The following is a 55,142-nucleotide window of genomic DNA, read 5'->3' on the forward strand; positions in this document are numbered from 1 at the left end:
GCGCTCATGAGCGTCCTCGTCGTCGGCACGAGCCACCGCACGGCGCCGGTGGCGCTCCTGGAGCGGGTGTCCGTCTCCGGTGACGCGCTGACCAAGCTCCTGCACGACGTGGAGCGGAGCGAGTGCGTCGCGGAGGCGATGATCGTCTCGACCTGCAACCGGGTCGAGGTCTACGCGGTCGTGGACCGGTTCCACGCCGTGGTGAGCGAGGTGTCCGCGCTGCTCAGCGTGCACTCGGGCGTCCCCATGGAGCAGCTCGCGCCGCACCTGTACGTGCACTACGAGGACCGGGCCGTCGAGCACCTGTTCTCGGTCGCCGCGGGCCTCGACTCGATGGTCATCGGCGAGGGGCAGATCCTCGGCCAGGTCCGCCAGGCGCTCAAGCTCGCCCAGGAGCAGGGCACGATCGGCGCGACGCTCAACGAGCTCGTCCAGCAGGCGCTCCGCGTCGGCAAGCGCTCCCACGCCGAGACGGGCATCGACCGGGCGGGAGCCTCCCTCGTCGGCGTGGGCCTGCGGCTCGCCGAGCGCGCCCTCGGCCCGATCCAGGGCAAGCGGGCGCTGGTGGTCGGTGCCGGCTCGATGAGCGCGCTGTCCGCGGCGACCCTCCGGCGGGAGGGCGTCACCGACATCGTGGTGGTCAACCGCACCCACGAGCGCGCGCTGCGGCTGGCGCAGACGGTCGGCGGGCGGGCGGCGGAGTTCGGCGACCTGACCGCGGAGCTCGCCGAGGCCGACCTGGTGATCTCCTGCACCGGTGCCACCGACGTGGTCGTCACCGCAGACATGGTGACGCCCCGCACGGTGTTCATCCTCGACCTGGCCCTCCCGCACGACGTGGACCCCGCCGTGCGGCGGCTGCCCGGCGTCACGCTCGTCGACCTGGAGTCCATGCAGAACGGCGAGATCGCGGGCGTCGACGACGGCGGCCGGGCGGCCGCGGTCGCCGCGGTGCGCGGGCTGGTCTCCGAAGAGGTGGCGGCCTATCTGACGGCCGAGCGCGCCGCCCGTGTGACGCCGACCGTGGTCGCGTTGCGGAGCAAGGCGGCCGGCGTGGTCGAGGCGGAGCTGGGCCGGCTCGTCTCCCGGGTCCCGGAGATCGAGGGCCGCCTCCGCGACGAGGTCGCGCAGACGGTCAGGCGCGTGGTCGACAAGCTGCTCCACGAGCCCACCGTGCGTGTCAAACAGCTCGCGGCGTCCCCGGCGGGCGATCATTATGCGGAAGCGCTGCGCGAGCTGTTCAATCTGGATCCGAAGGTGCCCGACGCGGTCAGGCGCGTCGAGACGATCGACATGGAGGTGGACCGATGACGGGACCCCTGAGGATGGGGACGCGTCGGAGCCTCATGGCGACGACGCAGTCCGGGCTGGTGGCGGCCCGCTTCACCGAGCTGACCGGCCGGGCCGTGGAGATGGTCGGCGTCACCACCTACGGTGACGTGACCAAGGGCGACCTGGCGCAGATGGGCGGGACCGGCGTCTTCGTCAGCGCGCTGCGCGACAAGCTGATCGAGGGCGAGGTCGACTTCGCGGTCCACTCGCTCAAGGACCTGCCCACGACCCCCGACCCGCGCATCGCCCTGGCCGCGATCCCGCCGCGCGACGACCACCGGGACGCCCTGGTCGCCGGGGCGAAGCTGGCCGACCTGCCGCCCGGCTCGAAGATCGGCACGGGCTCGCCGCGCCGGATCGCGCAGCTGCGCATGCTCCGCCCGGACATCGAGTGCGTGCCGATCCGGGGCAACGGCGAGACCCGCATCGGCAAGGTCACCTCCGGTGAGCTGCAGGGCGTCGTCCTGGCCGCGGCCGGGCTCCGGCGGCTGGGCCGGGAGGCCGAGATCGCCCAGCTCTTCGAGGTCGACGAGATGCTCCCCGCTCCCGGGCAGGGCGCGCTGGCCGTGGAGGTCCGGGCCGACCGGACCGACCTGATCGAGTTGCTGGGCGTGCTCGACGACGCCGCGACGCGCGCCGCCGTGACCGCCGAGCGCGCGGTGCTGAACGCCCTGGAGGCCGGCTGCGCCGCCCCGGTGGGTGCGTACTCGGCCGTCAGCGGGCACGATCTGAACCTGACCGCGGCCGTCGTCGCCATCGACGGCGGGCACGCGGTGCGCAAGTCCACCGCCGGACCCTCTTCGACGGCCATGGATCTCGGACGCGACCTCGCGGCCGAGATGATCGCCGAAGGGGCCGGCACGTTGATGGGGGAGCAGCCGCATTGAGCTCCGGAAGCACCACCTTCGGGCACCCGGCCGGTTTCGTCGCCTTCGTGGGCGCCGGACCCGGTGACGAGGGTCTGCTCACGCTGCGCGGGGCGGACCTGCTCTCCCGGGCCGACGCCGTCGTGCTCGACCAGGAGGCGTACGGCTCGCTGCTGCGCCACTGCCGCGAGGGCGTCGAGGTCGTCGACGCCGCCGAGGAGGACGCCGCCCGCAGGGCCGTCGCGGCGGCCAAGGCGGGCAGGCACGTCGTCCGGCTCTGCGCGGGCGACCCGATGTTCTTCTCCTCCGTCACCGAGGAGGTCGCCGCCTGCGCCGAGGCGGAGGTCGACTTCGAGATCGTGCCGGGCGTGCCCCCGGCGACGGCGGTGCTCGCCTACGCCGGCATCCCGGCCGCCACGTCGGTGCCCGAGTTCCGGGTCGTGGACGCGGCCGTGGTCGACGACTGGAGCACGCACGCGGCGAGCGCCGGCACGCTGGTGATCTACAACGGGATCGCCGAGGCCGTGGCGATCGGCAAGGCGCTGGTCGCCGCCGGGCGGCCGGACACCACGCCGGTCGCGATCAGCAGCGCGGGCACCACCACGGAGCAGTACACCGTGGCGACCACCCTCGGGCGGATGGCGCCCGACCTCAAGCACGCGGGGATGACCGAGCCCGGGCTGATCGTGGTCGGCGAGGCGGTCGGCATGCGCGAGCGGCTGTCGTGGTTCGAGACCAAGCCGCTGTTCGGCTGGCGGGTGCTCGTCCCCCGGACCAAGGAGCAGTCCGCCGGCCTCGTCGAGCAGCTGCGCTCCTACGGCGCGGTGCCCGAGGAGGTGCCGACGATCTCCGTGGAGCCGCCCCGGACCCCGCAGCAGATGGACCGGGCGATCAAGGGCCTGGTCACCGGCCGCTACGAGTGGGTGGCGTTCACCAGCGCGAACGCGGTCAAGGCGGTCCGCGAGAAGTTCGAGGAGTACGGGCTCGACGCCCGGGCCTTCGCCGGGCTGAAGGTCGCCGCGGTGGGCGAGGCCACCGCGCGGGCCCTGGTGGAGTTCGGCGTCAAGCCGGACCTGACGCCCTCGGGCGAGCAGTCGTCGGAGGGCCTGGTGGCCGAGTGGCCGCCGTACGACTCCATGCTCGACCCGATCAACCGGGTCCTGCTGCCCCGGGCCGACATCGCCACCGAGACGCTGGTGGCGGGCCTGACCGAGCTCGGCTGGGAGTGCGACGACGTCACCGCGTACCGGACCGTGCGGGCGGCGCCGCCGCCGGCCCCGGTCAGGGAGGCCATCAAGGGCGGCGGCTTCGACGCGGTGCTGTTCACCTCCTCCAGCACGGTGCGCAACCTGGTCGGCATCGCGGGCAAGCCGCACAACGTCACGGTCATCGCGGTGATCGGCCCGCAGACCGCGAAGACGGCCGAGGAGTTCGGCCTCCGCGTCGACGTGATGGCCGACACCGCCTCGGTTTCGGCCCTCGCGGCCGGGCTGGCGGAGTACGGTGCGAAGCTGAGGCAGGCCGCGCTGGCGGCCGGCGAGGTTCCCCGCAGGCCGTCCCAGAACCGGCGCGGCGCCCGCCGCCGCAAGTGAGCGGGTGAGGCCTGACCCGCATGACCCGAGACCGCCGCGGGCACCCCGGACCGGGGCGCCCGCGGCACCGCCGCCGCGGCGGCGGGCCAACCGAATAACGTCCTCCGGCCGGTGACACCCCGTGGCCGGGGGGAGGGGGAGAGACATGACCGCCCAGTTCCCTGCCGTGCGCCCGCGCCGGCTCCGCCGCAGCCCGGCGATGCGCCGGATGGTCGCCGGCACCCGGCTGCACCCGGCCGACCTGGTCCTGCCGATGTTCGTCAAGGAGGGCGTCGACGAGCCGCAGCCCATCGGCTCGATGCCCGGCGTCTTCCAGCACACCCGCGACTCGCTGCGCAAGGCGGCCCACGAGGCGGCCGAGGCGGGCGTCGGCGGGCTGATCCTGTTCGGGATCCCCGCGGTCAAGGACGCGCGCGGCTCGGCGGCCGACGACCCCGAGGGCATCGTCCAGAAGGCGGTCGCCGACCTGGTCTCCGACCTCGGCGACCAGGTGGTGGTCATGACCGACACCTGCCTGGACGAGTTCACCGACCACGGGCACTGCGGCGTCCTCACCCCCGACGGGGAGGTCGACAACGACGCGACCCTGGAGCGCTACGCGGCCGCCGCGGTGGCCCAGGCCCGGGCGGGCTCGCAGGTCATCGCGCCCAGCGGGATGATGGACGGCCAGGTCGGCGCCATCCGCGCGGCCCTGGACGGCGCGGGCTTCGCACATATCCCGATCATGGCCTACTCGGTGAAGTACGCCTCGGCGTTCTACGGCCCCTTCCGCGACGCCGCCGAGTGCGCGCCGAAGTTCGGCGACCGCAACGCCTACCAGCAGGACCCGGCCGGTCCGGTGGGCGAGGCGCTGCGCGAGGTCCGGCTGGACCTCGCCGAGGGCGCCGACGCGGTGATGGTCAAGCCCGCCCTGGCCTACCTCGACATCCTGCGCCAGGTGCGCGACGCGGTGGACGTCCCGGTCGCGGCCTACCAGGTCAGCGGGGAGTACGCCATGATCGAGGCCGCGGCGGCGAACGGCTGGGTCGACCGCGACCGGGCGATCATGGAGTCGCTGGTCGCGATCCGCCGCGCCGGGGCCGACACGATCCTCACCTACTGGGCGACCGAGGTGGCCCGGCGGTTGCGCTGACGACCGGTGTCTCCCCGTCCGGTGAGATGCTTCGCACATGTCCACAACTGGGGATTCGCCGCGGAGCGGTGAATCGGGTGCGTTAGAGTTCAAGAACCGGTGCGGATGTGTCCCAGGTGGCGAAGACCCTGCTGAATGCCGTCCTTGATGAACGAGAATGTGGATATGTCATCGCATCCGGGATGGCGTGGGGCCGCGGACAACGGAGGACACCATGGTGGGGGTATCACTGGCTCGTCGTGGTAAGCGGCGGAGCCATCCGAAACAGCAGATGATCAAGTCCGTGCTGGAGTACGCCGCGCTCGGCTGGGCCAGCTGCCCGGGGGCCCGGCCGCTCCACGACGGGCCGCGCGCCTGCTCCTGCGACCGCGTCGGCTGCCCCGACCAGGGCAGCCATCCGCTCTCGCGCGCCTGGCAGATGCAGGCCACCACCGACCCCGCGCTGCTGTCCCACTGGTGGGGCGTCGACCCGGAGGCGAACGTGGTCCTGCCCACCGGGCGGGTCTTCGACGTCTTCGACGTACCCCGCGAGGCGGGGCTCGCGGCGCTCGCCGCCATGGACTCCACCGGATGCGCATCGGGCCCGGTCGCCGAGAACGGCGACCGGGTGCTGTTTTATGTGGCCACCCGCAACGTCTCCGACGACGAGGACGAGTGGTGGTCCTGCCCGCTCGACTACGGTCCCTCGACCATCGAGGAGATGCCCGGCCTGCGCTGGCACTGCCGTGACAGCTACGTCCTGGCCCCGCCCTCCTCGCTGCCGGGCGGCGGGACCGCCTCGTGGCTGCGCCCCCCGGACGGCCGCCCGCTGCCCGACCCGCTCCGCGTCCTCGACCGGCTCGCCGACGTCTGCGAGTAGGACCGCGCCCGCCGTGCGGGCGTCGGCGCGGGGAGCGGCTCCCGGGGCCCGTAATCTGGGACGGTGAGCCGTACTGAGAACTCCGAGGACCTGTTCGCCCGCGCCCGCGAGATCGTCCCGGGGGGTGTCAACTCCCCGGTCCGCGCCTTCGGCGCCGTCGGCGGCACGCCCCGCTTCATGGCCTCCGGCCAGGGGCCGTACATCACCGACGTCGACGGCAACCGCTACGTCGACCTGGTCTGCTCCTGGGGGCCGATGATCCTCGGTCACCGCCACCCGGCCGTGGTCGAGGCGCTGACCGAGGCCCTGGCGGGCGGCACCTCGTTCGGCACGGCGACGCCCGGCGAGGTCGAGCTCGCCGAGGAGATCGTCGCCCGGATCGCCCCGGTGGAGAAGGTCCGCCTGGTCAGCTCGGGCACCGAGGCCACCATGTCCGCCGTACGGCTGGCCCGCGGCTTCACCGGCCGCTCGAAGATCGTGAAGTTCGCCGGCTGCTACCACGGGCACGTGGACGCCCTGCTCGCCTCGGCCGGCTCCGGCCTGGTCACCTTCGGGCTCCCCGACACCCCCGGCGTGACCGGCGCCTCGGCGGCCGACACCGTGGTCCTGCCGTACAACTCGGTCGAGGCGGTGAGCGAGGCGTTCGCGGCCTTCGGCGACCAGATCGCCTGCGTCATCACCGAGGCGTGCCCGGCGAACATGGGCGTCGTCCCGCCGCTGGAGGGGTTCAACGCCAAGCTCCGCGAGCTGTGCACCGCGCACGGCGCGCTGCTGATCGTCGACGAGGTGCTCACCGGCTTCCGCGTCTCGCGCTCCGGCTGGTACGGCCTGGACCCGGTGGACGCCGACCTGATGACCTTCGGCAAGGTCATGGGCGGCGGCCTGCCCGCCGCCGCGTTCGGCGGCCGGGCCGACGTGATGGCCCAGCTCGCCCCGGAGGGGCCGGTCTACCAGGCCGGCACCCTGTCCGGTAACCCGCTGGCCTGCGCCGCGGGCCTGGCGACCCTGCGCGCCTGCGACGACGAGGTCTACGACCGGGTCGACGCCGCGGCCCTGGTCGTCGGGCGCGCCGCCGCCGACGCGCTGGCCGCCGCCGGGGTGCCGCACCGGCTCCAGCGCGCGGGCAACCTGTTCTCGATCTTCTTCACCGACGAGCGGGTCACCGACTTCGCCGGGGCGCAGAAGCAGGACACCGCCGCCTACCGGGCCTTCTTCCACGCGATGCTGGAGCAGGGCGTCTATCTGCCGCCCTCGGCCTACGAGGCGTGGTTCCTGTCGGCGGCCCATGACGACGAGGCCCTGACCCGGATCGCCGAGGCCCTCCCGATCGCCGCCAAGGCCGCCGCCCAGGCGTCCTGACCCGGGGCTCCACCGGGGCAGCTTGTCCAGGTCGACGTCGATGGGGAACGGCACGGGCACGGCCGGCCGGCCGCGGTGGATGCCGGTGAGGCCGTAGGCGCGGGTGGCCGGGTCGAGTTCGTAGACGTGGACGGCGGGCTTGCCGTCGTGGCCCTCGGCCCGCCACAAGTGCGCGATGCCCGCCTCGGCGTAGCGGAACGGCGCGGTCCTGCGGTCGCGGTCCTCGGACTCGGGGGAGGCGACCTCGACGACGAGGTGCACCTCGCCGGGGACGCAGTGGGTGCGCTCGTCGTCCTCGGCCGCCGCCGCGTCGACGACGAGCACGTCCGGGCAGGGCCGCATCCGGTGCCCGAGCTTGACGTCCATCCGCATCATGGCGCTGGGGGACGCGGGGGCCTGTGCGTTCAGGACGACACGGAGGCCGAGCAGGGCGCGCTCGTGGAAGCGCTTCTGGGGGACATGAAGACGAGGGCTCCATCGATCAGTTCGACGTGCTTGAAGAAGCCGGGCTCGCCGTTCGGTCCCTCCGACGGCGGACGGTCGAGGTCGTCCGCCGTCCGTCCCCAGGGAGGGGAGCCGGCCAGTAGCCGAGCGTGCTTGCCACGTCGGTCACCGTGCCATCGTCTCCGTCGCCCTGTGTGTGCATTCGGATCTCTTCCGTCGCCTCTGTCCATGTTCCCCCTCCCTCATCCTGGAGGGAGGAGACGCGCCGGGCCGAGGGGAGCGGCGGGCGCCGCAGGGCCGGGGACGGCGGGCGCCGCGTGGCCGGGGGCGCGGCGGGTCAGCGGACGCGGACCTTCCCGGAGGTCACCGCGAGCAGGTCGCGGGTGGCGGGCACCACGATCCGGTAGGTGCCGCGGGGCAGCCTGCGGACGGTGTAGGCGGAGGCGCGGGCGGCGGTGACCCGCTTGACGGTGCGCCACTTCCCCTTGCGGTACCGCTGCACCGAGACCCGCTGCCGCTGCGGCTGGTAGACCCGGAGGGTCACCTTCTTCTCGCCGCCGCGCACCACGACCTTCGGCCGCGCGCCGACGCGCGCGGTCCGGCTGGTGCTCGCGGCCGCGGTCGCGGTACCGGTGAACCGCGCGTAGGCGTAGGTCCCGGCGTCGGCGCGCAGCCACGCGGTGCCGGTGCCGCTGCGCACGGGCACGGTGGCGCACCGGTAGGCGGAGGCGGTGGTCCTGCGGCTGCACAGCCGGGCGGTGCCGCTGATCCCGGCGCCGACGGCGGTCCGCACGGTGACGGTCGCCCGCACCGACTGCCCGGCGGTGACCTTGGAGGCGGACAGGGCCAGCCCGGTGGCGGTGGCGTCCGGGGGGAACGGCGTGCCGCTGTCGGCGACCGCGGCGAGCGGCCGGATCCGGCCGGCGCCGTAGAGGCTGTCGCGGCCGGCGGCGCCGAGGTCGAGCGCGGTGCCGGTGAGCCGTGCGGTCACCTGGCCGGCCGACGCCTCCGGGAACCGCGCGCGGACCAGCGCCGCCGCCGCTGCGGCGTACGGCGAGGCCATCGACGTGCCGCTCATGGAGGCGTACCGGCGGGCGGGGACGGTGGACAGGACGTCCACGCCGGGGGCGGCCAGGTCGACGTAGGAGCCGTACTGGGAGAACACCGCCCGGGCGTCGGCGGAGGTGGTGGCCGCGACCCCGACGACGCCGCGGAAGGCCGCCGGGTAGCTGACGGGGTTGCCGCAGTTCTCTCCCGGCATCGGGTAGGGGACCTGCGTGCAGGACTGGCCGGAGTTCCCGGCCGCGGCGACCACGACGACGTCCCTGGCGAGGGCGTAGTCGACCGCGGCCCCCATGATCGGGTCGGCGCCCGGGCCGCCCAGGGAGAGGTTGATGACGGTCGCGCCGTGGTCGGCGGCGTAGAAGATGCCGTCGGCGATGTCTGAGGTCCAGCCGGACCCGCTCTCGTCGAGCACGCGGACGGGCAGGATCTTCGCGCCGGGGGCGAGACCGGCGACGCCGACGCCGTCGCCCGCCTTCGCGGCGATGATGCCGGCGACGTGGGTGCCGTGCCCGTCGGGGTCGTAGTGCCCGTCACCGGTGCCCCGCACCAGGTCGACGCCGGGCAGGACCGCGTCGGCCAGGTCCGGGTGGGAGCCGTCCACGCCGCTGTCGACGACGGCGACGGTCTGGCCCGCGCCGGTCGCGGAGGCCCACGTGCTCTCCGCGGAGAGCCGGTCCAGCGGCCACTGCCGGGAGCGGAGCGCGTCGTTCACCTTGGCCGCCGATGCGGAGACGGCGGTGCCGGGGGCCGCGGCGGTGGTCTCCGCGGCGCCCGTGCCCGCGGCGCCCGTGCCCGCGGCGCCCGTGCCCGCGGCCCCGGTGGCCTCGGGCACGGTCCCGGTGGCGTCCTGGGGGGAGGTGTCTTCTGCCGGGGGTGCGGTGGCGTCCTGAGAGGCGGTGTCCCCGGAGGAGGGGGCGTCGTCGGCCGGGTCCGAGGGGGTGTCCGCGGCCGTGGTGGAGGTGTCCGCGGTGTTCGTGTCCGCGGCGCCCGTGTCCGCGGCGGTGGCCTTCGAGTCGACGACGACGGCGAGCGCGCCGGGAACGGCACGGGCGTCCTCCACGGCGCCGGCGGCCTTCCGGCGGTCCTCGGCGACGGTGACGTGCACCTGCGGCCTTCCGGCGGCGTCGGAGGTCAAGGTGACGACGCGGACCGGCCCGCGCTCCGGCGCCCCGGCGAGGACCTCGGAGACCGGGCCGGTCAGGCCGACGGGCTCGCGCGGCTTCCAGTCCTCGACGGCGGGGGCGGGAGAGGTCCGGCGGGGCGCGGGGGAATCCGTCCGCTCGGAGGCCCGCGTCCCGGCCCCGGAGGCGTCCGGCCGTCCGGCGGGGGCCGGGGAGGCGGAGGGCGAGGCGGCAGATGCGGCCGTGGAGGCGGCGGCCGGTGCGGCCGCCGGTCCGTCGTCCGGGGAGGCGGAGGTGCGGGCGGTCACTCCGGCGGTGACCGCGGCGGCGGTCACCGTGACCGCGGCGAGCGCGCCCAGAAGCCGGGCGGTGGCTGGCATTCTCGTTCTCCCCGTTCGTTGGTGGAGGTCACGTGCGCAGGGCGTCGCGATCCGGGCCACGCCCGGGACCGGTCGGCGGACGTACCGTCTCTTCGGCCGCCCGGCGGGGTTCCTTAGGGGTTCCGGAAGGCGGCTCCCGATCCGGTCGTCCGCCGCACCGCCCGTCCCGGCGCCCTCGGCCGGCGGAGCCGGTCCGCGGCCGGACGCCCGGATGCGCCGGTCCCCGGGCCGGGCCTCCCGGGCCTCCCGGATCTGCCCGGGTCTCCTCCGGGCGTGCCCGTCCGCGGCCGGACGCCCGGACACGCCGGCGCGGGGTGACCGTTCAGCAGGAGTTCCGTGCAGCGGACGATTGATTTAGGATCACTAACATGCTGGATCTGAACCGCCTGAAGGCGCTGCACGCGGTGGCCGTGTACGGGTCGGTGGGCGCGGCCGCCGAGGCGCTCATGGTCACCCCGTCGGCGGTCTCGCAGCAGCTCGCCAAGCTGGAGCGGGAGACCGGAGCGACCCTGCTGGAGCGCAACGGGCGCGGGGTGCGGCTGACGGACGCCGCCGGGCTCCTGGCCGGCCACGCCGAGCGCATCCTCGCGCTGGTGGAGACCGCGGAGGCCGACTTCGAGGCGCTGCGCGGCGCGGTCGTGGGACGGCTGAGCATCGGGGCCTTCCCCACGGCGGCCCGGGGGCTGCTGCCGCAGGCGCTGGTCCTGCTGCGGGAGCGCCATCCCGACCTGAGACTCCAGCTCCACGAGCGGGAGCCGGGCCGCCAGCTCCTGGAGGTCTCCCGGGGCGAGCTCGACCTCGCGGTCGTCCAGGACTGGGTCAACCGGCCGATGGCCATCCCCGAGGGGCTCTCCCGGGCCGCGCTCTTCGACGACGTCGCCGACGTGGTCCTGCCCGCGGGCCACCCGCTGGCCGACCGCGCCGAGATCGAGCTGGCGGAGCTGTCCGGGGAGCGGTGGATCAGCGGCTCGCCCGGGACGGTCTGCCACGACTGGCTGGTCTACACGCTCCGCGCGGCCGAGCTGGAGCCGGAGATCGCCTGCATGGCGGACGAATACCCCACCCAGCTGGCGCTCACCGCCGCCGGCCAGGGCTGCGCGATCGTGCCCCGCCTCGGCCGCGGCCCCGTTCCGGAAGGGGTCCGGGCCGTGGCGGTCCGGCCCCGCCCCACCCGCCGGATCTACGCGCTCTGGCGCACCGACGCGGCCCGCCGCCCGGCGATCCGCGCCGCGGTCGAGGCGCTCAGGGCCGCCTCGGCGGGACTGCGCGGGGAGAGCTGACCCCTCCACCGGAGCGGCCGGACGGGAGCGGCCGGACGGGAGCGGGCCCCCGCCCCGCGCCGGCGCGGGGCCCGCGGCGTCGCCCGCCCACCCGCCCACCCGCCCGTGCGACCTGCGCCTACCAGTGGGTAGGCTGACGGCACCATGGCTGAGACCACCGTCATCCACCTGCTGCGCCACGGCGAGGTCCACAACCCCGCCAACGTCCTGTACGGCCGGCTTCCCGGCTACAACCTGTCGGAGAACGGCCGCTTGATGGCCGAGGCGGTGGCGAAGGCGATGGCCGGGCGCGACGTCGTCGCGCTGTTCTCCTCCCCGCTGGAGCGCGCCCAGCAGACGGCGGCCCCGCTCGCCGAGACCTTCGGCCTGGAGGTCCGCATCGACGAGCGGCTGATCGAGGCGGCCAACCTCTTCGAGGGCGTCTCCGTCGGCGGCGGCGAGGGCGTCTTCCGCAGCCCCCGCCTCTACCGCCACCTGTGGAACCCGCTCCGCCCGTCCTGGGGCGAGCGCTACACCGACGTGGTCGAGCGGATGCGCGGAGCGATCCTGTCGGCGCGCAGGGAGGCGCGCGGCCACGAGGCGGTGCTGGTCAGCCACCAGCTCCCCATCTGGATCATCCGGCTCGCGGCCGAGGGCAGGCGGCTCCCGCACGACCCCCGCCGCCGCCAGTGCGGCCTGGCCAGCGTCACGAGCCTGTGCTTCGAGGGCGACCGGCTGGCCAGCGTCGGATACTCCGAGCCGGCGGCCGCGCTCGTCAAGCGCCCCACCGTCCCGGGCGCATGACCCCGCCGGTAGAGTTGCTGCTCTACCGCTTGTAGTACGAGGGAGACCACCTTCGATGCGCGTCAGACCGCTCGCCGCCGCCGTGCTGCTCGCCGTACTGGCGACCGGATGCGCCGGGAGCCAGGCGTCGCAGCCGCAGGCGGGGGACACCCGGTTCATCGCCGGCGACGGGAAGGTCACCGTCTTCGAGGCGGCCGGACGCAGGCCCGCCCCCGCGGTCGAGGGGGAGACCCTCGACGGCGGCACCGCCTCGCTCGCCGCGCACAGGGGCAAGGTCGTGGTGCTGAACTTCTGGGCCTCCTGGTGCGCGCCCTGCCGCGCCGAGGCCCCGGTGCTGAAGGACATCGCCGCCAAGACCAAGGCGGACGGCGTGGAGTTCCTCGGCGTCGACTTCAAGGACGACAGGAGCCAGGCGCTCGCCTTCGAGCGCACCGAGCAGCCCGGCTACCCGAGCATCTACGACCAGCCCGGCAAGGTCGCGCTCGCCTTCCAGGGCACGGTCCCCCCGGCGGCCATCCCCTCGACGCTGATCATCGACCGGCGGGGCCGGATCGCGGCCCGCGCCCTCGGCGCGGTCAAGTACAGCGATCTGCTGGCGGCCGTCGAGAAGATCAGCGATGAGAAGTAGCCCGGGACGCCCGCGATGAGCGCCGACCTGGCGAGCACGGTGGCGAGCGGCTCGCTCGCGCTGGCCCTGCCGATCGCGGTCGCCGCGGGGCTGGTGTCGTTCCTGTCGCCGTGCGTGCTGCCGCTGGTCCCCGGCTACCTGTCCTACGTGACCGGGATGAGCGCCGACCCCCGGCGGGGCCGGATGGTCGCCGGGACCGTGCTGTTCGTCCTCGGCTTCGCCGCCGTGTTCGTGGCCGGCGGGGCGCTCTTCGGAACCCTCGGCGCGGTGCTGTTCGGCAACGCCGAGGTCATCACCCGGGTGCTCGGGGCGCTCACGATCGTGCTCGGGCTCGCCTTCATGGGCCTCGTCCCGGGGCTCCAGCGCGACGTGCGCGTCCACCGGCTCCCGGCCGCCGGGCTCGCCGGGGCGCCGCTGCTCGGCGTGGTGTTCGGCCTCGGCTGGACCCCCTGCATCGGCCCCACCCTCGGGGTCGTGCTCACGCTCGGCGTGACCGAGGGCAGCGCGGGGCGCGGCGCGCTGCTCGCCTTCGCCTACGCGCTCGGGCTCGGCCTGCCGTTCGTGGCGGCCGGACTGGCCTACCGTAGGGCACTGCACACGTTCAAGGCGGTCCGCCGCCACACGCAGCTGATCACCCGGGTGGGCGGGGCCATGCTGGTCGCCGTCGGCCTGCTGCTCGTCACCGGCGTCTGGGGAGACCTCGTCGCGGCGATGCAGGGGTGGATCGGCGGATTCCAGCCGGTGATCTGATGACCCTTACCGACGACACGCCCGAGGAGAAGACCGCGGTCCGGCCCGTGAGGCTGGGCGCGGTCGGCTGGCTGCGCTGGGCCTGGCGCACGCTCACCTCCATGCGGACCGCGCTGATCCTGCTGTTCCTGCTGGCCCTGGGCTCGGTCCCCGGGTCGATCTGGCCGCAGCGCGGCGTCTCCGACGCCAAGGTCGCGCAGTACTACGCCGACAGCCCTCAGCTGGCCGAGTGGCTCGACCGGCTCTGGATGTTCGACGTCTTCCAGGCGCCGTGGTTCGCCGCGGTCTACCTGCTGCTGTTCGTCTCGCTGATCGGCTGCGTGCTCCCGCGCGCCGCGGCGCACCTGCGGGAGCTGCGCAGGAAGCCGCCCGCGGCGCCGCGCAACCTGTCCCGGCTGCCGCAGCACGCCGTGCTCGACGGCCCGCTGACGGTCGAGGAGGCGGCCCGGCGGCTGCGCCGGCTCCGCTTCCGGGTGACCACCGGGCAGGACTGGGTCGCGGGGGAGAAGGGCTATCTGCGCGAGACCGGCAACCTGCTGTTCCACGCCGCGCTGGTCGGCCTGCTGGTCGCGATCGGGACCGGCGCGCTGTACGGCTACCGCGGCAACGTGCTGGTCGTGGAGGGCGCCGGATTCGCCAACACCGTCGCCGCCTACGACCGCTACCTGCCCGGCCAGCAGGTGAACGCCGAGTCGCTGGAGCCGTTCTCGTTCACGCTGGAGGACTTCCAGGCCACCTACATCGCCCAGGGGCCCAAGCGGGGGCAGGCGCTGGACTACTCGGCGAGGCTCGCGGTGAGCGACGCGCCGGGGGCGGCGGAGCGGACGTACGAGCTGAAGGTGAACGAGCCGCTCGACGTGAACGGCACCCTGACCTACCTGATCGACCACGGCTACGCGCCCACCTTCAAGGTCACCGACGGCAAGGGGCAGGTCGCCTTCGAGGGGGCGGTCCCGTGCCTGGCCGCGCAACCGGCGACGTTCGCCTCCGAGTGCGTGGTCAAGGTCCCCGACGCCCTGCCCGAGCAGCTCGGCCTCATGATCGCTTTCCTGCCCACCGCGGTCCGGACGCACGACGGGGAGTGGACGTCGGCCTTCCCCGGCGCGGTCAACCCGGTCGCGCAGGTGTACGGCGCCTTCGCCGGCGACCTCGGCATGGGGAACGGCCGCCCGCAGTCGGTCTACGAGATCCCGGCGGAGATCCTCAAGGAGATGAAGCCGCTGGTGATGAAGGCCGACCCGCTCCAGGTCGGGGAGAAGCTCCGGCTGCCGGACGGCATGGGCACGGTCGAGTTCACCGGGATCAAGGAGTGGATCGCCCTGCAGATCACCCACGACCCCGGCCGGCTGCCCGCGCTGGTCTCCGCGGCCGTGGCCACCGTCGCGCTGGTGCTCTCCCTGACCGTCCGGCGCCGCCGCGTGTGGGTGCGCGTCGGCGACGGCGCCGCCGAGGCGGGCGGCCTCACCCGCACCGAAGGCGGTGACTTCGGCGAGGAGTTCGCCGGGATCGTCGCCGCCCTGAATCACGGTTCCAACCCTGGAGTGAAGGATGACCGCTGAGGTCGATACCGCTCTCGCCGCGCTGAGCGACCAGCTCATCCTGGTGACGGTGCTGCTCTACGCCCTCGCGATGATCGGGTACGCGCTGGATCTCGCCTTCAACCGGGCGCCGGCCCGGGGCGCGGCCGCCGGGGAACGGGCCGAGCCCGCGCTCGCCGCGGTCGGCGCCTCCCCTGCGGCGGCCGCCGGGGAGGCGGGCTCCGACCCGGCCTCCGGGCCCGTCCCGTCCGCCGCGGCGGACGGGACCGGTACGGAGGAGCCCGCGGCGGAGGGCGGCGCCCCGGCCGGGACGCCGTCCGGCTGGGTGCTGAAGTCCGGGACGGCCGCGACCGTGCTCAGCTGGGCCGGCCTCGTGGCGAACGCCGGCTCCCTGGTGACCCGGGGCCTGGCCGCGGAGCGGTGGCCGTGGGGCAACCTGTACGAGTTCATGGTCGCCATGTGCCTGGCGGCCGTGGGCGCCTTCCTGCTGATGCAGCTGCGCTACCCGGTGCGCTTCCTGGGCTCCTTCATCACGGGCGCGGCCGGGCTCGGCCTGGGGTACGCGGTGCACTCCTGGCATGTGGAGACCGCTCCGGCGATGGTGGCGCTGAACTCCTACTGGATCGCGATCCACGTCTCGGCGGCCATCCTCGCCAGCGGCCTGTTCATCGTGGCCGGTGCCTGCGGCGTCATCTACCTGATCCGGCACGACGCCGCCGACCACCTGCCGACCCGGCAGGAGCTGGAGCGGGTGGCGCACCGGGCCATCGTGATCGGCTTCCCGATCTGGACCTTCGCCGTCATCGCCGGCGCGCTCTGGGCGGACAAGGCGTGGGGCCGCTACTGGGGCTGGGACCCCAAGGAGATCTGGGCGTTCATCACCTGGATCGTCTACGCGGGCTATCTGCACGCCCGCGCGACCGCCGGCTGGAAGGGCCGGGCGGCGATGATCGTGCAGCTCGTGGGCTTCGCGTGCCTGCTGTTCAACCTCATCGGGGTGAACCTCTTCATCGACGGCCTGCACTCCTACGCCGAGGTGCCGTAGCGGGCCGGGTCAGTCCTCCTCGCGCAGGCGCCGATCGAGGTCCCGCAGGAAGTCCGGGTCGTCGTCGGGGCCGCGCGGGGCCTGCGGGCGGGGGCCCGGGGGCTCCGGCGGGAGGAAGGCGCGCGGGGCGCGGGGCCCGAGGGGGCGGCCGAGCAGCAGCCAGAACAGGCCGCCGATCATGGCCAGGAGCACCACGACGAGCACCCACAGGATCTTGGGGAGGTTTCTGACCTCCTCGTCCGGAGTGGTGATGACGTCGAAGAGGCAGTAGAGCCAGAAGGCGAGGACGGCCAGACCGAGAAGCACGGACATGCCCGCACTGTAAGCCATCGCGGGGGCGGCCGGAGCCAGAGACGCCCTCCGGGGGATGCGCGGAGAAGATCCCCGTCGTACGGTAGGACCCCGTACGGATAGGTCCCGTTGCCGTTTTCCGACAGGAGCGCGTGATGGCGCATTCGCGCGGGCGGGCAGGGTGAGCACGGACAGGGGCCGGCACCGGCGCCGGTGGTGGCAGCGGGAGGCACCGCGCCGCGGCGGCGAGGGCGTGGTCCGGCGGACGCCCGGCCAGGCGGCGCCGCGGGAGGCGTCCGACCCGCCGGTTCCCCGGGAGCTGTTCCGGGAGGCGCCGAGGGAGGTCCTCCGCGGGCCGGAGCGGCGGCCGGGCAGGCCCGTCCCCGCCGACCGCCCGCAGTACACCTGGCGGGACTTCGAGCTGGAGCACGAGCGGCCGCGGGCCCGGCCGAACCCCCCCGAGGCCCCGGACCTGGGCGACGGCCTGCGGCACTGCGGGGCGCTGGAGCGCGTGCTGCACCGCCAGTGGGACGTGCGCGAGGGGCCGCCGTCTCCGGAGGTCGTGGCCGCCGTGGAGAGCCTCGCCCGGCTGCCGGACCGGCTCAAGGCCAAGCTGGCCGACGGCCTGGAGGGCATCTACGTCGGCGCGGGCGGCGTGCCCGACCTGGACGACATGGGATACCTGCGGGGCGCGCCGCTGCCGTCGGGCCGGGCGACCTGGGACATCTGCGCCGGGGCCTACGGCGACCGCAAGGTCGTGGTGGGGGACAGGCCCTCACCCACCCCCGACGTGATGATGCACGAGATCGGGCACGCCCTGGACGACGTGGACGCGCCCCACGGAGACTGGGTGTCGGACTCCCCGGAGTTCACCGCACTCTACGAGCAGTGCGTGCCGGTCCTGGCCTCGGGCTTCCACCTGCAGCCGGGTGTCCTGGGGCGCAGGGAGTTCTTCGCCGACGCCTTCGCCGCCATCGCCTCCCGGCAGCGTCCCGCCCTGGTGGACATGCTGAGCGGGGACACGCGGATGGCGCTCACTGTCATGCTGTTCTTCAACCGGCGCTACGGAATCTAGGTGATCTGGGATGTACGTCATCCGGCTCGCTGACGGGACCCTGCGCGTGCCGCAGAGCCTGATCAGCGAAGACGGGCGTCTGATCGGCAACGCGTACGTGGAGCTCTCACCGGGGGATCCGGAGTACGACCGCTGGCTGCCCGAGTCGCTCACCGAGGAGGAGATCGCACGGCGACGGCGTCGCTGGCTGGAGGAGAACGACGAACTGGAGCGGGAGTTCCTGGCCTTCAAGGCGGAGCAGGACGACTGAGGCACGCCGGGGAGCCTCTGTGTCACCTCGGGGTGACACCATGCCCACCCTGTGGCGACTCCATGGTGACCCTGCGGCTTCCGGGTAAGACGCGCAGGATCACCGATGGTGCGACGTCGTGCGGCGGCGTCGTCAGACGCGGGGGGACTCGCCCGCCGGCCGTTCGGCCGTCAGGACGTCCTCACCGCGGAGAAGGGCGTGCACTTCCGACTCGCGGAAACGCCGGTGCCCTCCGGGGGTACGGATGCTGCTGATGCGGCCTGCCGCGGCCCAGCGCGTCACCGTCTTTGGGTCGACCCGGAAGAGGGCGGCAACCTCTCCAGGTGTCAGCAGACGCTCGCTGCTACTCTCCACAATCTCTCCCCCTCGCATCCCGCTTCCTGCCAGCGGGCGGACAGGTAACCAGTGTGCCGAGCGAAGCCTGATTTATCCGTGCTTTTGAACAAAGATCACGGGTTGTTATCGACTGACTGCCCGATTGTTATATGATAGAGCCTCTTTGAGGCTCTCGTGGGTGTTTCTTTACGTAACTGATCTGGTGGGAACACTAGCAGTGCTCGCGTCGGATGCGAAGAGCGCTCTCGGTGGTTCGTGACAGCGCCGGTCAAGACGCCTTTGCCTCGATGGCACCCGCCCGCCCGCGGCGGCACGGCCATCGTGACGTAGCCTCGATGTCGTGCATCCCGCTTTCGTCTACACCGCGTCGCGGATCGGCCTGCTGGCGGTCACCGCAGGCGTGCTCTACCTGCTCGGGCTCCGTGAGCCTTTCCTGCTGCTGGTCGTGTCATTCCTCGTCAGCGGCCTGGCCAGCTACGTCCTGCTGTCCAGGCAGCGAGACGCGCTGAGCGCGCGAATCGCCAAGAATCGCTGAAAACACCGAATGTCACGGCAACGGGAACATGCCGATCCGGGCATGGTACTCGCGGCCGAGCCGGGTTGTGTCGCTACCAACGAGTAGCCCTCCCCGGTGGGCGAGAAACGCCTTGACGCCGATTCCGCGGTCCCGGGTGGGATTCCAGCGCAGGGCCTTGCCGGTGACCGGGTGGATCGCGCCGATCCCCGGCCGGGAGACGGCCCCCGGCCCCGCCGAGTCGCGGCCGCGCGGGTTGTCCAGCCAGCGCTGGTGGCCGCCCACGTAGACCGCGGCACCGGTCACCGCGACCGAGTAGAGCGTGTCGCCGCCGGTGTAGTTGACCCAGGTCGGGCGGGTGGTGCCCCGGGCGCGCGTCTCGAACCGCGCGGCGCTGTCGCACAGCTTCCCCGCGCTGCCCGCCCCGCCGCTGGTGACGACCACGAAGTAGCTCCCGTCGGGGGCGAAGTCCAGGCCCCTGACGTAGCTGGGGAAGTCCGGCTTGCACTCCGGGGCGTAGGCGTCGGTCCGCCAGTCCGCGACCTTCGCGGGGGACGAGCCGACGTCGATGAGGCCGAGCTGGGGCCGGGAGAGCCCGTCGAGGGTGCCGAAGCCGCCGTCGACCGCGAGGCGGTCCCCGGCCAGCGCCATGGCGTACACCTTGACCCGGGAACCGCGGGGGGCGCCCGGTGTGATCGAGAAGGCCGGGTCCACCGCCCCGGTGGCGGCGTCCAGCCGTGCCAGCGCGGTGCGGCGGACGCCTCCGACTCGGGTGAAGTCCCCGCCCGCGTAGAGATGGGAACCGCTGCGGACGAGGCTGGTCACCGTGCCGCCCTCGGCCTGGGCGCGGAAGCCGGGCACCCGGGTCCCGTCGGCGAGCCGGAGCCGGACCAGCCGGCGGGTGCCGGCCCCGTCGGTCTCCGTGAACGCGCCGCCCGCGTAGACGGTGCCGGAGGCCCCCGCGGCCAGGGCGTTGACCGGGCCGTCGAGCTCGGGGGCGAAGTCCGGCAGGATCCGCCCGGTGGCCAGGTCGTAGGCGAAGATGTTGGCGCGCTCCAGAACCCGGCTGCTCCCGGCGTCCCGCACCTCGCTGAACGAGCCGCCGACCACCACCGTGCCGCCCACCAGGGCGATGGCGTTGACGATCCCGTCGAGCACGTGCGGGGTGGTGTCCACGGGGTCGGCGGAGACCACCCGGCGGTGCTCGACGGTGCCCGCGGCGGAGGCGTCCGCGGGGATCAGGACCAGGGCGGCGGCCAGCGCGGCGGCCGTCACGGGAGGGGAAACGGTTCTGGCAAGCACCCGCAAAGTTCTAACAGACTCTTGGTAATCATGATGACACTTTCCGTGGATTGTCCCATCGGGCCTAGGCTTGCACCCATGACGCGCGCTTCGCTGGACAAGCAACCGCACGAGGTCGCCTCGATGTTCGATCGCACGGCCCGGCGCTACGACCTGATGAACGACATCCTCTCCCTGGGGCAGGACCGGTTCTGGCGCAAGGCCACCGCGGCCGCGGTCGACGCGGGCCCCGGCGAGCTCGTGCTCGACCTGGGCGCGGGCACCGGCACCTCGACCGACGCCTTCACCACGCTCGGCGCCCGGGCCATCGCCTCCGACTTCTCCCTCGGCATGCTCCGCACCGGCGTCGAGCGGCGCGGCGGGTCGGGCATCCGCGGCGGGGGCGTGCGCGGGGTGACGTTCGTCGCGGGTGACGCGCTCAACCTGCCGTTCGCCGACGACAGCTTCGACGCGGTGACGATCTCCTTCGCGATCCGCAACGTCAAGGACACCGAGCAGGCGCTGCGCGAGATGCTCCGCGTGGCCAGGCCCGGCGCCCGCCTGGTGATCTGCGAGTTCTCCCGGCCCACGGTCCGCCCCTTCGAGCTGGTCTACACGCAGTACCTGATGAGGATGCTCCCGGTCGCGGCCGGGCTCGTCAGCTCCAACCCCGACTCCTACGAGTACCTCGCCGAGTCGATCCGGGCGTGGCCGGACCAGCCCGCGCTGGCGCGGATCATCCAGCGGGCGGGCTGGGAGCGGGTCGCCTGGCGCAACCTGTCGCTCGGCATCGTCGCCCTGCACCGCGGCTACAAGCCGCAGGCCGCCCCCGCACGGGAGGACTGAGCGCGGAAGGGCGCTGAGCGCGGGAGGGCGCTGAGTACCGGAGGGCTGAGCGCGGAAGGGCCGGGCGCCGGAGGATCGCGCCGGAGCGGCCGGGGAAGGGGGCGCAAAAGCCCGCCTCGGCGAGGGTTCCGCGGAAGATTTCCCCCACCCCCGTCTCCGCAGGGGATCCGCGGGAGGACCCGCGGGGGGATCCGCGGGGAAGACGACCGCCGACGCCGCCCGGGAAGCGGGGAAACGCCCGCCGCACCCGCCTGACACTTCTCTCTGCGGAAGCGTTAGACTGCCGCCCGACAAGTTTGTGAAGACCTTCACAAAAGAACGAAAGGCCCCTCACCCCGAGGCCGTCAACGCGTGTAGGACAGGACAGGTCCCGTGACCGTGCCAGCCGTCGCACAGCGGAGTGTCACTGCGGCTGACGCCGACGTCATCGTCGTCGGCGCCGGGCCCGCCGGTTCCACGACCGCTTTCCACCTCGCCCAGGCCGGACTGGACGTCCTGCTCCTGGAGAAGACCACGTTCCCCCGCGAGAAGGTCTGCGGGGACGGCCTGACACCCCGGGCGGTCAAGCAGCTCATCGCGATGGGGATCGACATCGACGCCCCGGGCTGGGTCAGGAACAGGGGCCTGCGCGTCGTCGGCGGCGGCCTGCGCTTCGAGCTCGACTGGCCCGAGCTGTCCAGCTACCCCGACTTCGGGCTGGTCCGCACCCGGCAGGACTTCGACGAGATCCTGGCCGCCAACGCCGTGCGCGGCGGGGCCCGCCTGCTGCAGGGCGTCAACGTCACCGGCCCGATCCTCGACGAGCGCAGCGGCCACGTCGTGGGCGTGACCGCCAGGAAGGACGGCGAGGAGGTCGCCTACCGCTCCCGCCTCGTGGTCGCGGCCGACGGCAACTCCACCCGGATCTCCCTGGCGATGGGGCTGCACAAGCGCGCCGACCGCCCCATGGGCGTCGCCGTGCGGACCTACTTCACCAGCCCCCGGCACGACGACGACTACCTGGAGACCTGGCTGGAGCTGTGGGACGGCGACCAGCTGCTGCCCGGCTACGGCTGGATCTTCGGGGTCGGCGACGGCACCGCGAACGTGGGCCTGGGCCTGCTGAACACCAGCGAGGCGTTCAAGGGCATGGATTATCGCGACCTGCTGCGGCGTTGGACGAAGAACATGCCCTCCGAGTGGGGGTTCACCGAAGAGAACATGACCACCCCGATCAGGGGTGCCGCGCTGCCGATGGCGTTCAACCGCCAGCCGCACTACACCCGCGGCCTGGTGCTCGTCGGCGACGCGGGCGGAATGATCAATCCGTTCAACGGCGAGGGCATCGCCTACGCGATGGAGACCGGCCGGATCGCGGCCGAGACCGTCGTCCAGGCGCTGGGCAGGCCCACGCCCGCCCAGCGGGAGCGGGTGCTGCGGGCCTACCCGCAGACGTTGAAGGACGCCTACGGCGGGTACTTCACGCTCGGCCGCGGTTTCGTCGAGCTGATCAGCCGGCGCGGCGTGATGAACTTCGCGACGCGTCACGCGCTCCCGCACCCCCGCCTGATGCGGTTCGCGCTCAAACTCCTTGCTAACCTCACCGACCGGCGAGGCGACGCGTCGGACCGGATCATCAACGCCCTGTCGAAGGTGGCACCACCGGCATGACCTCGCAAAACACCAGGAAGCCGGGGCAAGTGAGATTCATGGCCCCGCCTAGACTTATGCGACACCACAACGTGAGCTACGCGCCGGCGCGCGTGGAGATGGGAGAGGAGGCGTAGCGATGGAGCTGTACGCACCCATCCTGGTGCTCGCCGTTCTCGGAGCGGGCTTCGCGATCTTCTCGGTGACGATCGCCCCCTTCACCGGGCCCAAGCGGTGGAACCGCGCGAAACTCGACGCCTACGAGTGCGGTATCGAGCCCACCCCCCAGCCGGTCGGCGGTGGCCGCTTCCCGCTGAAGTACATGATCACCGCGATGCTCTTCATCGTGTTCGACATCGAGATCATCTTCCTCTACCCGTGGGCGGTCGCGTTCGACCAGCTCGGGCTGTTCGGACTGGTCGAGATGCTGCTGTTCATCGTCACCGTGCTCGTCGCCTACGCGTACGTGTGGCGCCGCAAGGGTCTGGACTGGGATTAGGACTATGGGACTTGAAGAGAAACTCCCGAGCGGCTTCCTGCTGACCACCGTCGAGCAGGTCGCGGGCTGGGCGCGCAAGAACTCCGTCTGGCCGGCCACCTTCGGTCTGGCGTGCTGCGCCATCGAGCTGATGGCGACCGGCGCCTCCAAGCACGACCTGGCGCGTTTCGGCATGGAGCGCGCCTCGGCCTCCCCGCGCCAGGCCGACCTGATGATCGTCGCGGGACGGCTCTCCCAGAAGATGGCCCCGGTGCTGCGCCAGATCTACGACCAGATGGCCGAGCCCAAGTGGGTCATCGCCATGGGTGTCTGCGCCTCCAGCGGGGGCATGTTCAACAACTACGCCATCGTGCAGGGTGTGGACCACGTGGTCCCCGTCGACATCTACCTGCCGGGCTGCCCGCCGCGGCCGGAGATGCTCATCGACTCGATCGTGAAGCTGCACGACAAGATCCAGAACATGAAGTTCGGCGCCCACCGCGCCAAGCAGATCGACGAGCTCGAACTGCGGGCGCTCCGGACGCTGCCGCTGATCGACCAGGGAGCCGGCAAGTGACCTCTGAGCCCGAGAACCTCCCCGGAGTGCCGGAGGGGCCGATCGTCCGCCGGGGCATGTTCGGCGCCCAGGACGCGGGCGACACCTCCGGCTACGGAGGCCTCGTCGTACGGCGGGCGCCGCGGATGTCGACCCCCCGCCCCTACGGCGGCTACTTCGACGACATCGCGGACCAGCTGGAGCGCGCGCTCGGCGACGGCTTCGCCGACGCGGTCGAGGACGTGGTCGTGGACCGCGGGGAGCTGACCTTCCACGTCAGGCGCGAGCGCCTGCTGGAGGTCCTGCAGCACCTGCGCGACGATCCGGCGCTCCGCTTCGAGCTCTCGCTGGGCGTCTCCGGCGTGCACTACCCCCACCTCGCCGGTGAGGAGCTGCACGCGGTGATCCACCTGTGCTCGATCACGCACAACCGGCGCCTGCGCGTCGAGGTCTCCTGCCCCGACGCCGACCCGCACATCCCGTCCAGCGTGTCGATCTACCCGACGCACGACTGGCACGAGCGGGAGACCTGGGACTTCTTCGGGATCGTCTTCGACGGCCACCCGGCGTTGACCCGCATCATGATGCCCGACGACTGGGACGGCCACCCCCAGCGGAAGGACTATCCGCTCGGCGGCATCCCGGTCGACTACCGCGGCGCCCAGATCCCGTCGCCGGACAAGAGGAGGTCGTACAAGTGAGCGACAAGCACAGCGGCTCGCGAACGAGTGCGGCGAAGGAGGACTCGTGAGCGCCCCCCACCAGGAAGCCACCGAGGGCAAGGTCTACACGGTCTCCGGCAACGACTGGACCGAGCTGGTCAGCACGCTCAGCGGCCAGCAGGACGAGCAGCTCGTGGTCAACATGGGACCGCAGCACCCCTCCACGCACGGCGTGCTCCGCCTCGTCCTGACCCTGGACGGCGAGACGGTCACCGAGGCCCGCACGGTCATCGGCTACCTGCACACCGGCATCGAGAAGACCTGCGAGTACCGGACGTGGACCCAGGGGACCACCCTGGTCACCCGGATGGACTACCTCGCGCCGATCTTCAACGAGACCGCCTACTGCATGGCGGTGGAGAAGCTGCTGGGCATCACCGAGCAGGTCCCCGAGCGGGCCCAGGCGCTGCGCGTGATGACCATGGAGCTGACCCGCATCGCCTCGCACATGGTCGCCGTCGCCACCTTCGGCATGGAGCTGGGCGCGACCACGCCGATGATCTACGGCTTCCGCGAGCGCGAGATGGTGCTCGACGTGATGGAGTACATCACCGGCCTGCGGATGAACTACGCCTACGTCCGGCCGGGCGGCGTCTCCGTCGACCTGCCGGCCGGGGCCGTGGACAAGATCGGCGAGTTCCTCAAGATCATGCCGAAGCGCGTCAAGGAGATGCGCAAGCTGCTCGACGCCAACCCGGTCTACCTGGCCCGGACCAAGGACGTGGCCTACCTCGACCTGACCGGCTGCATGGCGCTGGGCGTCACCGGGCCGATCCTGCGGGCCGCCGGCCTGCCGTGGGACCTGCGCAAGTCGCAGCCCTACTGCGGGTACGAGACCTACGACTTCGAGGTCGCGACCCAGAAGACCGCCGACGTCTACGGCCGCTACCTCGTCCGGATGGCCGAGGTGGAGGAGTCGCTCAAGATCATCGAGCAGGCCCTCGACCGGCTCGCCGGCCCGCTCAAGGGCCAGCGCGTCATGGTGGACGACAAGAAGATCGGCTGGCCCTCGCAGCTCGCGCTCGGCCCCGACGGCTACGGCAACTCGCCCGACCACATCGCGCACATCATGGGCGGCTCCATGGAGGCGCTCATCCACCACTTCAAGCTGGTCACCGAAGGCTTCCGCGTCCCGGCGGGGCAGGCCTACGCCAGCGTGGAGGGCCCCCGCGGCGAGATCGGCGCCCACGTGGTCAGCGACGGCGGAACCCGCCCCTACCGGGTGCACTTCCGCGACCCGTCGTTCACGAACCTGCAGTCCGTCCCGGCGATGTGCGAGGGCGGCATGGTCGCCGACGTCATCTCGGCGGTGGCCTCGATCGACCCGGTTATGGGAGGTGTGGACCGATGACCTATCCGGCGGAGGTCCGCGAGCGTCTGGAACAGGACGCCAAGGAGATCATCGGCCGCTACCCCCGGCCGCGCTCGGCCCTGCTGCCCCTGCTGCACCTGGTGCAGTCGGTGGACGGCTACGTCTCCGACGACGGGCACGAGTTCTGCGCCGAGATGCTCGGCATCAGCAAGGCCGAGGTCGTGGGCGTGTCCACGTTCTACACGATGTACAAGCGCCGGCCGATGGGCGACTACCACGTCGGCGTCTGCGTCAACACGCTCTGCGCGATCATGGGCGGCGACCAGATCTGGGAGGAGCTCTCCGAGCACGTCGGCGTCGGCCACGACGAGACGACCGGGGACGGCAAGATCTCGCTGGAGCGGCTGGAGTGCAACGCCGCCTGCGACTTCGCCCCGGTGATGATGGTCAACTGGGAGTTCTTCGACAACCAGACCCCCGACTCGGCCAAGCAGCTCGTCGACGACCTGCGCGACGGCAAGGACGTCTCGCCGACCCGCGGCCCGAAGAAGCTGTGCACCTTCAAGGAGGCGTCGCGGATCCTGGCAGGGCTCCCCGACGACCAGGCCGGCGACGGCCCCTCGGCGGCGGGCGCCTCCCTGGAGGGCCTGAAGGTCGCCAAGGCCAACGGATGGAAGGCCCCTGAGGCATGACGACTCTCACCCCGGTCCTCACCGCGAACTGGGACCGGCCCGACTCCTTCACCCTGGCCGGCTACGGCGGGGACTACAAGGCCGCCAAGAAGGCGCTGGGCATGGACCCCGACGCCGTCATCCAGGCGGTCAAGGACTCCGGCCTGCGCGGCCGCGGCGGCGCGGGCTTCCCCACCGGCATGAAGTGGGGCTTCATCCCGCAGGGCGACGGCAAGCCGCACTACCTGGTGGTCAACGCCGACGAGTCCGAGCCCGGCACGTGCAAGGACATCCCGACGATGATGGCCAACCCGCACGCGCTGGTGGAGGGCGTGATCATCACGTCCTACGCCATCCGCGCGAACCAGGCCTTCATCTACGTGCGCGGCGAGGTCCTGCACGTCATCCGCCGCCTGCACGCGGCCGTGCGCGAGGCCTACGAGGCCGGCTTCCTCGGCAGGGACGTCTTCGGCTCCGGCTACGACCTGGACCTGGTCGTCCACTCCGGCGCGGGCGCCTACATCTGCGGCGAGGAGACGGCTCTGCTCGACTCGCTCGAGGGATATCGCGGCCAACCCCGTCTCAAGCCTCCGTTCCCGGCGGTGGCGGGCCTGTACGCCTGCCCGACCGTCATCAACAACGTCGAGTCGATCGCGACTGTTCCCTCGATCATCGCCAACGGCCCGGAGTGGTTCTCGGGCATGGGCACGGAGAAGTCGTCCGGCTTCGGCATCTTCTCCCTGTCCGGCCACGTCACCCGGCCCGGCCAGTACGAGGCGCCGCTCGGCATCACGCTGCGCGAGCTCCTCGACATGGCGGGCGGCATCCGCGCCGGCCACCGGCTGAAGTTCTGGACCCCCGGCGGGTCGAGCACGCCGATCTTCACCGACGAGCACCTGGACGTCCCGCTCGACTTCGAGTCGGTCGGCGCCAAGGGCTCGATGCTCGGCACCCGGGCCCTGCAGATCTTCGACGAGACGACCTGCGTGGTCCGCGCGGTCATGCGGTGGACGGAGTTCTACGCCCACGAGTCCTGCGGCAAGTGCACCCCCTGCCGGGAGGGCACCCACTGGCTCAAGCAGGTGCTCAAGCGGCTGGAGAAGGGGCAGGGCACCGAGGAGGACCTGACCACCATCACCGACATCGCCGACAACATCCTGGGCCGGTCCTTCTGCGCCCTGGGTGACGGCGCGACCAGCCCCATCCACTCGTCGGTGAAGTACTTCCGCGACGAGTACCTCAAGCACTTCGAGATCGGCGGCTGCCCGTTCGACCCCGCCCTGTCCACGGTGTGGGGGGCCAAGTGAGGACGTACCGCCGCGACACCGTTTCGGTCGTGGGGCCGACGGAGGAGGCACCATGAGCGTCGAACCCACCACCCCGGCCCAGCGGCCGGCGGAGCTGGTGACCCTGACGATCGACGGGTTCCAGGTGAGCGTCCCGAAGGGGACGCTGGTCATCCGGGCGGCCGAGCTGCTCGGCATCCAGATCCCGCGCTTCTGCGACCACCCGCTGCTGGACCCGGTCGCCAACTGCCGCCAGTGCCTGGTGGAGATCCCGGACGCGGGCAACGGGCGCGGCTTCCCGAAGCCGCAGCCGTCCTGCGCCACCGAGGTCGCCCCCGGCATGGTCGTGCAGACCCAGCTGACCTCTCCCGTCGCGGAGAAGGCGCAGCGCGGCGTCATGGAGTTCCTGCTCACCAACCACCCGCTCGACTGCCCGGTCTGCGACAAGGGCGGCGAGTGCCCGCTGCAGAACCAGGCCATGTCCAACGGCCAGGGCGAGTCGCGCTTCCAGGAGAAGAAGCGCGTCTTCGAGAAGCCGGTCCCGCTCTCCACCCAGGTGCTGCTGGACCGCGAGCGCTGCGTGCAGTGCGCGCGCTGCCTGCGCTTCTCCGACGAGATCGCCGGTGACCCGCTCATCGAGTTCTTCGAGCGCGGGGCCAAGGAGCAGGTCGGTACGGCCGACGGCAGGCCGTTCCAGTCCTACTTCTCGGGCAACACCATCCAGATCTGCCCGGTGGGCGCGCTGACCAGCGCCGCCTACCGCTTCCAGGCCCGCCCGTTCGACCTGGTCACCACCCCCACCGCCTGCGAGCACTGCGCCAGCGGCTGCGCCCTGCGCACCGACCACCGGCGCGGCAAGGTCACCCGCCGCCTGGCCGGGAACGACCCGGAGGTCAACGAGGAGTGGAACTGCGACAAGGGCCGCTTCGCCTTCGCCTACACCAACCAGCCGGACCGGCTGAAGACCCCGCTCGTCCGTGACGAGGAGGGCCGCCTGGTCCCCGCCTCCTGGCCCGAGGCGTTCGCCGTCGCGGCCAGGGGGCTGGCCGCCGCCCGCGGCCGCGCCGGCGTGCTGGTCGGCGGGCGCGTCACCGTCGAGGAGGCGTACGGCTACGCCAAGTTCGCCCGGATCGCGCTCGGCACCAACGACGTCGACTTCCGGGCCCGGGCGCACTCCGAGGAGGAGGCGCGCTTCCTGGCGCACGCCGTCGCGGGCAAGGGCATCGAGGTCTCCTACCGCGACCTGGAGAGCGCTCCGGCCGTGCTCCTGGTGGGCTTCGAGCCCGACGAGGAGTCGCCGATCGTCTTCCTCCGGCTCCGCAAGGCCTTCCGGAAGAAGGGCCTGAAGGTCTTCTCGGTCGCGCCGTTCGCCACCTCCGGGCTGGCGAAGATGGGCGGCACGCTCGTGGAGGCGGTGCCCGGCACCGAGGCGCGGGTCCTCGCGGACCTCGCGGGCGCTTCCTCGGACTCCGCGGCCGCCGAGGCGATCCGCAAGCCCGGCGCGGTCATCCTCGCCGGTGAGCGGCTCGCCGCCGTCCCCGGCGCGTTCTCCGCGCTGCTGGAGCTCGCCGAGGCGAGCGGCGCCCGGCTGGCCTGGGTCCCGCGCCGCGCCGGCGAGCGCGGCGCGCTGGAGGCCGGCGCGCTGCCGAACCTCCTGCCGATCGGCCGCCCGGTGACCGACGCCGACGCCCGCGCCGAGGTGGCCCGGGCCTGGGACGTCACCTCGCTCCCGGAGACCCCGGGCCGCGACACCTCCGCCATGCTGGCGGCGGCGCTCGGCGGGGAGCTCGACGCCCTGGTCGTCGCCGGTGTCGACCCCTACGACCTGCCCGACCCGGACGCCGCCCTGGCGGCGCTGGAGAACACCCCGTTCATCGTCAGCCTGGAGCAGCGCGCCAGCGCGGTCACCGACCGCGCCGACGTGGTGCTGCCGGTCGCCACGGTGGTCGAGAAGTCGGGCACGTTCGTCGACTGGGAGGGCCGCGGCCGTACCTTCACCGAGGCCATCCCGGTCCCGGGCGTGATGAGCGACCTGCGGATCATCTCCGCGATCGCCGACCACATGGACGTGCACCTGGGCCTGCCCGACCCGACCAGCGCCCGGCGCGAGCTCGCCGCGCTCGGCTCGTGGCGGGGCGCCCGGGCCGCCGCCCCGCAGGCCGCGCCGGCGCAGCCCGCCGCGCCGCGGGCCGGTGAGGCCGTGCTCGCGACCTGGCACCAGCTGCTCGACGACGGCCGCCTCCAGGTGGGGGAGCCGTTCCTGGCGGGGACCGCTCCGCTGGCCGAGGCGCTGCTGTCCCCGGCCACCGCGGCCGAGGCCGGCGTCGCCGACGGCGACAAGATCACCGTCACCACCGGGAAGGGCTCGCTGAGCCTGCCGGTGCGGATCGCCGCCCTGCCCGACCGGGTGGTGTGGCTGCCGGCCAACTCCGGCGGCCGCTCGGTGACCCGCGACCTGCGCGCCGCGGCCGGTGACATCGTCAAGATCGGAAGTGCCTCATGAGCCGGAGAGAACCCGACGCAGTGAGCGGAGCGGTCCGCGAGGTGCGGGCGGTCCGCGTAGCGGACGAGGAGCGGTGAGCGACCCATGAACACGTCTCTTCTCGCGGCCCCGGCCGACATGCCGGGCATCGCCGACTTCGGCAAGGACCCGATCGGGATCGTCATCCTCAAGGCCGTCGTCATCTTCGTCGTCCTGATGCTGGGCGTGCTCTTCGGCGTGTGGTTCGAGCGCAAGCTCATCTCCCGCATGCAGAACCGGTACGGCCCCAACCGGGCGGGCAAGTTCGGCATCATCCAGTCGGTCGCCGACGGACTGAAGATGGGTCTGAAGGAAGACCTGATGCCGCGGACCGTGGACAAGGTGATCTACTTCATCGCCCCGGTCGTGCTGGCCACGCCCGCGTTCATCGCCTTCTCGGTCATCCCGATGGGCCCGAAGGTCTCGATCTTCGGCACGGTGACCCCGCTCCAGCTGACCGACCTGCCGGTCGCGGTGCTGCTGGTGCTGGCCATGGCCTCCATCGGCGTCTACGGCATCGTGCTCGCCGGGTGGGGCTCCCGCTCGCCGTACGCGATGCTGGGCGGTCTGCGGGCCAGCGCCCAGGTGGTCTCCTACGAGATCGCGATGGGCCTGTCGTTCGTCGGCGTCTTCCTCTACGCGGGCACGCTGTCCACCTCGGAGATCGTCGCGGCGCAGGCCCAGGGCAACACGATCACGCTGGGCGGGCTGGACATCCCGATGCCCTCCTGGTACATGGTCCTGCTGATCCCGTCCTTCCTGATCTACATCATCACGATGCTGGGCGAGACCAACCGGGTCCCCTTCGACCTGCCCGAGGGCGAGGGCGAGCTGGTCGGCGGCTTCCAGACCGAGTACTCCAACTCGCTGAAGTTCGCCGTCATCATGCTCGCCGAGTACGTCAACGTCTTCGTGGTCTCGGCCGTGTCCATCACCCTGTTCATGGGCGGCTGGCGGGCCCCGGCCCCGATCAGCACCTTCTGGCCGGAGGCCAACACCGGCTGGTGGCCGCTGCTGTGGTTCTTCCTGAAGATGGTGCTGCTGTTCTCCTTCTTCGTCTGGGCGCGCGCCTCGCTGCCGCGGGTCCGCTACGACCAGCTGATGGCGCTGGGCTGGAAGATCCTCATCCCGCTCAACCTCGGCTGGATCATGCTGGTCGCCACCGTCCGCGCCATGCAGCTGGAGGGCACCGACCGGACCGCCGTGATGATCATCGCCTCTGTCATCGTCGTCGGCGCCTTCGCGATCTGGTGGCGCTTCGACAGCGTCCTGCAGAAGCGCAGGGAGGCCAGGGCCGCCCAGATCGAGGCGGAGTTCCGCCAGCTCGGCGAGGACCCGCAGGCCGGCGGCTTCCCGGTGCCGCCGCTCGACCTGCCGCACTACCACGGCGCAACGGCCGCGCACCAGGTGCGTGCGAACAAGACTGCGGAGGTTCCCAGTGGGAGCAACTGATTGGCTGAACCCCGTCAAGGGGTTCGGCGTGACCTTCCACACGATGTTCAAGAAGGTCCCGACGGTCAACTACCCCGAGGAGAAGCGGCCCACGGCTCCGCGCTTCCACGGCCGGCACCAGCTCAACCGCTGGCCCGACGGCCTGGAGAAGTGCGTCGGCTGCGAGCTGTGCGCCTGGGCGTGTCCGGCCGACGCGATCTACGTGGAGGGCGCCGACAACACCGAGACCGAGCGCTACTCCCCGGGGGAGCGCTACGGGCGCACCTACCAGATCAACTACCTGCGGTGCATCCTCTGCGGTCTGTGCATCGAGGCGTGCCCGACGCGCGCCCTGACCATGACCAACGAGTACGAGCTCGCCGACTCGTCCCGCGAGGCGCTGATCTGGACCAAGGAGATGCTCCTGGCGCCGCTGAGCGAGGGCATGGAGGCCCCGCCGCACGCGATGCGTCTCGGCGAGACCGAAGAGGACTACTACCGGCTGGGACGTACCAATGGGTGAGACCATCACGTTCTGGGTGCTGGCGGTCGTGTCGGTGGCCGCCGCGCTCGGACTCGTCTTCAGCCGCAAGGCGGTCTACTCGGCGCTGATGCTCGGGCTGGTGATGCTCTCGCTGGCCGTGCTCTACGCCGTCCAGGACGCGCCCTTCCTCGCCGCGGTGCAGATCATCGTCTACACCGGTGCGGTCATGATGCTCTTCCTGTTCGTGCTGATGCTCGTCGGCGTGGACTCCTCCGACTCCCTGGTGGAGACGATCAGGGGGCAGCGCTTCTGGGCCGCGCTGGCGGGCCTCGGCTTCGCCGCGCTGCTCGTGCTCGGCGTCGGCAACGCGGTCTTCGGCACCGCGCCAGGCGTCGGGCAGGCCGCGCAGGCCAAGGGCGGCAACATCCCCGCCCTGGCAGAGATGATCTTCACCCGGCACGTCTTCGCCTTCGAGGTCACCTCGGCGCTGCTGATCACCGCGGCGCTCGGCGCGATGGTGCTGGCCCACCGCGAGCGCACCCGGCCCAAGGCCACGCAGCGCGACCTGGCCCGCGCCCGCTTCGCCGGCCCGCAGCCCTCGCCGCTGCCCGGCCCCGGCACCTACGCCCTGCACAACGCGATCGACATGCCGGCCCTGCTGCCGGACGGCTCGGTCTCGGCCAAGTCCATCAACCGGGTGCTCGCCCGGCACGAGCTGGAGGAGGGCTACACGCCGACCGACCCGGAGAAGGCCGAGCTCATCCGCCAGGCCCTGGCCAAGGGCGAGCAGGAGGAGCGCGACAAGGGCGTCGAGCCGGAGCAGCCGCTCCAGGTGAAGGACGCCATCATCAAGGAGGACGGCGAGTGACCACCCACTACCTGGTGCTCTCCGCGCTGCTGTTCTCGATCGGGGCCCTCGGCGTGCTGCTGCGGCGCAACGCGATCGTGGTGTTCATGTGCGTGGAGCTCATGCTCAACGCCTGCAACCTGGCGTTCGTCACCTTCGCCGGGCAGCACGGCAGCCTGGACGGCCAGCTCATCGCCTTCTTCGTGATGGTGGTGGCCGCGGCGGAGGTCGTGATCGGCCTCGCCATCATTGTGATGATCTTCCGAACCCGCAGGTCGGCGTCCGTGGACGACGCGAACCTGCTGAAGTACTAAGAGGTGGCCGGTGGAATCTCCTGTTGAGATCCTCACGCATGCCGGTGGGGCGATCGGCTACTCCTGGCTGATGATCGCCCTGCCGCTGCTCGGCGCCGCGATCCTGCTGCTGGGCGGCCGCCGTACCGACCGGTGGGGCCACCTCCTCGGCGTCGCCATGTCGCTGGCCGCCTTCGCGGTGGCCGTCGCCTCCTTCGTGGAGCTGACCGGCCTGCCGGAGGGCGAGCGCCGCCGCGGGGTCGGGCTGTTCGAGTTCATCCCCGGCATGGTGGACCTGGGCGTGCTGATCGACCCGCTCTCGATCAGCTTCGCGCTGCTGATCACCGGTGTGGGCTCGCTGATCCACATCTACTCGATCGGCTACATGTCGCACGACCACGACCGCCGCCGGTTCTTCGCCTACCTGAACCTGTTCGTCGCGGCCATGCTCCTGCTGGTGCTGTCGGACAACTACCTCGGCCTGTTCGTCGGCTGGGAGGGCGTGGGTCTCGCGTCCTACCTGCTGATCGGCTTCTGGCAGTTCAAGCCGAGCGCGGCCACCGCCGCCCAGAAGGCGTTCATCATCAACCGCGTCGGCGACTTCGGCCTGCTGATCGCGATGTTCACGATCTGGACGACGTTCGGCTCGCTGGCCTTCCGCGACCTGGGCGCCGACGTGACCACCCAGGCGTCCGAGGGCACGCTGACCGCCATCGGCCTGCTGCTCCTGCTCGGCGCCTGCGGCAAGTCCGCCCAGCTGCCGCTGCAGGCCTGGCTCCTGGACGCGATGGAGGGCCCGACCCCGGTCTCGGCCCTCATCCACGCCGCGACCATGGTCACCGCCGGCGTCTACCTCGTGGTGCGCTCCGGCGCCTTCTTCGAGGCCGCCCCGACCGCGCAGCTGGTCGTCACCATCGTCGGCGTCGCCACGCTGCTCGCCGGTGCGATCATCGGTTGCGCGAAGGACGACATCAAGAAGGGCCTGGCCGGTTCGACGATGTCGCAGATCGGCTACATGATGCTCGGCGCGGGCCTCGGCCCGGCGGGCTACGCCTTCGCGATCGGCCACCTGATCACGCACGGCTTCTTCAAGGCCAACATGTTCCTCGGCGCCGGCTCGGTCATGCACGCCATGAACGACGAGGTCGACATGCGCCGGTACGGCGGGCTGTTCTCCGTCATGAAGATCACCGCGGTGACCTTCATCATCGGTTACCTGGCCATCATCGGCTTCCCGCTGCTGTCCGGTTACTTCACCAAGGAAGGCATCATCGAGACGGCGATGCACGAGGGCGGCCCGATCCTGGGCTGGCTCGCCGTGGTCGGCGCGGGCATCACCGGCTTCTACATGTCGCGGATGGTCTTCATGACCTTCTTCGGCAAGCGCCGCTGGGCCGACGACGCCCACCCGCACGAGTCGCCCGCCGTGATGACCTGGCCGCTGATCATCCTGTCCATCGGCTCGGTCTTCCTCGGCGCCTTCCTGGTCCTCGGCAACCGGTTCATGATCTTCCTCTCCCCGGCCGTCGGCCGGCCGGCGGAGCTGCCGGAGTTCCACTTCCTCAGCGTCACCGGCCTGGCCACGCTCGCCCTGGTCGCCGCCGGCGCCGCCTTCGCGTGGTTCCGGTACGGCGCAGCCGAGGTGCCCGCGGTCGCGCCGCGCGGCTCCTTCCTCACCGCCTTCGCCCGCCGCGACCTGTACGGCGACGCGCTGAACGAGTCGCTGTTCATGCGGCCCGGGCAGTGGCTGACCCGCCTGTCGGTCTTCGTCGACAACCGGGGCATCGACGGCCTGGTCAACGGCCTGGCCGCGGGCATCGGCGGGACCTCCGGGCGCCTGCGCCGGGTGCAGACCGGCTACGCCCGCTCCTACGCCTTGTCCATCTTCTTCGGTGCCGCAGTGGTCGTCGGAGCGCTGCTCTACGTAGGGAACATGTGATGCCCTGGCTCTCGATACTGATGGCCGTGCCCGTGCTGGGCGCGGTGGGGGTGGCATGCCTCCCCAAGGGCAGCGACAAGCTCGCCAAGCAGCTCGCGCTGCTCGTCTCGCTGGTCGTGCTCGGCCTGACCGTCGCCATGGCGGTCCAGTTCAGCCCGGACGGCGAGCGCTTCCAGTTCACCGAGACCTACAGCTGGATCCCGGCCTTCGGCGTGAACTACGGCGTCGGCGTGGACGGCATCGCCCTGGTGCTGATCGCGCTGTCGGCGGTCCTGGTGCCGGTCGTGGTCCTGGCCTCCTGGCACGACACCGACGGGCCCGCGCCCGACGGCAGGAGCGACGCCCCGGCGCCCAAGCGCTCCGCGAAGACCTACTTCGCGCTGCTGCTGGTGCTGGAGGCGATGATGATCGGCGTCTTCGCGGCGACCGACATCTTCCTGTTCTACGTGTTCTTCGAGGCCATGCTGATCCCGATGTACTTCATGATCGGGTCGTACGGCGGCGTGCAGCGGTCCTACGCGGCCGTGAAGTTCCTGCTCTACTCGCTCTTCGGCGGCCTGCTCATGCTGGTCGCGGTGATCGCGCTCTACGCGATCGCCGACAAGAACACCTTCATGTTCCCCGAGCTGGTCGGGGTCATCCAGGACCCGACCACGCAGAAGTGGCTGTTCGCCGGCTTCTTCATCGCGTTCGCGGTCAAGGCGCCGCTGTGGCCCTTCCACACCTGGCTGCCCGACGCCGCCGCGCAGGCCCCGGCCGGCGCCGCCGTCCTGCTCGTGGGAGTGCTGGACAAGGTCGGCACGTACGGCATGCTCCGCTTCTGCCTGGAGCTGTTCCCGGACGCGTCGAAGTCCTTCGCGATCCCGGTGATCGTGCTGTCGGTGATCGGCATCATCTACGGCGCCGTCGTGGCCATCGGCCAGACCGACATGAAGCGCCTGATCGCCTACACCTCGATCTCGCACTTCGGCTTCATCGCGCTGGGCGTCTTCGCGATGACGCAGAACGCGCAGGCCGGCGCCACGCTCTACATGGTCAACCACGGCTTCTCGACCGGCGCGCTCTTCCTGATCGCCGGGTTCCTGATCCACCGCCGCGGTTCGGCCCGGATCGCCGACTACGGCGGCGTGCAGAAGGTCGCCCCGCTGCTCGCGGGCGCCTTCCTGATCGCCGGCCTGTCCAGCCTCGCCCTGCCCGGCCTGTCCTCGTTCGTCAGCGAGTTCATGGTCATGATCGGCACCTACGAGCGGTACGCGGTCCCGGCGATCATCGGTGCGATCGGCGTGATCCTGGCGGCCATCTACATCCTGTGGATGTACAAGCGCATGATGAACGGGCCCACCGCCGACGCGGTCAAGGGCTTCGCCGACCTCAACGGCCGGGAGATCGCGGTGGTGGCCCCGCTCATCGCCCTGATCATCGCCCTCGGGTTCTTCCCCAAGCCGCTGCTCGACGTGATCAACCCCGCGGTGGACAAGACGCTGACCAACGCCCAGGTGTCGGACAAGCAGCCGGCTCCCACCGTCGCTGAGAAGAAGGGGTCCGGCCAGTGAACAACATCACGGCGCCGACGATCGAATACGCCCTGCTCGCGCCGATGCTGCTCGTCTTCGGCGCGGCGATCGTCGGCGTGCTGGTCGAGGCGTTCGCCCCGCGCTACCTGCGCCGCTCGGTCCACGTGCCGCTGACGCTGCTGGCGCTGGCCGGCGCGTTCGTCCTGACGATCCTCCAGGTCGTCCGGGAGGGCGTGCCGACCGAGCCCGCGGCCATGGGCGCGGTCGCGGCGGACGGGCCCGCCCTGTTCATCTGGGGCGTCATCCTCGTCCTGGCGATCGTCAGCACGCTGCTCGTCAACGACGAGGACCAGTTCGTCGCGCAGGCGGCGGCCGTACCGGGGAGCACCGACGAGGAGGAGGCGGTCCGCAGCGGATACGCCCAGACCGAGGTCTACCCGCTGCTGCTGTTCTCCGTCGGCGGCATGATGCTCTTCCCCGCGGCCAACGACCTGCTGGTCATGTTCGTGGCCCTGGAAGTGCTCTCCCTGCCGCTGTACCTGCTCTGCGGCCTGGCCCGGCACCGCCGCCTGCTCTCGCAGGAGGCCTCGCTCAAGTACTTCCTGCTCGGCTCGTTCTCCTCGGCGATCTTCCTGTACGGCATGGCCATGACGTACGGCTACGCCGGCACGCTCGACCTGAACGGCATCAGGGGGGCGCTGGCCACGGTCGCCGGCCAGGACACGCTGCTGTACATCGGCGTCGCGCTGCTCGGCGTCGGCCTGCTGTTCAAGATCGGCGCGGCGCCGTTCCAGATGTGGAAGCCCGACGTCTACCAGGGCGCGCCCACCGCGATCACCGCCCTGATGGCCTCCACGGTCCTGGTCTCCGCCTTCGGCGCGACGCTGCGGGTCTTCTGGGTCGCCCTGGGCAACCTGGACTGGGACTGGCGTCCGGTCATGTGGGGCGTCGCGATCCTGACCATGGTCGTCGGCGCGATCCTGGCGATCACCCAGACCGAGATCAAGCGCATGCTGGCCTACTCGTCGATCGCGCACGCGGGCTTCATCCTCACCGGCGTGATCGCGACGGGCGACTTCGCGCAGAACCAGGCCGCGCTCTCCGGGATCCTGTTCTACCTGGCGGCGTACGGCTTCACCACGGTCGGCGCCTTCGCGGTGGCGACCATGGTCCGCGAGGCGGGCGGCGAGGCCGGGCACCTGTCCCGGTGGGCCGGTCTCGGCAAGCGGGCCCCGGTGCTGGCGGGCATCTTCGCGTTCTTCCTGCTCGCCTTCGCCGGCATCCCGCTGACGAGCGGCTTCTTCGGCAAGTACGCGGTCTTCGCGGCCGCGTACGCGGGCGGCGCGCTGCCGCTGGTCATCGTGGGCGTCGTGACCTCGGCGATCGCCGCGTTCTTCTACGTCCGCGTGATCGTGCTGATGTTCTTCAGCGAGCCCGCCGCCGACGGCCCGACCATCGCCACGCCCTCAGCGGCCACCTCGGCTGTGATCGCTCTGGCGGCGGCGGCTACCGTAGTCCTGGGAGTCTTCCCCCAGCCGGTGCTCGACCTGGCTGGCGAGGCGGCTTCCGCCCTGTTCATCCTCCGCTAGGAAGTTAGGACGTCATGGCTGCGCCCCCGGTTGTCGATCTGCCGCTCGTCGACGAGAGGCTGGCGCAGGACCTGTCCACAGGCCTGGCCGAGGTGGAGAAGATGCTGCGGGCCTCGGTGGAGAGCGAGGACGCCTTCGTCACGGAGGCGTCCCGGCACCTCATCGAGGCCGGCGGCAAGCGGTTCCGGGCCATGCTCGTGCTCCTCGCCGCGCAGTTCGGCACGCCGACCGCCCCCGGGGTGATCCCCGGGGCCGTGGTCATCGAGCTGACCCACCTGGCGACGCTCTACCACGACGACGTCATGGACGAGGCCCCGGTCCGCCGGGGCTCGGCCTCGGCCAACGCCCGGTGGAACAACACCGTGGCGATCCTCACCGGCGACTACCTGTTCGCCCAGGCGTCGGAGATCCTCGCCGACCTCGGCGCGGACATCATCCGCATCCAGGCCCAGACCTTCTCCCGCCTGGTCCGCGGCCAGATCCGCGAGACCATCGGCCCCCGCGACGGGGACGACCCGGTCCAGCACTACATCGACGTGCTGGCCGACAAGACCGGCTCCCTCATCGCCACCTCCGGCCGCTTCGGCGCGCTGCTCAGCGGCGCCTCGCCCGAGGTGGCCGACCGGCTCACCCGCGCCTGCGAGGCCATCGGCGTGGCCTGGCAGCTCGGCGACGACCTGCTGGACGTGGCCTCGGAGTCGGCCGAGTCCGGCAAGACGCCCGGCACCGACCTGCGCGAGGGCATCCGCACGCTCCCGGTGCTCTACGTGCTCTCCGGCGACGACCCCGCCGACGCCCGCCTGCGCGAGCTGCTGTCCGGCCCGGTCGCCGAGGAGGACGTCGAGGAGGCGCTGACGCTGCTGCGGGCCAACCCGGCCATGGAGCGGGCCCGCGCCGAGCTGGTCGCCTGGGCCGACCGTGCCCGCGCCGACCTGGCGGAGCTGCCCGACATCCCGGCCCGGGCCGCCTATCTCGCCCTCTGCGACTACGTGGTCGAACGCTCCGGCTGACCCCACTTCGTTGCGTGCGCATCTTTTGCAGCGGCAGGTAAGCTCGGGACCAGGTGCTCTGTCGCAAGGAGGCTCACGATGACGTGGGACCGGTTCGCTCTGCTGCACGCGCGGGTGGAGGCCGAGCTGGGCAAGGCGCTGCAGCGCGGCCACGGCCTGGGCCTGTCGGAGTACCGCGCGCTCAAGCAGCTCGCCGCCGCCCAGGAAGGCGAGCTGAGGATGCAGGAGCTCGCCGAGGCGGTCGGGCTGAACCAGAGCTCGGTGACCCGCCTCATCGCCCGCCTGGAGGAGGCCGGGCTGACCCGCCGCGACCTGTGCGCGGCCGACCGCCGCGGCGTCTACTCGGTGATCACGCAGGAGGGGCGGACCCGGCTGGCGGAGGCCTCGTCCACCTACGAGCGCTCCCTGGAGGCCGCCCTGGACCGCGCCGGGGCCGACCCCGCCCTGCACGAGCTGGTCGAGGCCGTGCGCGGACCGGCGACCGTACGGCGCTGAGCCGGCCGTAGGGCACCGGGGCGACCGTACGGCGCGGACGGGCCGCGCGGCGCCGGGACGGCCGCGAGATGCCGGGGCGGCCGCCCGGTCAGGGAGGGCAGGCCGGTCAGGGAGAGCAGTCCGGACGTCGCAGGAGGTCACCGGACGTCCGAGCCGGAGCGCTCGGCCGCGTGCAGCCGGCGCCGCAGGTGCGCCCGCTCGGGCTCGGTGCCGGCCAGGCCGATCGCCTCCCGGTAGGCCGCCGCGGCCTCGGGGAAGCGGCCGAGCCGGCACAGCAGATCCGCCCGGGCGGCCGGATACGGGTGGTGGCCCCGCAGCAGGGGCTCGCCGGCCAGGCCGTCGAGCAGCGCCAGACCCGCCGCCGGGCCGTCGCGCATCGCCACCGCCACCGCCCGGTTCAGCGCCACGACCGGGGACGGCGCCAGCGCCAGCAGCACGTCGTAGAGCGCCACGATCTGCGGCCAGTCGGTGCTCCCGACGTCGGCGGCCTCGTCGTGCAGCGCGGCGATCGCCGCCTGCACGCCGTACGGGCCGGGCGGGCCGCCGCGCAGCGCCGCGGGCACCAGGGCCAGGCCCTCGCCGATCATCTCCCGGTCCCAGCGGCTGCGGTCCTGGTCCTCCAGCAGCACCAGGGAGCCGTCCGGGCCGGTCCGGGCGGCGCGCCGCGCGTGGACCAGCAGCATCAGGGCGAGCAGCCCGGCGACCTCCCGCTCGGCGGGCAGCAGCCGGTGCAGGATCCGCGCCAGCCGCACGGCCTCCTCCGCCAGGTCCGGCCGCTGCAGATCCGCTCCGGAACTGGCCGCGTACCCCTCCGTGAAGACGGAGTACAGGACCTGGAGCACCCCCGGCAGGCGCCCGGGCAGCTCGTCGGCGCCGGGCACCCGGAACGGGATGCGGGCCTGGCGGATCTTCTTCTTGGCCCGCACGATCCGCTGGGCCATCGTCGCCTGCGGGACGAGGAAGGCCCGCGCGACCTCCGGCGTCGTCAGCCCCGCCAGGCAGCGCAGGGTCAGCGCCACCCGGTCGTCGGCGGCCAGGGCCAGGTGGGCGCAGGTGAAGAACAGCTGCAGCCGCTCGTCGGGCAGGGCGCCACCGGCCTCCGGAGGCGGGCCGGGCCCGGCCCGCTCCGCCTCCACCTGCATGAGGGCGAGCCGGGCGGCGTACGCCTGGTCCCGGCGCAGCCGGTCGACGGCCCTGCGCCGGGCCGTCGTCAGCAGCCAGGCGCCGGGCCTGTCCGGCACGCCCTCCACCGGCCAGTGCGCCAGCGCCGCCTCGATCGCCTCGGAGGCGACCTCCTCGGCCAGGTCGAGGTCGCGGAAACGGCTCACGAGGGAGGCGAGCAGCCGGCCGTACTCCTCGCGGAACACCGCCTCCACCGCCCCGCCCGCACCGGTTCCCCTGCGGTCCGGCATCGTCGCCCTCCTCGCCGGTCTCTCCGTCAGGCCCCGAAGTCGGCGACCGGCCGCACCACGACCGCCCCGCTGCCGCGCGCGCCGGGGCAGCGGGCCGCCCAGTCGAGCGCGGCGTCGAGGTCCGGCACGTCGATGACGTAGAAGCCGCCGAGGACCTCGCGCGTCTCGGCGAACGGCCCGTCCGTGACGCTCCGCTCGCCGTCCGGGCCGACCCGGACCGTGGTGGCGGTCACCAGGTCCGCCAGTGACTCGCCCGAGACGTAGATCCCGGCGTCCCGCACGGCCTTGTCGTAGGACATCCAGTCCTCGACGGTGCACTCCGCGGCGGCGCCGTTCCCGTCGATCGCACCGGCCTGGATGAGCAGCATGTACTTCATGGTCCGCCTCTTTCCGCGTCCTGTCGTGTCCCCGTACGGCGCTCGCCGTACGTCATGACGACGAACGGGACCCGGCCGGATCGACAGCACCCGTGGAGATTTCTTCCGGGAACGGACACGGTATCCGCACCGGCCTCGGCACGGCCTTCGGAGAGCGGCGCATGACCCGTCTGGTTCCGGCTGCTCCCGTCCGGTTCCGCCCGGTCCCTGCCGGGAACGGGCGGGAGGCGGCCGGGGGAGGGAGACTCAGACGGTGGCGGGCTCCAGCCGCTCCGCGCGGCGGGCGGCGTGCGCGGTGCGCAGGCTGTCCCAGGTGAAGACCGACAGCGCCAGCCAGACGATGGCGAACCCGATCCAGCGGCTGGCCGGCATCACCTCGTGGGCGATGAACACGCCGCAGAGGAACTGCAGCACCGGGGCGATGTACTGCAGCAGGCCGATCGTGGTGAGCGGGACGCGGATCGCGGCGGCGGAGAAGCAGAGCAGCGGGACCGCGGTGACCACGCCCGATCCGGCCAGCAGCAGCGCGTGCCCGGCTCCCGCGCCGCCGAAGGTGCCGGTGCCCTGGAAGGTCAGGTAGCCGATGTAGCCGAGCGCCGGGAGCAGCAGGACGAGCGTCTCGACGGCCATGCTCTCCGCCGGGCCGACCTGCGCGACCTTCTTGGCCAGGCCGTAGGTGCCGAAGCTGGCGGCCAGCACCAGCGCGATCCACGGCAGCCGGCCGTAGTCGACGGTGAGCACCACGACCGCCAGACCGCCGAGCCCGACCGCGGCCCACTGCAGCGGGCGCAGCCGCTCCTTGAGCAGCACGACGCCGAACAGCACGCTGACCAGGGGGTTGATGAAGTAGCCGAGTGCGCTCTCCACGACGTGCCCGGTGTTGACGGCGTAGATGTAGACACCCCAGTTGGCGGTGATGATCAGCGCGGCGAGGGTCAACAGGGCGAGCTTGCGCGGGGTGCGCAGGAGCTCGCGGACCCAGGACCAGTGCCGCCGGACGACGAGGATCGCGACGACGGTGACGAGCGACCACGCCATGCGGTGGGCCAGGATCTCCAGCGCGCTGGAGGGCTTCAGAAGCGGCCAGTACAGCGGGAACAGGCCCCACATGCTGTAGGCGGCGATGCCGTACAGGACTCCACGGCGTGATTCAGGCATGTCCTCTATTTTGACTACTTACGGGGTTTAATACAATTTAGTTGCGCTCTCTCGATCATTAAGCAGGGCTAACGGGAACACGGCGGCCGGGTACGCGGTTGAGCAGAGCGGACAAGGCCACGCAAGGCCGGAGAAGGAGGATCCGATGGGCTGGCTCTTCGGCAGGGACAAGACGTCCATGGTCTCCCCGCAGGACGCGCTCCCCGGGCGGGAGACGCGCATGCCGGTGCCCGGGCGGCACATGGTCCTCGACGCCCCCCTCGCCCCGCCGTACCCCGAGGGGACGCAGGTCGCCGAGTTCGGCCTGGGCTGCTTCTGGGGCGCCGAGCGGAAGTTCTGGCAGACCCCCGGCGTCGTGTCCACCGCGGTCGGCTACGCGGGCGGATACACCCCCAACCCGACCTACGAGGAGGTCTGCACCGGGCTGACCGGGCACGCCGAGGTCGTCCGGGTCGTCTTCGACCCCGCGAAGACCTCCTACGAGGAACTGCTGCGGGTCTTCTGGGAGAACCACGACCCCACCCAGGGCATGCGCCAGGGCAACGACATCGGCACGCAGTACCGCTCGGCGGTCTACTTCCACTCCCCGGAACAGGAGAAGGCCGCCCTGGCCTCCCGCGACGCCTACCAGAAGGTCCTCACCGAGGCCGGGCACGGCTCCATCACCACCGAGATCGCCCCGGCCGGTGAGCTGTACTTCGCCGAGGAGTACCACCAGCAGTACCTGTACAAGAACCCCGGCGGCTACTGCGGGATCGGCGGCACCAACGTCAAGCTGGGTGACCCGTCCCAGTGGTCCTGCCCGACGGGCCTGATGTCGGCGGATGAGTAGACGCGACTCCGGGCCGTAAGAGCTGATCTTCCTTCCGTCCGGTTCACCTGATCAAATGGACGACCTAGCGTTTTCCGGTCAGATGGGGGTCAGGTGCGGTTCCGTCGATCAATGGCCGTGGTCATCGCCCTGGTGAGCGGCTTGTGCGGGTGTTCGCAGCCTGACCCCCTGCCGGTCCCTGAGCCCGCCGGGCAGGTGTGGCCGGGGGCGTTCTTCGAGGTGCCGCAGGAGATCAAGGGCTTCGGTGACTTGACGCCCGTCGCCATGCTCGACGCTCGCGAGGTCCTGCTGCGGAGCCGTACGGCGATGCTGGCCTACGACCGCAGGAGCAGGCGGCATCGGATTCTGGCCGAGCCGCCTGCGGATGGGCTCTTCGGTGAGGTGCTGAGCGCCTTCGTCGGGGACCGCGAGGTCGTCTTGATGGAGGGAGACGCGGAGATCTCGGCCCTGTGGTCGATACCGCGGGCGGGCGGGCCCGCGAGGCTCCTCGCCGCGAGCATCCCCGAACCCGGGACGGTCGCAGGAATGGTCGCCGACGGTGGGAAGGTCGTGTGGTGGAAATACGACGGAACCAGCCGCGAGGTGCCGCTCTCCGGCGGTGAGCCCAGGGACAGCCACCACCAGGAACTCGACTACATCAGCCGGTGGCCGTGGGGGCATCGGGGCGAGGACGGCGTCGTCAATCTGGTCACCGGTGAGAAGCGTGACACGCAGGCGGTGGGTTACGGTCACGATGTCCGCTGCGGGCCTGAGTGGTGTGTCAGTGCGGGTGAGGATTCCAGGTACGAGAGCCAAGAAGTGGTGGTGCAGCGCCTGGACGGCTCGGATCGTCGGCGCGTCCCCGGGAAGATCATGCACGGCGGGCTCTTCGTCGGCGAGCGCTACGGGGTGTTCGACGCGCCGGAAGCCGCCCGCGACCAGTCGATGATCGACCCGGGGGGCATCTGGGGAGACGCGGTGGTCGTCTACGACCGCTGCACGGGGAAGACCGGGCTGCTTGACGCTCCAGAACCCTCAGAACCTTCGGAACCGGAGGTTCAGGACGCGCGGTCTCGTAGATATCCGAACGTGATCCGTAACGGAGGAGACTCTTCGGGAATCCTCATGTACTGGAAGGCTCCCGGCGATCGTTACACCGTGTTCGCGCTGCCGGATCCGTCCGTCGGGAAAGAGGCCGCATGTACTTGATCCGATTGATCGTGACGCGAAGGGCTCCCCTGTACCAGCCGTAGGTGACCGCAAGCTCTGGCGGCCACGGCGGTACCGACGTCAGGCCGGATGACCTCTCCGAGTCGCCCTGTCCGATGGGCTTGACGAGTTCGAAGCAGTGAGCACAGCAGGTGAGGAGACCTCCTCGTGCGGCCTCAGGGCTGTTCGGGGGTCTCGTTCGTTTTCGGGGCGACGAAGGATCCCATGCCGGGCGTGGTGACGATGAGGCGGTCCTCGCGAAGCTTGGCGGTCACCTTGCGGATGGTCACGCGGGCGACGCTGAACTCGGCTTCGAGCTTCACCTCGGAGATGAGGGACTGGGGCGGGTACTCACCCGATTCGATGCGCGCGCGTACGACCTCGTAGATCTGTACCCACTTGGGTCGCGTCGGGTCGTAGTCGATCATGCGAGCAACTGTAGGTAGCCGCGTACGGCTAGCCATAGAAGCTCTTAGCTATAGACAGGCATATATAGGTTCGGTAGCGTTTTACGTATGACGACGCTCGAGGAACTGGCACTCCGCTTCCCCGGTTGGGCGATCTGGCGCAGTCGGACCGACAGCGGGGCCGGCGACTGGTACGCGACGCGGCGGGCCTATCGGATCAGCCAGGCCGAGATCGACGCCGGTGTCTGCATGACGGTGACCGCCACGACCCTGGAAGCACTCGGCCGCGTCCTCACCGAGCAGGCCGATCGTCAGGCCACCGCAACGCCGTCGCGATGACGGTGCGAGATCCGGCACTGCTCGCCTGGCGCGGTGATGTCGCCGACCTTTCAGAGTCGAGCTGTCCGGGCATCGCCGTCCATCCCGGACGCGCGTTACCCAACCGCACCACGAAGGGTGGTGGGCAGCCAGTACCGGCCGCTGGGGGTGCGGATGTCCCGGGTCTCGAAGTCCCGGCAGATGCTGGCCAGTGATTCACCGGCCAGCACGCGGCGTGCGGCCTCGCGGATCACCTCGGCTTCGTCCTCGATGACGGTGATGCGGTCGGCGGCGTAGCCGTACGGGCGCATGCCGCCGCCGGAGACCTTGCCCGCCTCGGCGTTCTGTCGGCGTTGACGCTTTTGCCGTTCGGCCTTGTGCTCGGCCTCATGGCGGGCGGCTGCCCCCAGCATGCGCGCGATGAGACGGCCGGTCGGGGTGGCAAGGTCGATCTCCCCGGTGACCGTGGCAAGTTCGATGCCGCGCCGGTCGGCCAGGTCGATGACGTCTTCCAGCTCGCGTGGGGAGCGTGTCAGTCTGTCCACGTGCCAGCACACGATCGCGTCGATCGCGCCCGCTTCGATGTCGGCCAGCAGGCGTCGCCACGCAGGGCGGGGGCTGCCCGAGTAGGCGCTGACGTCGTTGTCGGAGTAGATGCCTGCGACCTGCCAGCCTCGGCGCTCGATCAGCGCGCGGCAGTCGTCTTCCTGGCGGGCCACGCCGAGTCCGGCGCCCGCGCGGTCCTGGCTGATACGGCAGTAGATCGCTGCTCGTGTCATGGGTCACATAGATACACCTTCGTTGGCACCGGGGTCGCGTGTCCGGTGGGCCTGACCTCCGGTGAGGCCTGACGGACATGCCTTCTCGTATGAGATCGTCTGCGATCGACGGCCTGCGGCGACCTGTCGGTCCGCCTGTCCATCGGTGATGCTGTGACGTGTGGAGTACGTAGCAAGAAGGCCGCGGCCGCCGCTGGACGGGCTGGTCGACGATCTCTACTACCTGGCGGGTGAGCCGCCGTACGCCCGGCTGACGCTGCCGCCGATGCCGGCGGCGTTGCTCATCGTCAACCTCGGGGCGCCGTTCCGCATCCGCGCCGGCACCGACATCGAGACGGCCGAGTACGCCGATGGCTGCGTGGTCACCACACCCACCCGCGCGTTGGAGTTCGGTTACCCGCCGGGGACCCGGTCGGTCGGGGTGCACTTCAAGCCGTGGGGGCTGGCGCCGTTCCTGCCGATGCCCGCGGCCGAGCTGTGCGACCGGCCGGTGACGGTGGAGCAGGCCTGGGGCCGGCCCGCCATCGCCGAGCTGCGGGACCGGCTGGCCACGGCGGACGGACCGCACGAGATGCTGACGCTGCTCGAGCAGGAGCTGATGCGACGGCTGTGCGAGACCGCCGGGCTGGGGCTGGTCCGCCATACGAGCAGCGTCATCGCGACGACCGGCGGGGCGGTGGCGATCGGCGACCTGAGCGTGGCAGCCGGTGTCAGCAGCACTCATCTGGCACAGCGGTTCAAGGAGCTCATCGGCGTCACGCCGAAGCGGCTGGCCCGCACCTACCGCTTCGCCGCCACCGTGTTCGCGATCGACCCCGCCGGACCGGTCGACTGGGGCGGCCTCGCCGGTGGCGCAGGTTACTTCGACCAGGCCCACTTCGGCCACGAGTTCCGGGCGTTCACCGGGCTCACGCCGACCCGGTACGTCGAAGTCCGGCGGCGGTTCCTGCGTGAACATCCCGGCCACGCGCTGGACGGCTGGCCGCTGCCGGCCGATTGATTTCTTACAAGAGCGACGGCTCGCGACACGCTAATTTGGGGCACCCCGAAGCAGAGGAGAGCCCCGTGGGCAAGGTGGTCATGTACGGCTCGGTGTCGGTGGACGGCTTCGTCGCGGACGAGGATGACCAGCCCGGACCGCTGTTCGACTGGTTGTCCAGCGGTGACGTCCCGCTGGACGAGAGCGGCGAGGTGAAGGTGTCGCAGACGTCCTACGACTACACCCGGGCGTACTGGGACCAGATCGGAGTCACGATCGTCGGCCGCCACGTCTTCGACCTGACGGACGGCTGGGACGGGAAACCTCCGAGCGGGATCGACCACGTGGTCGTCGTGACGCACCGGCCGATGCCCGAGGGCTGGGACCCCGAGGCGCCGTTCCACTTCGTCGACGGCGTCGAGGCGGCCGTGGCCAAGGCGCAGGAGCTCGCGGGCGACCGCACGGTCGAGGTCGCCGCCGGCGACGTCGGCGGCCAGATACTGGCCGCGGGACTCGTCGACGAGGTGCGCATGGACGTCGTACCCGTCGTGTTCGGGTCCGGCAAGCGCTACTTCGGGCCGGTCGACGCGCAGCACCTGCTGGAGGACCCTGATGTGGTGATCCAGGGCAACCGGGTGCTCCACCTGCGCTATCGGGTGCACCGGTGACCGATCGGAGCGGGATCGTCGCTCGTGTCAGGGGTCACCTGGACGCACCTTCGGCGGTACCAGCGTCAAGCCGGGTGACCCGGTTGCGTCCACGGACGTGGTGTGAGAGAGCGTTTGGTTGGTAGCTGTTCGCCTAGTACGTCCCTCGCCAGGTTGGGGTGTTTTCATCGGTGATGCGCTTGCCGATGTTGTCGATCATCGCGATGTGGATCACGGCTTCGGAGCTGGTGGGCAGGGTCTCGTAGTCGCGGGCGAGGCGGCGGTGGAGCATGAGCCAGCCGAAGGTGCGCCCGATAACCCAGCGGCGTGGGAGGACATGGGAACCGCGGGTGTCGGGGGCGCGGTGGACCGGTCGGGCGGCGGTTGAGCCGGGCTTGGCGCCAGGCGGCGAGGGTGGGCGCGATCAGCGCCCATCGGGCGTCGGAGATGTCGGAAGGGTAAGAGCGTCGGGGGTTCATGCTCGACCCTTACGCCGCTTGGAGTTCACTGCGGCGCGCCCGCCGGAATCCGGCGTGTCCGGGACGGGTCTGCGCCAGACGGACTCCGGAGTCGATCGTCTTGCGAAACGGGCTTCGTCCGAGCAGAGCCCGGGCCCCCAAGCCGGTAGATCCTGCGCATCTGAGACTAATCGCCTGAAAGGCAATTGGACTCAAAAGGTATCCGAACATACCTGAATGCCCTCCCAGAAAGGCCCGTATCTACCGTCACCGGGACCAGCAGGTCCTCCCAGCCGACCAGATGAGACCACAACGGGCTTTGAGGTCCCATGCCACTTTGGCTTCGATACCCCACACATCACAGCAAAGCGCACACGAAACACCACAGTCCGTCAATCACAAGAAGTCGGTAGCAGAAAGCGTGGGAATCCCTCGACTGGTGCCAACCACGATGAGCCATCGGTGCCAACCGGCTTGGTCCGAGGAACCTCGCCCGTCAGGTCGCCACGCTCCGCCGGTTCCAACTAGCGTGATCCGGCTCACCGGGGTGAGGCGGGAGATCCCTCCACGGTGTGATCCGGATGATCGACGGTCTCCCTAGACTGGCCGGATGGCTTCTCCCCCCGCCCAGCGGGCGCGGCTGCGGCCCGTCGCCCGGCTGGGCCGCGCGCTCACCGCGGCCGTGTGGACCGGCAGGGCCGGCCCGCCGCACCCCCGCCCCCGGTGGCTGGCCCCCCGCGTGCCGGGGTTTCTGAGTCTGCTGCCGTTCCGCACGATCGACCTGGTCCTCGTCGCGGATCTCGTGCTGGCCTTCATCCTGTTCCGCGCCGTGCAGGCGCTCATGAGGGACGAGTCGCTGTATATGGCGGCGCCTCTGGACGAGGGAGAGATCGCGTTCATCGCCGTGACCTCCTCGCTGCCGCTGGCGCTGCGCGACCGCTGGCCGCTGACGGCCTGGCGGCTCGCGGTGGTGCTGATTCCCTGGGGGATCGCCACCCGCGGCCAGGACCTGGAGGCGGCCTTCTCCGCCGACGCCGTGATCATGTACCTGCTGGTGGTCTACGCGGTCGCGGTCCGCTGCGAGCGGCACGTCATCATCGGCGTGTGGATGATCTCGGCTGCCGCCCTGTGGATCCTCGGCATCCAATCCGGCCCCAACCTGCCCGGCGTGACGCTCATCGGCATCGCCATGGTGACCGTCACCGTCCTGTTCGGCTACAACGTCCAGGCCAGGAGGACGGCCGCCAGGCGGCTGGCCGAGGAGGAACGGCGCAGCGAGCAGGCATTGGCCGGGCAGGCCGTGCTGGAGGAGCGGGCCAGGATCGCCCGGGAGCTGCACGACGTGGTGGCGCACCACATGTCGGTGATCGCCATCCAGGCGGAGGCCGTGCCGCTGAAGGCGCGGGGGGACGCGCGGCTGCTGGAGGAGGGGCTCGGCGAGATCCGCGCGCTCTCGCTGGCCGCCATGACCGAGATGCGCCGCGTGCTGGGCGTGCTGCGCGACGGGGACGGGCGTACGGACACCGCGCCGCAGCCGGGTCTGGGCCGCCTGGACGAACTCGCCGCCACCGCGCGCTCCGCCGGGCTCGCCGTGGAGCTCAAGCTGAGCGGCGACCTGCTCGAACTGCCCACCGCGGTTAATCTGTCCGCCTACCGGATCGTGCAGGAGTCGCTCAGCAACGCCATGCGGCACGCGCCCGGCTCGGCCGTGACGGTGAAGATCTCCCGATCCGGCGACGAGCTGAACATCCACGTGGCGGACGACGGCGGGGACCGCGCCGCCGCGGAGGCGGCGAAGGCGGGGCGCGAGAAGCACACGGGACACGGCCTGATCGGGATGCGGGAACGGGCCGCCATGCTCGGCGGGAGCGTGCGGGCGGGGCCGGTGGGAAAGGGCTTCGCGGTCACCGCGATACTTCCGATCGCTGAGGAAGCATGACGATCAGGGTGCTCATCGCCGACGACCAGGGCATGGTCAGAACCGGTTTCACCGTGTTCCTGGACGCCCAGCCCGACATCGAGGTCGTGGGCGAGGCGGTGAACGGACGGGAGGCGGTCGAGCGCATCGCCGAGCTGCGGCCGGACGTGGTCCTGATGGACGTGCGCATGCCGGTCATGGACGGGCTGGCCGCGACCCGGGAGATCCTCTCCGCCGGCCCGCGCGGGGAGTCCGGGGAGCGGACCGGTTCCGGCGAGGACGACGGGCACCCGCCGAAGATCCTGATCCTGACCACCTTCGACCTCGACGACTACGTCTACGAGGCGCTGCGGGCCGGGGCCAGCGGGTTCCTGCTCAAGGACGCCTCCGCGCAGCAGCTGGCCGAGGCCGTACGGGTGGTCGCCGCCGGGGAGGCGCTGCTGGCGCCCTCGGTGACCAGGCGGCTCATCGCGGAGTTCGCCCGCGTCGGGCCGCAGCGCCCGCGCGTCCGCCTGGACGGCATCACCGGACGCGAGACCGAGGTGCTCGTCCTCATCGCCAAGGGCCGCTCCAACCAGGAGATCGCCGAGGAGCTCGTGCTCTCGGAGCAGACGGTCAAGACCCACATCGGCCGGATCCTGGCCAAGCTGGACCTGCGCGACCGGGCCCAGGCGATCGTGTACGCCTACGAGTCCGGGCTGGTCCGCCCCGGCGAGTGAGGTCCCCCGGGGACCGTCCCACGCCCCGCTCCCCGGGATGGCGCCGCCTCCCTCCCTCCGGGGGGTGACGTGAAGGTGAGCACCGCGGTGTGACGCGAGTTACCGATCTTGATTCGTAGCGTCCTGTCTCGTTCCCCCGAACCGGACAGGAGGCCCCCGTGCTCCGCTCCTCGCTCGCCGTCGCCACCGCCGCGGCGCTCACCTACCTGGTCGTCCCCTCGCCGCAGGGTGACCGGATCATCCGGGTCTACGGCGATCTCAGTACGGCGGAGCACGTGGCCGTCATCGTCCCCGGCGCCGACACCACGTCCGCCACCTTCGACGGCGGGCGGGCCAAGCCGTACAGCACCCCCGGAGGCGGGGCGCGGGCGGTGCTCGCCCAGGCGCGGGAACTGGATCCGGCAGCCCGGCTGGCCGTGGTCGCCTGGCTCGGGTACGACAGCCCGACGACCGTCAGCCTGGGGTCCGCCACCGGCTGGGCCGCGGAGAAGGGCGCCCCGGCGCTGCGGCGCTACGTGAACGAGACGCTCCGCGGCAAGCGGGTCAGCCTGCTGTGCCACAGCTACGGGTCGGTGGTGTGCGCCAAGGCCGCGCCGGGGATCCGGGCGGACAACCTGGCCGTGTTCGGCAGCCCCGGGCTCGGCGTCTCCTCGGCGGCCGAGCTGGGCGGGGTCCCGCTCTGGGCGGGCAGCGGCACGGAGGACTGGGCGCGCAGCATCCCCAAGATCAAGGTCGGCCCGCTGGGCTTCGGCCGCGATCCCGCCGAGCCCGGCTACGGTTCCCGGGTGTTCGCGGCCGGCGCCGCCGGGCACAGCGATTACCTCGCTCCCGGCGGCGAGTCCCTGCGCAACCTCACCCTGATCGCCCTCGGGCGGACCGCCGAGGTGTCCCATGCGTGACCCGGCCGGGCTCCGTACGGCGGCGCGGGTCGAGGCGATGACGCCGCCGGGGCGGGACCGGGGGGTGGACGCGCTGCGGGCGCTGGCGATCGCCGGGGTGGTGCTGGGGCACTGGCTCGTCACGGCGTGGGTGCCCGGGCCCCGGGGGACGGTCGCCGTCTCCAGCCCGCTCGCGTTCATGCCGGAGCTCGCGCCGCTGTCGTGGGTGCTGCAGACGCTGGCGGTGTTCTTCTTCGTGGGCGGGTACGCCGCGGCACGGGGCCTGCGGACTGCGGACGGTCGGGCGCGGGCGGAGAGAGCGGGTCCGGCCCGGGCGAGAACGGACGGTCCGGCGCGGGCGGCGGGTCCGGCGTGGGTGCGGGCCAGGATGGGGCGGCTGCTGCGGCCGGTGGGCCCGCTCCTGCTGGTCTGGGCGGGGATCGCGGCGGGGCTGGCGCTGCACGGCGCGCCGTACGCGACGGTCAGGGCGCTGGCGCTCCCGGCGCTCGGGCCGATCTGGTTCCTGGCGGTCTTCGCGGCGCTCACCGCCGCCACTCCCCTGCTGCTGAAGCTGCGGCCGGGCGTCACCGCCGCCTCGGCGGCCGCGGTGGTGCTCGCGGTGGACGCGGTCAGGTTCGGCCTGGGCGGGCCGGCCTGGCTGGGGTGGGTGAACCTCGCGGCCGGGTGGCTGGTGCCGTACATGCTGGGGGTGGCCTGGGCGGGCGGCGGACTCGCCTCCCGGCGGACGGCGGTGGCGCTGCTGGCCGGAGGGGCGGCCGGGGCGGCGGTCCTGGTGGCCGGGTTCGGCTATCCCGCGAGCATGGTGGGCGTGCCGGGGGCGGGGGTCTCGAACCTCAGCCCGCCCACGCTCGCCGCCGTCGCCTTCGGGCTCGCCCAGGTGGGGCTGGCGCTGCTGGCGCACGGGCCGCTGGAGCGGCTGATGCGCCGGCCCCGGCTCTGGGCCGCGGTGGCGCTGCTCAACCTGTCCGCTATGACGATCTTCCTCTGGCACCTGACAGTGGCTGCCGTGACCGCCCTGGCCGCACTCCGCTTCGGCGCCGTCCCGGGACTGCTCACCCCGCCCGCCCACCTCTCCTGGCTGCCGGAGCGCCTGGGCTGGCTGCCGGTGTTCGGAGGGCTGCTCGCCCTGGCGGGGGCAGCGGCGAAGCGGTTGAATGACAGAGTGTCACGATCAGCCTGACACGGCCCTCGCATGTTTATGACACTGTGCCATGAAAGGCCCCTGCGACATGGAGCGATCATGACCCAGACGTCGTTCTCCGAAGTTCTGGGAGGGTGATTCGCGAGTTGACGCCCCTTTCGCCGTGAGGTTGGCAGAGGGGGGCTGGTCAGGGAAGTCGTCGCCGGGCTACGGGCGCGGCTGAGCGAACAAGCCCGGCTCGGTCTCGACGGGGATGCCGCGGCCGACCAGGCGCTTGAGCGTGGAACGGATGTCCTCGGTGTGCGTGGACGCCGGCGTTCCATGAACGGGTGGCGGCTCTGGCGCCCGCCCTGCGCGACCGCGTGGAGCAGATCGACGGCTGGGAGGCGGTGCACCGGTCGACCGTCCGGGTGGACCGGTTGCCCCGCTGGCATCGGCCAGGACGGCTGCGCATCGGTGACGCCGCCCGTGCCATGTCGCCCGCGGGCGGTGTGGGTATCGACCTGGCCGTGCAGGACGCGGTGGCCACCGCGTCCTGCTGGGCCCGGTTCTCGCCCGGGGCGGCATCCCCGAGGAAGCCGATCTGGCCCGGGTGCGGTCGCGCAGGGAGCACGCCGCGAGGGTGACCCAGGCATTCCGGCTCGGGATCCTGCGGGACCTCTATCCCAAGGAGCCGGACGACGATACGACGCGGCACGTGCCGCCGATCTTCACGGCGTTCCAGGCGCCGCCGCCGCCGCGTCACCCCATGGGCCGCTTCATCGGCATGGGGGTCAGGCCGGATCGATGGAGAACCGGTCCAGCGGCCGGACGCCGCCGACCCGAGCGGTGGCGGGGGCGGCGAGCCACCGGGGGAGTCGCCGTAGGTAGCTCTGCACGAGCTCGGAGGCCATATGCGTGCGCATCGCGTCGTCGTCGGCGTACTCCTCCAGGAAAACGTAGCGTCCCGGCCGGTCGGGGTCCTGCAGTACCTCGTAGCTCAGCACGCCCTTCTCGGAGCGGGCGGCGTCCACCAGGGCGCGAGCGTGGTCGGTGAACGCCTCGAGAGCCTCCTCCCTGATCTGGAACGTGGCGCGCAGCAGCAAGGTGTCATCGGTCATCTGGTCTCCTCCAGTCCTTTCCAACCGTTGGGTTGGGAGTATTCATCCGCTTGAACAGGGATGTCAACCAGACGGTTGAGATAAGAGTGGTATGCTGCCCGCATGCCCTACGACCCGCAGCGCACCCGGCAGGCCATCCTCGACGCCGCCGTGGAGGAGTTCTCCGCCCACGGGTTGGCCGGTGCCCGCGTCGGCCGCATCGCCGCCCGCGCGAAAGTCAACAAGGAGCGCCTGTACGGGAACTTCGGCAGCAAGGAGGAGCTGTTCGACATCGTGCTCGCACGGGAGTTGGCCCGCCTGGCCGAGGCGCTGCCGCTCACCGACGACCAGGCCGCAGACCTGCCCGCATACGCACTGGCCGTGCACGACTACCACCGGGACCACCCGCACTTCATCCGGCTGGTGCACTGGGAGGGGCTCGAACGCGGCTCGGCCGTCGCGGCCGGTCATCCGGAGCGCGCGGCCCACTACCGCAGCCGCGTCGAAGCCCTCGCCCGGGCGCAGGGACGCGGTGACCTGCCCGCCGGCGTCGCCCCCGCCCAGCTGCTGTACGGGATCTTCGCCATGGCCGTGTGGTGGGCGGCGGTGCCGCAGCTGACGATGATGATCACAGGTAACGCCGATGAGGGTGAGCGTCGGCGGGCTCTCGCGGCCATGGCCGCCAGGCTCGCTCAGCGCGAGGAACGGTCCGGTCGGCCCGGCTGAGCCGATCACCCATCACGTGCCGACGGCGCCGACGACGTGGCCGCCGGGGCTGAGGCCGCTCACCGTGCCCGACTCGGATCCCGCCCGCCCCGCCGCGGCCCCGGGCACAGGGCGGCCGCGATCACGCGGCCGCCCGCGGCGCCACCCCCGGCATCGACGGTGCCGGGGGTGGCGTGTCCCGGTGGACTCCGCTCCCGCCGGCGGGGATCCCTCCCGCGGATCCGCCTACGGTGCCGCAAGGGCGTACGGCGGGGCGGGTTGCGGGCCCGTGCCTTCGCGGGCGGCGATCCAGGAGTCGTGGAGCCACATCTGCGTGCCCCGGCGTCCCCGGCCGGAGTCCCACGCGATGTCCCGCTCGTAGGTCAAGACGGTGCCGCCGGGGCCGACGACGACCCAGCTGTAGAGGCCGGTGTCGTGGCGCGTCTTCACCTTCACGCCGGAGATCTCGGCGACGGTGCCGTCGGCCGGGGTCACGGTCTCGTCGTGCCGGTCGACCCATTGGACGCTGAGCCCGGCAGCGTGATCAGGCGCCACCCGCCGCAGGAAACGGAAGGCGGTCTC

General features: G+C 71.9%; 55 protein-coding genes and 2 pseudogenes (1 of these 57 only partly in view). 44 read left to right on the forward strand and 13 right to left on the reverse strand.

Annotation, left to right across the window (positions count from 1 at the left end; genetic code table 11):
* Positions 1 to 6 precede the first annotated feature (6 nt).
* The 6 genes from ABD823_RS08660 to hemL all read left to right on the forward strand — a co-directional run bounded on the left by ABD823_RS08660 (position 7) and on the right by hemL (position 7,140).
* On the forward strand, positions 7 to 1,311 hold the full coding sequence (locus ABD823_RS08660; RefSeq protein WP_344857624.1) for a glutamyl-tRNA reductase: 1,305 nt from the start codon (positions 7 to 9) through the stop codon (positions 1,309 to 1,311).
* Positions 1,308 to 2,219, forward strand: coding sequence for a hydroxymethylbilane synthase (gene hemC / locus ABD823_RS08665; protein WP_344857626.1), 912 nt, complete (start codon positions 1,308 to 1,310; stop codon positions 2,217 to 2,219). The genes ABD823_RS08660 and hemC overlap by 4 nt, the downstream gene beginning before the upstream one ends.
* Complete coding sequence (locus ABD823_RS08670) at positions 2,216 to 3,790, forward strand: bifunctional uroporphyrinogen-III C-methyltransferase/uroporphyrinogen-III synthase (RefSeq protein ID WP_344857629.1); 1,575 nt, start codon at positions 2,216 to 2,218, stop codon at positions 3,788 to 3,790. Before hemC ends, ABD823_RS08670 begins: the two co-directional genes overlap by 4 nt.
* Before the next feature lie 145 nt (positions 3,791 to 3,935).
* Positions 3,936 to 4,922, forward strand: coding sequence for a porphobilinogen synthase (gene hemB / locus ABD823_RS08675; protein ID WP_344857631.1), 987 nt, complete (start codon positions 3,936 to 3,938; stop codon positions 4,920 to 4,922).
* A 214-nt stretch (positions 4,923 to 5,136) separates the two neighbouring features.
* Positions 5,137 to 5,781 carry a bifunctional DNA primase/polymerase gene (locus ABD823_RS08680; RefSeq protein ID WP_344857633.1) on the forward strand — a complete coding sequence of 215 codons (645 nt, stop codon included), beginning with the start codon at positions 5,137 to 5,139 and terminating at the stop codon, positions 5,779 to 5,781.
* 63 nt (positions 5,782 to 5,844) lie between these two features.
* A complete protein-coding gene (hemL, locus tag ABD823_RS08685) occupies positions 5,845 to 7,140 on the forward strand; it encodes a glutamate-1-semialdehyde 2,1-aminomutase (RefSeq protein ID WP_344857635.1) in 1,296 nt (431 codons plus the stop codon).
* A 123-nt stretch (positions 7,141 to 7,263) separates the two neighbouring features.
* Here the strand turns inward: hemL and ABD823_RS08690 are convergent.
* Both ABD823_RS08690 and mycP read right to left on the reverse strand, forming a co-directional pair.
* Positions 7,264 to 7,707 (reverse strand): annotated as a pseudogene (locus ABD823_RS08690) (Uma2 family endonuclease); the annotation flags it as partial.
* Positions 7,708 to 7,921: 214 nt separating this feature from the next.
* Entirely contained in the window at positions 7,922 to 10,150 is a 2,229-nt protein-coding gene (gene mycP, locus ABD823_RS08695; RefSeq protein WP_344857637.1) for a type VII secretion-associated serine protease mycosin, read from the reverse strand.
* Between the two features lie 368 nt (positions 10,151 to 10,518).
* On the opposite strand from mycP, the gene ABD823_RS08700 reads away from it, so the two are divergent.
* From ABD823_RS08700 to ccsB, 6 genes are all read left to right on the forward strand, one after another.
* Positions 10,519 to 11,430 carry a LysR family transcriptional regulator gene (locus ABD823_RS08700; protein WP_344857639.1) on the forward strand — a complete coding sequence of 304 codons (912 nt, stop codon included), beginning with the start codon at positions 10,519 to 10,521 and terminating at the stop codon, positions 11,428 to 11,430.
* A gap of 144 nt (positions 11,431 to 11,574) precedes the next feature.
* A complete protein-coding gene (locus ABD823_RS08705) occupies positions 11,575 to 12,213 on the forward strand; it encodes a histidine phosphatase family protein (RefSeq protein ID WP_344857641.1) in 639 nt (212 codons plus the stop codon).
* A gap of 55 nt (positions 12,214 to 12,268) precedes the next feature.
* Positions 12,269 to 12,841, forward strand: coding sequence for a TlpA family protein disulfide reductase (locus tag ABD823_RS08710; protein WP_344857643.1), 573 nt, complete (start codon positions 12,269 to 12,271; stop codon positions 12,839 to 12,841).
* 15 nt (positions 12,842 to 12,856) lie between these two features.
* The gene (locus tag ABD823_RS08715; RefSeq protein WP_344857645.1) at positions 12,857 to 13,591 is read left to right on the forward strand and encodes a cytochrome c biogenesis CcdA family protein; all 735 of its coding nucleotides are present in this window, start codon (positions 12,857 to 12,859) and stop codon (positions 13,589 to 13,591) included.
* On the forward strand, positions 13,591 to 15,150 hold the full coding sequence (gene resB / locus ABD823_RS08720) for a cytochrome c biogenesis protein ResB (RefSeq protein WP_344857647.1): 1,560 nt from the start codon (positions 13,591 to 13,593) through the stop codon (positions 15,148 to 15,150). The genes ABD823_RS08715 and resB overlap by 1 nt, the downstream gene beginning before the upstream one ends.
* Entirely contained in the window at positions 15,140 to 16,174 is a 1,035-nt protein-coding gene (gene ccsB, locus ABD823_RS08725) for a c-type cytochrome biogenesis protein CcsB (protein ID WP_344857649.1), read from the forward strand. The genes resB and ccsB overlap by 11 nt, the downstream gene beginning before the upstream one ends.
* Positions 16,175 to 16,183: 9 nt before the next feature.
* Here the strand turns inward: ccsB and ABD823_RS08730 are convergent, their stop codons facing one another.
* Positions 16,184 to 16,486: a PLDc N-terminal domain-containing protein gene (locus ABD823_RS08730; RefSeq protein WP_344857651.1), complete on the reverse strand. Its 303-nt coding sequence runs from the start codon at positions 16,484 to 16,486 to the stop codon at positions 16,184 to 16,186.
* Positions 16,487 to 16,646: 160 nt separating this feature from the next.
* Here ABD823_RS08730 and ABD823_RS08735 point away from each other — a divergent pair, with 160 nt between their 5' ends.
* Positions 16,647 to 17,540, forward strand: a complete 894-nt coding sequence (locus tag ABD823_RS08735) for a hypothetical protein (protein ID WP_344857653.1) — start codon at positions 16,647 to 16,649, stop codon at positions 17,538 to 17,540.
* Positions 17,541 to 17,550: 10 nt separating this feature from the next.
* Positions 17,551 to 17,790 carry a hypothetical protein gene (locus tag ABD823_RS08740; protein WP_344857655.1) on the forward strand — a complete coding sequence of 80 codons (240 nt, stop codon included), beginning with the start codon at positions 17,551 to 17,553 and terminating at the stop codon, positions 17,788 to 17,790.
* A 132-nt stretch (positions 17,791 to 17,922) separates the two neighbouring features.
* Here the strand turns inward: ABD823_RS08740 and ABD823_RS08745 are convergent, their stop codons facing one another.
* A complete protein-coding gene (locus tag ABD823_RS08745; protein ID WP_012887349.1) occupies positions 17,923 to 18,162 on the reverse strand; it encodes a BldC family transcriptional regulator in 240 nt (79 codons plus the stop codon).
* A 304-nt stretch (positions 18,163 to 18,466) separates the two neighbouring features.
* On the opposite strand from ABD823_RS08745, the gene ABD823_RS08750 reads away from it, so the two are divergent.
* Positions 18,467 to 18,661, forward strand: a complete 195-nt coding sequence (locus ABD823_RS08750) for a DUF4229 domain-containing protein (protein ID WP_344857657.1) — start codon at positions 18,467 to 18,469, stop codon at positions 18,659 to 18,661.
* Positions 18,662 to 18,673: 12 nt separating this feature from the next.
* On the opposite strand, the gene ABD823_RS08755 is transcribed toward ABD823_RS08750, so the two are convergent.
* Positions 18,674 to 19,942 carry a delta-60 repeat domain-containing protein gene (locus tag ABD823_RS08755; protein WP_344857659.1) on the reverse strand — a complete coding sequence of 423 codons (1,269 nt, stop codon included), beginning with the start codon at positions 19,940 to 19,942 and terminating at the stop codon, positions 18,674 to 18,676.
* Positions 19,943 to 20,020: 78 nt separating this feature from the next.
* On the opposite strand from ABD823_RS08755, the gene ABD823_RS08760 reads away from it, so the two are divergent.
* From ABD823_RS08760 to ABD823_RS08845, 18 genes are all read left to right on the forward strand, one after another.
* Positions 20,021 to 20,767 (forward strand): demethylmenaquinone methyltransferase, encoded by a 747-nt coding sequence (locus tag ABD823_RS08760; protein WP_344857661.1) that lies wholly within the window; start codon positions 20,021 to 20,023, stop codon positions 20,765 to 20,767.
* A 372-nt stretch (positions 20,768 to 21,139) separates the two neighbouring features.
* On the forward strand, positions 21,140 to 22,417 hold the full coding sequence (locus ABD823_RS08765) for a geranylgeranyl reductase family protein (protein WP_344857663.1): 1,278 nt from the start codon (positions 21,140 to 21,142) through the stop codon (positions 22,415 to 22,417).
* Between the two features lie 118 nt (positions 22,418 to 22,535).
* A complete protein-coding gene (locus ABD823_RS08770; RefSeq protein ID WP_068898202.1) occupies positions 22,536 to 22,895 on the forward strand; it encodes an NADH-quinone oxidoreductase subunit A in 360 nt (119 codons plus the stop codon).
* Positions 22,896 to 22,899: 4 nt separating this feature from the next.
* On the forward strand, positions 22,900 to 23,451 hold the full coding sequence (locus ABD823_RS08775) for a NuoB/complex I 20 kDa subunit family protein (RefSeq protein ID WP_344857669.1): 552 nt from the start codon (positions 22,900 to 22,902) through the stop codon (positions 23,449 to 23,451).
* Between the two features lie 56 nt (positions 23,452 to 23,507).
* Entirely contained in the window at positions 23,508 to 24,131 is a 624-nt protein-coding gene (locus ABD823_RS08780) for an NADH-quinone oxidoreductase subunit C (protein WP_425566583.1), read from the forward strand.
* A 46-nt stretch (positions 24,132 to 24,177) separates the two neighbouring features.
* Positions 24,178 to 25,503 (forward strand): NADH-quinone oxidoreductase subunit D, encoded by a 1,326-nt coding sequence (locus ABD823_RS08785; RefSeq protein ID WP_344857673.1) that lies wholly within the window; start codon positions 24,178 to 24,180, stop codon positions 25,501 to 25,503.
* Complete coding sequence (gene nuoE / locus ABD823_RS08790) at positions 25,500 to 26,156, forward strand: NADH-quinone oxidoreductase subunit NuoE (RefSeq protein ID WP_344857675.1); 657 nt, start codon at positions 25,500 to 25,502, stop codon at positions 26,154 to 26,156. The genes ABD823_RS08785 and nuoE overlap by 4 nt, the downstream gene beginning before the upstream one ends.
* Positions 26,153 to 27,442 (forward strand): NADH-quinone oxidoreductase subunit NuoF, encoded by a 1,290-nt coding sequence (gene nuoF / locus ABD823_RS08795; RefSeq protein ID WP_344857677.1) that lies wholly within the window; start codon positions 26,153 to 26,155, stop codon positions 27,440 to 27,442. Before nuoE ends, nuoF begins: the two co-directional genes overlap by 4 nt.
* Positions 27,443 to 27,494: 52 nt before the next feature.
* Positions 27,495 to 29,924: an NADH-quinone oxidoreductase subunit G gene (locus tag ABD823_RS08800; protein ID WP_344857679.1), complete on the forward strand. Its 2,430-nt coding sequence runs from the start codon at positions 27,495 to 27,497 to the stop codon at positions 29,922 to 29,924.
* 84 nt (positions 29,925 to 30,008) lie between these two features.
* Positions 30,009 to 31,394 carry an NADH-quinone oxidoreductase subunit NuoH gene (gene nuoH / locus ABD823_RS08805; RefSeq protein WP_344857681.1) on the forward strand — a complete coding sequence of 462 codons (1,386 nt, stop codon included), beginning with the start codon at positions 30,009 to 30,011 and terminating at the stop codon, positions 31,392 to 31,394.
* On the forward strand, positions 31,381 to 31,896 hold the full coding sequence (nuoI, locus tag ABD823_RS08810; protein ID WP_344857683.1) for an NADH-quinone oxidoreductase subunit NuoI: 516 nt from the start codon (positions 31,381 to 31,383) through the stop codon (positions 31,894 to 31,896). Before nuoH ends, nuoI begins: the two co-directional genes overlap by 14 nt.
* Entirely contained in the window at positions 31,889 to 32,725 is an 837-nt protein-coding gene (locus tag ABD823_RS08815) for an NADH-quinone oxidoreductase subunit J (RefSeq protein WP_344857685.1), read from the forward strand. Before nuoI ends, ABD823_RS08815 begins: the two co-directional genes overlap by 8 nt.
* The gene (gene nuoK, locus ABD823_RS08820) at positions 32,722 to 33,018 is read left to right on the forward strand and encodes an NADH-quinone oxidoreductase subunit NuoK (RefSeq protein ID WP_344857687.1); all 297 of its coding nucleotides are present in this window, start codon (positions 32,722 to 32,724) and stop codon (positions 33,016 to 33,018) included. Before ABD823_RS08815 ends, nuoK begins: the two co-directional genes overlap by 4 nt.
* A gap of 70 nt (positions 33,019 to 33,088) precedes the next feature.
* Positions 33,089 to 34,936, forward strand: coding sequence for an NADH-quinone oxidoreductase subunit L (gene nuoL, locus ABD823_RS08825; protein ID WP_344857824.1), 1,848 nt, complete (start codon positions 33,089 to 33,091; stop codon positions 34,934 to 34,936).
* Positions 34,936 to 36,489 (forward strand): NADH-quinone oxidoreductase subunit M, encoded by a 1,554-nt coding sequence (locus ABD823_RS08830; RefSeq protein WP_344857689.1) that lies wholly within the window; start codon positions 34,936 to 34,938, stop codon positions 36,487 to 36,489. The genes nuoL and ABD823_RS08830 overlap by 1 nt, the downstream gene beginning before the upstream one ends.
* Before the next feature lie 44 nt (positions 36,490 to 36,533).
* A complete protein-coding gene (gene nuoN, locus ABD823_RS08835) occupies positions 36,534 to 38,039 on the forward strand; it encodes an NADH-quinone oxidoreductase subunit NuoN (protein WP_344857826.1) in 1,506 nt (501 codons plus the stop codon).
* 14 nt (positions 38,040 to 38,053) lie between these two features.
* The gene (locus ABD823_RS08840; RefSeq protein ID WP_344857691.1) at positions 38,054 to 39,049 is read left to right on the forward strand and encodes a polyprenyl synthetase family protein; all 996 of its coding nucleotides are present in this window, start codon (positions 38,054 to 38,056) and stop codon (positions 39,047 to 39,049) included.
* Between the two features lie 78 nt (positions 39,050 to 39,127).
* The gene (locus ABD823_RS08845) at positions 39,128 to 39,544 is read left to right on the forward strand and encodes a MarR family winged helix-turn-helix transcriptional regulator (protein WP_344857693.1); all 417 of its coding nucleotides are present in this window, start codon (positions 39,128 to 39,130) and stop codon (positions 39,542 to 39,544) included.
* 137 nt (positions 39,545 to 39,681) lie between these two features.
* Here ABD823_RS08845 and ABD823_RS08850 read toward each other — a convergent pair whose 3' ends face one another.
* The 3 genes from ABD823_RS08850 to rarD all read right to left on the reverse strand — a co-directional run bounded on the left by ABD823_RS08850 (position 39,682) and on the right by rarD (position 42,491).
* Positions 39,682 to 40,956 carry an RNA polymerase sigma factor gene (locus ABD823_RS08850; protein ID WP_344857695.1) on the reverse strand — a complete coding sequence of 425 codons (1,275 nt, stop codon included), beginning with the start codon at positions 40,954 to 40,956 and terminating at the stop codon, positions 39,682 to 39,684.
* 26 nt (positions 40,957 to 40,982) lie between these two features.
* The gene (locus ABD823_RS08855) at positions 40,983 to 41,333 is read right to left on the reverse strand and encodes a YciI family protein (RefSeq protein WP_344857697.1); all 351 of its coding nucleotides are present in this window, start codon (positions 41,331 to 41,333) and stop codon (positions 40,983 to 40,985) included.
* Between the two features lie 246 nt (positions 41,334 to 41,579).
* Positions 41,580 to 42,491, reverse strand: a complete 912-nt coding sequence (gene rarD, locus ABD823_RS08860) for an EamA family transporter RarD (protein WP_344857699.1) — start codon at positions 42,489 to 42,491, stop codon at positions 41,580 to 41,582.
* 145 nt (positions 42,492 to 42,636) lie between these two features.
* Here rarD and msrA point away from each other — a divergent pair, with 145 nt between their 5' ends.
* Both msrA and ABD823_RS08870 read left to right on the forward strand, forming a co-directional pair.
* A complete protein-coding gene (gene msrA / locus ABD823_RS08865; protein ID WP_344857701.1) occupies positions 42,637 to 43,323 on the forward strand; it encodes a peptide-methionine (S)-S-oxide reductase MsrA in 687 nt (228 codons plus the stop codon).
* A gap of 111 nt (positions 43,324 to 43,434) precedes the next feature.
* Entirely contained in the window at positions 43,435 to 44,511 is a 1,077-nt protein-coding gene (locus ABD823_RS08870; protein ID WP_344857703.1) for a hypothetical protein, read from the forward strand.
* A gap of 176 nt (positions 44,512 to 44,687) precedes the next feature.
* Here ABD823_RS08870 and ABD823_RS08875 read toward each other — a convergent pair whose 3' ends face one another.
* Positions 44,688 to 44,939, reverse strand: a complete 252-nt coding sequence (locus tag ABD823_RS08875; protein WP_196466412.1) for a GntR family transcriptional regulator — start codon at positions 44,937 to 44,939, stop codon at positions 44,688 to 44,690.
* An 87-nt stretch (positions 44,940 to 45,026) separates the two neighbouring features.
* On the opposite strand from ABD823_RS08875, the gene ABD823_RS08880 reads away from it, so the two are divergent.
* Positions 45,027 to 45,257 carry a hypothetical protein gene (locus tag ABD823_RS08880; RefSeq protein WP_344857708.1) on the forward strand — a complete coding sequence of 77 codons (231 nt, stop codon included), beginning with the start codon at positions 45,027 to 45,029 and terminating at the stop codon, positions 45,255 to 45,257.
* Positions 45,258 to 45,352: 95 nt separating this feature from the next.
* On the opposite strand, the gene ABD823_RS08885 is transcribed toward ABD823_RS08880, so the two are convergent.
* The gene (locus ABD823_RS08885; protein ID WP_344857710.1) at positions 45,353 to 46,015 is read right to left on the reverse strand and encodes a recombinase family protein; all 663 of its coding nucleotides are present in this window, start codon (positions 46,013 to 46,015) and stop codon (positions 45,353 to 45,355) included.
* A gap of 160 nt (positions 46,016 to 46,175) precedes the next feature.
* Here ABD823_RS08885 and ABD823_RS08890 point away from each other — a divergent pair, with 160 nt between their 5' ends.
* The gene (locus tag ABD823_RS08890) at positions 46,176 to 47,015 is read left to right on the forward strand and encodes a helix-turn-helix domain-containing protein (RefSeq protein WP_344857712.1); all 840 of its coding nucleotides are present in this window, start codon (positions 46,176 to 46,178) and stop codon (positions 47,013 to 47,015) included.
* Positions 47,016 to 47,080: 65 nt separating this feature from the next.
* Positions 47,081 to 47,662: a dihydrofolate reductase family protein gene (locus ABD823_RS08895; RefSeq protein WP_344857714.1), complete on the forward strand. Its 582-nt coding sequence runs from the start codon at positions 47,081 to 47,083 to the stop codon at positions 47,660 to 47,662.
* A 133-nt stretch (positions 47,663 to 47,795) separates the two neighbouring features.
* Here the strand turns inward: ABD823_RS08895 and ABD823_RS08900 are convergent.
* Positions 47,796 to 48,011, reverse strand: a pseudogene (locus ABD823_RS08900) (transposase); the annotation flags it as partial.
* 698 nt (positions 48,012 to 48,709) lie between these two features.
* Here ABD823_RS08900 and ABD823_RS08905 point away from each other — a divergent pair.
* The 5 genes from ABD823_RS08905 (at position 48,710) to ABD823_RS08925 (ending at position 53,402) form a co-directional block, all read left to right on the forward strand.
* Positions 48,710 to 50,038, forward strand: a complete 1,329-nt coding sequence (locus ABD823_RS08905; protein WP_344857716.1) for a sensor histidine kinase — start codon at positions 48,710 to 48,712, stop codon at positions 50,036 to 50,038.
* Positions 50,035 to 50,736 (forward strand): response regulator, encoded by a 702-nt coding sequence (locus tag ABD823_RS08910; protein WP_344857718.1) that lies wholly within the window; start codon positions 50,035 to 50,037, stop codon positions 50,734 to 50,736. Before ABD823_RS08905 ends, ABD823_RS08910 begins: the two co-directional genes overlap by 4 nt.
* A 158-nt stretch (positions 50,737 to 50,894) precedes the next feature.
* The gene (locus tag ABD823_RS08915; protein WP_344857720.1) at positions 50,895 to 51,635 is read left to right on the forward strand and encodes an alpha/beta hydrolase; all 741 of its coding nucleotides are present in this window, start codon (positions 50,895 to 50,897) and stop codon (positions 51,633 to 51,635) included.
* Entirely contained in the window at positions 51,628 to 52,815 is a 1,188-nt protein-coding gene (locus ABD823_RS08920) for an acyltransferase family protein (RefSeq protein WP_344857722.1), read from the forward strand. The genes ABD823_RS08915 and ABD823_RS08920 overlap by 8 nt, the downstream gene beginning before the upstream one ends.
* A gap of 290 nt (positions 52,816 to 53,105) precedes the next feature.
* On the forward strand, positions 53,106 to 53,402 hold the full coding sequence (locus ABD823_RS08925) for an FAD-dependent monooxygenase (RefSeq protein ID WP_344857724.1): 297 nt from the start codon (positions 53,106 to 53,108) through the stop codon (positions 53,400 to 53,402).
* A gap of 147 nt (positions 53,403 to 53,549) precedes the next feature.
* Here the strand turns inward: ABD823_RS08925 and ABD823_RS08930 are convergent, their stop codons facing one another.
* The gene (locus ABD823_RS08930; RefSeq protein WP_344857726.1) at positions 53,550 to 53,876 is read right to left on the reverse strand and encodes a putative quinol monooxygenase; all 327 of its coding nucleotides are present in this window, start codon (positions 53,874 to 53,876) and stop codon (positions 53,550 to 53,552) included.
* Between the two features lie 102 nt (positions 53,877 to 53,978).
* Between ABD823_RS08930 and ABD823_RS08935 the strand changes: the two genes are divergently transcribed.
* A complete protein-coding gene (locus tag ABD823_RS08935) occupies positions 53,979 to 54,581 on the forward strand; it encodes a TetR family transcriptional regulator (protein ID WP_344857728.1) in 603 nt (200 codons plus the stop codon).
* Positions 54,582 to 54,806: 225 nt separating this feature from the next.
* On the opposite strand, the gene ABD823_RS08940 is transcribed toward ABD823_RS08935, so the two are convergent.
* Positions 54,807 to 55,142: the 3' portion of a hypothetical protein gene (locus ABD823_RS08940; protein ID WP_344857730.1), read on the reverse strand. 441 nt of this gene lie beyond the right edge of the window; the window shows 336 of its 777 coding nt (coding positions 442-777); its start codon lies beyond the right edge, outside the window — the gene reads right to left on this strand; the stop codon is at positions 54,807 to 54,809.

Origin of the sequence: Planomonospora alba (assembly GCF_039534085.1) — a bacterium.
Classification (GTDB): Bacteria; Actinomycetota; Actinomycetes; order Streptosporangiales; family Streptosporangiaceae; genus Planomonospora_B; species Planomonospora_B alba.

Coding starts and splice junctions, on each gene's coding strand:
- nuoL (WP_344857824.1), top strand. CDS start 33,089: ATGATCGCCCTGCCGCTGCTCGGCGCCGCGATCCTGCTGCTGGGCGGC.
- ABD823_RS08680 (WP_344857633.1), top strand. CDS start 5,137: ATGGTGGGGGTATCACTGGCTCGTCGTGGTAAGCGGCGGAGCCATCCG.
- hemB (WP_344857631.1), top strand. CDS start 3,936: ATGACCGCCCAGTTCCCTGCCGTGCGCCCGCGCCGGCTCCGCCGCAGC.
- ABD823_RS08830 (WP_344857689.1), top strand. CDS start 34,936: ATGCCCTGGCTCTCGATACTGATGGCCGTGCCCGTGCTGGGCGCGGTG.
- ABD823_RS08845 (WP_344857693.1), top strand. CDS start 39,128: ATGACGTGGGACCGGTTCGCTCTGCTGCACGCGCGGGTGGAGGCCGAG.
- rarD (WP_344857699.1), bottom strand. CDS start 42,491: ATGCCTGAATCACGCCGTGGAGTCCTGTACGGCATCGCCGCCTACAGC.
- nuoN (WP_344857826.1), top strand. CDS start 36,534: ATGCTGCTCGTCTTCGGCGCGGCGATCGTCGGCGTGCTGGTCGAGGCG.
- ABD823_RS08815 (WP_344857685.1), top strand. CDS start 31,889: ATGGGTGAGACCATCACGTTCTGGGTGCTGGCGGTCGTGTCGGTGGCC.
- ABD823_RS08760 (WP_344857661.1), top strand. CDS start 20,021: ATGACGCGCGCTTCGCTGGACAAGCAACCGCACGAGGTCGCCTCGATG.
- nuoF (WP_344857677.1), top strand. CDS start 26,153: ATGACGACTCTCACCCCGGTCCTCACCGCGAACTGGGACCGGCCCGAC.
- ABD823_RS08880 (WP_344857708.1), top strand. CDS start 45,027: ATGACGACGCTCGAGGAACTGGCACTCCGCTTCCCCGGTTGGGCGATC.
- ABD823_RS08920 (WP_344857722.1), top strand. CDS start 51,628: ATGCGTGACCCGGCCGGGCTCCGTACGGCGGCGCGGGTCGAGGCGATG.
- resB (WP_344857647.1), top strand. CDS start 13,591: ATGACCCTTACCGACGACACGCCCGAGGAGAAGACCGCGGTCCGGCCC.
- ABD823_RS08800 (WP_344857679.1), top strand. CDS start 27,495: ATGAGCGTCGAACCCACCACCCCGGCCCAGCGGCCGGCGGAGCTGGTG.
- msrA (WP_344857701.1), top strand. CDS start 42,637: ATGGGCTGGCTCTTCGGCAGGGACAAGACGTCCATGGTCTCCCCGCAG.
- ABD823_RS08660 (WP_344857624.1), top strand. CDS start 7: ATGAGCGTCCTCGTCGTCGGCACGAGCCACCGCACGGCGCCGGTGGCG.
- ABD823_RS08715 (WP_344857645.1), top strand. CDS start 12,857: ATGAGCGCCGACCTGGCGAGCACGGTGGCGAGCGGCTCGCTCGCGCTG.
- ABD823_RS08875 (WP_196466412.1), bottom strand. CDS start 44,939: ATGATCGACTACGACCCGACGCGACCCAAGTGGGTACAGATCTACGAG.
- ABD823_RS08910 (WP_344857718.1), top strand. CDS start 50,035: ATGACGATCAGGGTGCTCATCGCCGACGACCAGGGCATGGTCAGAACC.
- hemC (WP_344857626.1), top strand. CDS start 1,308: ATGACGGGACCCCTGAGGATGGGGACGCGTCGGAGCCTCATGGCGACG.
- nuoH (WP_344857681.1), top strand. CDS start 30,009: ATGAACACGTCTCTTCTCGCGGCCCCGGCCGACATGCCGGGCATCGCC.
- ABD823_RS08870 (WP_344857703.1), top strand. CDS start 43,435: ATGGCCGTGGTCATCGCCCTGGTGAGCGGCTTGTGCGGGTGTTCGCAG.
- ABD823_RS08935 (WP_344857728.1), top strand. CDS start 53,979: ATGCCCTACGACCCGCAGCGCACCCGGCAGGCCATCCTCGACGCCGCC.
- ABD823_RS08930 (WP_344857726.1), bottom strand. CDS start 53,876: ATGACCGATGACACCTTGCTGCTGCGCGCCACGTTCCAGATCAGGGAG.
- ABD823_RS08885 (WP_344857710.1), bottom strand. CDS start 46,015: ATGACACGAGCAGCGATCTACTGCCGTATCAGCCAGGACCGCGCGGGC.
- ABD823_RS08770 (WP_068898202.1), top strand. CDS start 22,536: ATGGAGCTGTACGCACCCATCCTGGTGCTCGCCGTTCTCGGAGCGGGC.
- nuoE (WP_344857675.1), top strand. CDS start 25,500: ATGACCTATCCGGCGGAGGTCCGCGAGCGTCTGGAACAGGACGCCAAG.
- ccsB (WP_344857649.1), top strand. CDS start 15,140: ATGACCGCTGAGGTCGATACCGCTCTCGCCGCGCTGAGCGACCAGCTC.
- ABD823_RS08840 (WP_344857691.1), top strand. CDS start 38,054: ATGGCTGCGCCCCCGGTTGTCGATCTGCCGCTCGTCGACGAGAGGCTG.
- ABD823_RS08740 (WP_344857655.1), top strand. CDS start 17,551: ATGTACGTCATCCGGCTCGCTGACGGGACCCTGCGCGTGCCGCAGAGC.
- ABD823_RS08780 (WP_425566583.1), top strand. CDS start 23,508: ATGTTCGGCGCCCAGGACGCGGGCGACACCTCCGGCTACGGAGGCCTC.
- ABD823_RS08730 (WP_344857651.1), bottom strand. CDS start 16,486: ATGTCCGTGCTTCTCGGTCTGGCCGTCCTCGCCTTCTGGCTCTACTGC.
- ABD823_RS08850 (WP_344857695.1), bottom strand. CDS start 40,956: ATGCCGGACCGCAGGGGAACCGGTGCGGGCGGGGCGGTGGAGGCGGTG.
- ABD823_RS08705 (WP_344857641.1), top strand. CDS start 11,575: ATGGCTGAGACCACCGTCATCCACCTGCTGCGCCACGGCGAGGTCCAC.
- mycP (WP_344857637.1), bottom strand. CDS start 10,150: ATGCCAGCCACCGCCCGGCTTCTGGGCGCGCTCGCCGCGGTCACGGTG.
- ABD823_RS08775 (WP_344857669.1), top strand. CDS start 22,900: ATGGGACTTGAAGAGAAACTCCCGAGCGGCTTCCTGCTGACCACCGTC.
- ABD823_RS08855 (WP_344857697.1), bottom strand. CDS start 41,333: ATGAAGTACATGCTGCTCATCCAGGCCGGTGCGATCGACGGGAACGGC.
- ABD823_RS08700 (WP_344857639.1), top strand. CDS start 10,519: ATGCTGGATCTGAACCGCCTGAAGGCGCTGCACGCGGTGGCCGTGTAC.
- ABD823_RS08710 (WP_344857643.1), top strand. CDS start 12,269: ATGCGCGTCAGACCGCTCGCCGCCGCCGTGCTGCTCGCCGTACTGGCG.
- ABD823_RS08905 (WP_344857716.1), top strand. CDS start 48,710: ATGGCTTCTCCCCCCGCCCAGCGGGCGCGGCTGCGGCCCGTCGCCCGG.
- ABD823_RS08745 (WP_012887349.1), bottom strand. CDS start 18,162: ATGCGAGGGGGAGAGATTGTGGAGAGTAGCAGCGAGCGTCTGCTGACA.